The following is a 57,671-nucleotide window of genomic DNA, read 5'->3' on the forward strand; positions in this document are numbered from 1 at the left end:
GACAAGTCCGTAGGACTTTGTCGACAGTCTGGAACAGCCCAGTTTTGGGCTGTTTTTTTATGAGAAATCAAAGTAATTATGCACAAAAGGGGAACTTGGTTTTCAATAACTATATATTAAGCGTGAAATCATGTATAATAGTTGATGTTAAAAATTGAGAGCGAAAGCGAGATGGAAGTATGGGACGTAAATGGAATAACATCAAAGAGAAAAAAGCCCAAAAAGATAAAAATACAAGCCGTATTTATGCGAAATTCGGTAAAGAAATTTATGTAGCTGCGAAATCTGGTGAACCTGATCCAGAATCGAACCAAGCATTACGTTTAGTGCTTGAACGTGCAAAAACGTATAATGTACCGAAAAACATCATCGACCGAGCGATTGACAAAGCAAAAGGTAATGATGATGAAAACTACGATGAATTACGTTATGAAGGGTTTGGTCCTAGCGGTTCAATGCTGATTGTTGATGCATTGACTAATAATGTTAACCGTACTGCATCAGATGTACGTGCTGCTTTCGGTAAAAATGGCGGTAACATGGGTGTATCAGGTTCAGTATCATATATGTTCACACATACAGGTACTTTCGCATTTGAAGGCAAATCTGCAGATGAAATCTTAGAAGTTTTAATGGAAAAAGATTTAGATGTGCGAGATGTTGTCGAAGACGGTGATTTAACTATCGTTTATGCTGAACCAGATCAATTTGCACAAGTACAAGAAGCTTTAAAAGAAAGCGGCGTTGAAGAATTCGAAGTTGCTGAATTTGAAATGTTACCTCAAAACGACATCCAATTATCAGATGAAGACAAAGCAACTTTAGAAGGCTTAATCGATGCGTTAGAAGATTTAGAAGATGTTCAAAACGTTTATCATAACGTGGACTTGGATTAAGTAATGGAACATTCTGTATCGGAATGGGTGCGCCAATTAGATTTATTACCGCATCCAGAAGGCGGCTATTATAAAGAAATTATTAAAGCTGAACGCCAAGAAGAAGGACAAGCACGTCCAGCTTATACGAGTATTTATTTTTTATTAACAGATGATAATATCTCACATTTTCATCGTATAGATGCAGATGAAATTTGGTATTACCACTATGGTAATACTTTAACAGTGCATATGATTTATCCTAATGGCCAATATGAAGCGGTAGACCTTGGACCCGATATAACAAAGGGTGAAGTGCTACAACATGTTGTGCCTGCAGGTACAATTTTTGCTTCTTCGATTAAAGAAGAAAAAGGCTATGCGCTGGTTGGATGTATGTGCCAACCAGGTTTCATGTTTGAGCATTTTGAAATGTTTGATCAAGCGGAACTTAAAAAAGCGCATCCTCATTTAATTGAAGTGATTGAACACTATGCACTAGAAACTATTGATTGATTTTAAAATTGAATCTATGTTTTACCAGGCACTTGCTTTAGATTTTGGGAACGAGCCCAAGCTAAAACAAGTGCTTTTTTTGTATCTCGAAATATTTTAACTATAGCAGAAATTTATATGGCTCTCTGTCAAATAGGACTGGTGAGCCATAATTTAAAGGTATTCAGACATCCTTTGAATCAAACGATAAGAATGTACAGAAAAACATCTTAGACATCTTTATTTATTTTATTTATTGATAAGTCAAAGGTGGTTTCTATCAAAAAAGAAAATATCAATTTAAAGGAGGTCTACAATGCCTAATAAAATGGTGAAAAAAGCTGCTGGTGCAGTGGCAAAAAAAGCAATTGAAAAGACTCCTGACGAAATTGAAGATAAAGCAAAAGATAAATTAAAAGATAAAGCACACGAGATGATGGAAGAGAAAATAACAGAAGGCGTTCAAGATAAAGCAGATCAAGCAGCAGGCAAATTACAACAAGTGAAAGAGAAAAACCAAGAAGTTGTGCCTGAAGTTGCAGATAAAGCAACAGACAAAATGCAAGGCGCCCTGTTAAAGACACGTGATAAATTAGGACAAGTCAAAGAAGCCGGGGAAGCATTCCAAGAAAAAATCAACAAAGATGAGTCCGGTAACAGCAAGAAAAAAATCAAAAGTGTTCAAAATATCAAAGGTATTTCTAACATTAAAAGCTACAACGACATTAAACATGCCTCAGACATTAAGGGAGTAGAAGATAATAAATCAACATTGATTGACAACTAAAAGAAACATTAAAAGTTTAACGAATGAAAACAATATCAATTTGAGAGGGGATTGAACATTATGAGTTCAGTACAAAGAAGTGCAGATACGTCTAGTTTAGCAGAAGTAATCGACAGAATTTTAGATAAAGGTATCGTTATTGATGCTTACGTTAGAGTTTCAGTAGTAGGTATCGAAATCTTAACTATCGAAGCAAGAATCGTAATTGCCAGCGTAGATACTTGGTTAAGATATGCAGAAGCTGTAGGCTTACTGCGTGATGAAGTTGAAGAAGAAGGCTTACCAGGCCAGCAACAAGAACAACTTTCAGGAGATACGAACCAACAGCAACAAATTTCTCAACAAAGTGAACCAGAAGAAGCAGAAACAAAAGAAGCAGACGACAAGAAAAAATCAAAATATAGTGTTTAATTTTTAAATTAAAAGGGAGGCGGCGACGGAATGTTGTCGTCATCTCTTACTATATAAGATTGATGGAGGATAATTATGACGATCAAAGAACTTATGAGTAAAATTAGAGAATTCTTCAATGAAAATGTAGCACCGCCTTTCAAAATTACTTCAATCGAAGAACGTGAAGGCGATGAATCAGGTTGGACTGCGACAGTTGAAGTGATTGAAGAGAAAGAATATATGAAACGTTACGCGAAAGATGAAATGCTTGGCACGTATAGCGTTGTATTAGATAAAGATGGCGAAGTCACTTCATTTAAACGTGAAGGTATTCGTTACAGAAGTAAAGTAGACGGTAGTTAATTAATAAACGCTTTAATTAAAGGACACTAATACTAGGTACTCAAAGGAGATAAGCTTATGGCACAAGAAGAAACAGGGATTTATATATTTTGTGGAACACAGACAGATCAAAATGACGATTTCGGAACTGTTGAAGTAGAAGGTGAAGATCGTGAGTTGTTCACAATCAGATATAAAGATGCAGCTATTGTTGCTGCAGAAGTTCCGATGAAGATTTATGCACCGAAGAAAGATAATTTAATGATGCACCAAAATGTTGTGGCGACTGTTATGAAAGAAAAAGATGCAGTGATTCCTATCAGTTTCGGTAACGTACTTAAGTCTAAAGACGATGTTAAAGCTTTACTTGAAAAATTGTACCCGCAATTTGAAACGTTATTCCCTGAAATCAAAGGAAAATTTGAATTAGGACTAAAAGTCATTGGCAAACAAGAGTGGTTAGAGTCAGTAGTGAATGACGACCCTAAATTACAGGAAATGGCAAAATCAGTACGCAGCAAATCAGAAGATGCAGGCTACTATGAACGTATTCAACTGGGTTCTGCGACACAAGATGTTTTCAAGCAATTATCTAATAAAATAGAAGCGGATATTTATGAACCGCTCGCAGAGTTGAGTGCATCTGCTAAATCGAATGAACCTCAAAGCGAGAAAATGCTACTAAATGCAGCGTTTTTAGTTGATGAGAAAAATGATCAAGCCTTTGATGATTTAGTAAATAAACTCTATGAAAAATGGGAAGACAAAGTAGAGTTCAAGTACACAGGTCCATGGGCCGCTTACAACTTTGTGAATATCCGTCTTAATATCGAGGGATCATAAAATGATAGTATATGGCTCACTTAAGTTATTGAAAAAAATTGCAGAACAAGTCAAAGATGAAGCGGACAAAGAACTTTATGACCTTCCGACAATTGAAAAGAAATTAATTCAATTACAAATGCAAGAAGAACTAGGTGAGATACCAGAAGACGAATACAAAGAAAAAGAAGAACAATTATTAGCACGTTATGAAACTGCTAAACAAAAAGAAATTGATGAAGCAGAAGCAATGATACAACAAAAGGAAGATGAATAGCGAATGGAAAACTTGTTATATTTATATGCACTTGTTCCAGAAGCGGAACTAGAAAACCAATACCTTCCTTCCCTAACTGGTTTTGATGGTGAAGGCAGCTTATATACAGTTCCTGTTGATGATAAAATCACAGCAATTGTATGTGATTTAGATGGGGATGAATATTCAGAAGAAGTAATCGAAGATAAAATCGATAATGATATGGAATGGCTACAGAAGAAAGCTGTTCATCATCATGAAACGATTGAAACACTTTATCAAAACTTTACTTTAGTTCCATTGAAGTTCTGTACGATTTACAAAACAAAAGACAGTTTGAAATCAACAATTCAAGGTTATAGCGAAAAAATTACTGCCACTTTCAATTTCCTAGAAGATAAAGAAGAATGGACAGTTAAAATTTATACAAACGATAAGAAACTTCGCAAAGAAGTCAGCAAAAATAACAAAGCTGTTGAAGAAAAACGTGAAGAAATCAAAGACTTGCCACGCGGCCGTCGTTTCTTTGCGGAAAAGAAAATTGACAGCATCGTTGATAAAGAGTTAGAAAATGAAAAAGACCGAGTCAGCGAAGACTTACATCAAAACCTCAAAGCATTAGCTGTTGATTTCTCAATTAAAAAGAATTGGGGCAGAGATGTAACAGGTTTAGAAGAAGAAATGGTATATAACAGTGTCTATCTTGTACCTAATGAAAAGGTAAATGATTTTCTTGAAGTCATTGATGACACTAAAAATGAATTACCAGAAGAAGGATGGCATATAGAAGTCGCTGGACCTTGGCCTGCCTACCATTTTTCTAGCTTTAACTAATATGGAGGTGGATAGAGATGCCGTCGACAAGAGAAACTATAGAAAACAAAGAAGTCGGTCTCATTGATATTTTAGATGTCATTCTCGATAAAGGTGTTGCGATCAGAGGAGATTTAATCATTTCGATTGCCAATATAGACTTAGTCTATTTAGACTTACGTGTTTTGATTTCTTCAGTAGAAACATTAGTACAGTCTTCTATGGGCAATCGTCGACATGATATTACTTCCGAAGCATTTGATGAACAAAGGAGGGAACTTCTAGATGCCACAGATGAATAATAATAGCTCACGTATCAACTTAGGCCAAGATAATGCAGAAGATGGATTAGCGCAATTAGTAATGACAGTAATTGAGTTATTGAGACAAATTGTAGAACGCCATGCCATCAGACGTGTAGAAGGCGGAACACTGACTGACGAACAAATCGAAGAGTTAGGTGTTGCCTTAATGGATTTAGAAGAAAAAATGGAAGAACTGAAAGACGTATTTGGACTAGACGATGAAGATTTAAACATCGACTTAGGTCCTTTAGGAAGACTTATGTAACAGTTCGTTATGAATTTGATTAAGGGAGTGAGAATAAGTTATGGCAAATGAACAACTGCCTCCTGCTTCAAACGGTTCTAGTAACTTAGTAGATGTATTAGAGAAAGTATTAGATAAAGGTGTCGTAATCGCCGGAGATATCAGAGTCGGCATCGCAGATGTCGAATTATTGACCATCAAAATTCGTTTAATCGTAGCTTCAGTTGATAAGGCTAAAGAAATGGGCTTAGATTGGTGGGAAACAGATCCGTATCTCACATCTAGAGCTACAGACATGAAAATTGCAGAACAACAAAATGCTGAAGCTGAAAACAAAGAACTACAAAAGAAAGTTGAAGCTTTAGAAAATAAACTCAACGAACAAAATGAAGCACCTTCAACAGAGAAGTCTACAGCTAAAAATGCTTCAACCAAAAAGGCTTCAACCAAAAAGGCATCCGATAAGCAATTAGATGGAGAGGATAAGGATGAGTAAAAAATCTAGAAAAAAACAAAAAAGAATCAAAAGCGTGAAATCAACTTAACCAAAACCATAGCTGGTGGATTAGTAGGGGCTTCTTTCGGTTATCTTACGGCTCCTAAGAGCCGTAAGAAAATCGTAAAAGAATTAAGTAAAATTGTATTAAAAGGGACTGCCAAAGAATTTGGTCATACAACTAAGAAAAAAATAAGCAGCTTAACACCTTCCCCTAACAATCCTTTCAAAAAAAAAGCACCCGACGAAGAAAAATCACACGACATTCAAGAAGATGAAGACAAAGAAGAAAATACAACAGTATTAGTCCAAGGTGAAGATGATCGAGAAAATGAAGAAAATCAAAACGATCAAGACAACGATGAAAATGACACTGATGAATCTGAAACAGAGGAAGTAGAAGATACAGAAGACAACGAAGAAACTGAAGAAGATGATTCAGCAGACGAAGACAGCGATAAGCCTAAAGGTAAGAAGAAAATGAAATTCTTCGATAGATTCAAATCGCATAAATCTGATAAAGAAGAGTCGGATGATGATGAAGACTTAGAAGATGACGATGATTCTGAATCTGATGAGGAAACAGATGAATCAGAAGATAATTCTGAAGAAGAATCCGAAGAAGATAGCGACAAACCTGAAGGTAAGAAGAAGAAAAAGAACATCTTCAGCAAGTTAAAATCACGTAAATCAAAGAAAAATGAATCCGAAGAAGAACAAGCATCAGATGATGAAGACGAAGAAAAAGAAAAACAAGACAAAAAAGCAACTAAGAAAAATAAAGCAAAAACTAAAAAAGAAGATGATTCTGAAGCTAAATCCGAAGATGATGATGTAGAAGATTCTGAAGAAGATGACACATCGAAAGATGAAGACACTGATGAATCAGAAGAAACTAGTGCGGATAAAAAAGCATCAAAAAAATCTGAGCCGGAAGATGAGACAGAATTAGTATCAGAAGATGACACATCAGAAGCAGATGAACCTGACGAATCAGAAGAAGAATCCGACGACGCAGCTGAAGAGTCCAAAGAAGACACTTCAAAAGACGAGGACGCATCAGAAGAAACAGAAGTAGATGAGAAATCATCAAAAACATCAGCTGAAAAAACTTCTGAAAAACCCGAATCAGAAGAAGAGCCTGAATCAGAATCGGATAATGCATCAGAAGCAGATGAATCTGATCAATCAGAAGATAAATCAGACGATGAGACTGAAGAGTCCGAAGACGAAGCTGAGGAAGTTTCAACTGAAACAGATGAGTCTAAAAAAGCAGATAATGTAAAACCTGATTCTGAGGATTCAAAAGATGAAGAGTCTAATTCGAAAACAAAACAGCCTAAGAAATCTACATCAAAGAAAAAAGCTGATAATTCTAAACCAGATAATCAATCTGACGAAGATGATGAAAGCGAAAAAAATGATAGTAAAGAAAAGGCAACGGGGGAATCTAAAAACTCAAAGATGCTAACTGAACCTGAACAAACTAAAGATGAAGACAACGAGGAAGAGAAGGGTTCAAAAGAAAAAGACACTCAATTCAATCAAGTTGCCAGAGCAAAACTCAAAGGCTTGAAAACATCAACGGCAAGCCTGTTCAAAAAGGATGATAGTGATGACGAACAATCAGAAGAAATTGAAGAAAATGAAAGACAAGAAACTAAAACAAATCAACAAGATGAAAAAGAACCTGAAGAAAAACTTCAAGAAGAACAAGAAGAAACCTCTTCTAGGCAAAAAGAAAAAACACAGACCACTAAGAAGCAAGAAGAAACGTCTGAAGAAAAAGCTGGAACGTGGATAGAAAGTCATGATGACACAGGTGACAGATAATTAAACGAGAGGAATGATATAATGAGTAACAAACAAACATCTAAAGATGATATTCTTGAATCATTTGTAAAAGCCGCAAACGAAGACGACTTTACTCTAGATATTTCGTTATTAGTCGACGGTGCCATTGTGACTGGTACATTGATTTCAGCGAAAGAATACTTTAAAACATTAAGCAAATCATTTAAAGGCGGCAATGCAACGTCTAAACAATTTAGCGAAGACTTAGATGAAGCTGGTGACTATGCCGCTGAAAGTGATAACGATGAAATCAATTATATTCACTTAAAAGATACAAGTATCTTTATCAGTGAGAATAAACCTACACCTTCAAGTGGTAAGTTGATTTGGAGAGGTAAATTAAGCGAAGTAAACAGTTTCTTTTTAGGGAAAATTAAAAGTAATTAAAACTTAATATAAGCACTGAATAAATAGTGTGATATAAAACAAGGGACCGTACTTATCAGCTGAAAGTACGGTCCTTTCTATTGTTGTAAGCTATTTCTGTTTTACTTACAGGACTCTATTGTTATGTGTACAACTTGTAAAAAGAGCTTTTAATTTGTGTAATACTTTTAATAATATCAAACATTGAGTGACATGTATGTGACAGTTTTATATAATAATGTCAAGGAGTTGGTGACAGTGAAAGTAAAATACATCGACAAACGTCACTGGCGTCGTCTGATTGAAAGAGATTATACTGAAGTTAAGGTGAATAATAATAAATTCAAAGGAATCATTGGCTTAATCACAATGAAGAAAGTAAAGGAACCTTTAAAAGTTTCTGTCGTCGGTAAAACCATGATAGTCGCAGATGATAACTATCAATGGCTTCAAATTGTACCGGATAAGAAACGTTACAGTATAACAGTGATGCTAGATGAAAAAGGCAACCCACTTGAATATTATTTCGATATCAATATTAAAAATATCACGCAAAAAGGTAAAGCACGCACAGTAGATTTATGCTTAGATGTTATTGTATTGCCTAATGGAGAATATGAGTTGGTTGACGAGGATGATTTATTACGAGCATTAGAAACAAAACAAATTTCGAAGAAACAATATCACGAAGCATACATCATTGCACATCAGTTAATGATGAAGATTGATCATGATTTTCCAAGTATGCAAGAAAATATCATGTATTGCTATAATAAGATTAAACATAAGTATTTAAACGATAAACATACGACGCATCATCACCGAGGATAACAGTCAGGAGAACCCAGCATACAGTGTGAAAGAGTGTTTGTATGAAAGGTACCATGCTGTCGCTGTCATAAGACTGCCGCATGGTTTTTATTTCATAGTAGAAAAGGATTGAAGGAAGTAGGAGGATAAAACGTGAAGATTGAGGATTACCGTTTGTTAATCACGTTAGATGAAACACGTACATTGCGTAAAGCAGCTGAAATTCTTTATATTTCTCAACCTGCTGTAACACAACGATTAAAGGCCATAGAAAGTGCCTTCGGCGTTGATATTTTTATTCGTACTAAGAAGCAGTTGATCACTACAACTGAAGGTGCGATGGTTATTGAACATGCGCGCGACATGTTGAAGCGCGAGCGTTTATTTTTTGATAAGATGCAAGCACATATGGGCGAAGTAAATGGCACTATCTCTATAGGGTGCTCTTCTTTAATCGGCCAAACTTTATTACCCCAAATACTTAGTCACTATAACGATCAATACCCCAATGTTGAAATTCAAGTAAAAGTAGGTTCTACTGATCATATAAAAGCGCATCATCGTGATTATCACGTGATGATTATCCGTGGAAGCAAGATTTTGAATTTGAACAATCAGCATTTGTTTAATGATAAACATTATTTTATTTATCCTAAGGGTCAAAGAGATAAAGCACCAGAACTGCCGTTTATTGAGTTTCAAGCTGATCCGATTTATATTAACCAGATTAAAGAATGGTATGGTCGTAATTTAGGACGTGATTATCATGCGATGATATCCGTAGACCAAGTTGCGACTTGTAAAGAAATGTTAGTCGGCGGTGTAGGTGTAACTGTATTACCAGAAATTATGGTAAAAGATTTAGACACAGAACGCTTTGACTTTGAGCAAGTTGATATAGAAACACATCCGTTAGTGCGTTCAACCTATCTAAGTTACGATTCTAGTATGTTGCAATTGCCACAAGTGGAATCATTTGTAGAATTAGTCGTAAATGATATTGCGAAAGCTCCGCAGAATTAACTGATGTGTAAATAAGACATCCTAGCTAGGGTGTCTTTTTCTCTTGTGTGAAGATTTCTATATAGAAACGCCGCTTTTTGAAATTATATGCTGTTTTAATGGAAATCTTTGTACATCTATTCCAAAAGGTAAGAAAATTGATTAAACTAGAGATTATCTAAATAAGTTTTAAGAGAGGTTAGACTATGTTTGCAGCGTTACTGCACATTAAAAATTATAAATTATTCGTAGTTAATATGATGCTGGTCGGCATGGGGATTGCGATTACGATTCCTTATCTTGTTTTATTTGCGACAAATGAACTTGGTATGACAACTACTCAGTTCGGCGTCTTATTAGCACTAGCCGCAATCAGTCAGTTTACTGTTAATACCATTGTGGCACGTTTTTCTGACAGAGGGAATGTAAACCGTAAAGTCTTAATTATCGGTGCGCTGTTTATGGGCGCAATGAGTTTCGGTATTTACTTCTATGTTCATACAATCTGGCTGTATATTGCGTTATATGCTTTGTTCCAAGGTTTGTTCGCACCTGCAATGCCTCAACTTTATGCTTCAGCTCGTGAATCTATTAATGCATCCTCTTCACGCGGTCGTGCAAAATTTGCTAATACAGTATTACGTTCTATGTTCTCGTTCGGGTTTTTATTTGGTCCGTTAATCGGAGCTTTGTTAAATAAAAGTATGGGCTATGCCGGTTTGTTCGGCGGTACAGTAGTTATTTTATTATTTACACTGTTACTTCAAGTCTTCTTCTTTAAAGAAGTGAAAACAAATCGCCCAATTGAAGAAGGGACACATATCGAGCGTAAAGCCCCAAGTATGTTGACACACAAGAAATTAATCGTACCATTTGTTGCATTTATCTTACTCCATATTGGACAGTGGATGTACACGCTTAATATGCCTCTATTTGTGACGAATTATCTTCATGAGAGTGAAGACTATGTCGGAGTGCTTGCGAGCTTGTGTGCAGGCTTAGAAGTGCCATTTATGATTATCCTAGGTGTTTTGTCTGCGAAACTTGAAACAAGAACCTTATTGATATTCGGCGCATTGTTTGGTGCACTCTTCTTCTTCAGTATCGGAGTGTTTGATAACATTTATATGATGATGCTTGGACAAGTCTTTTTAGCAATGTTTTTAGCGGTATTATTAGGGATTGGTATCAGTTACTTCCAAGACATCCTGCCTGATTTCCCGGGTTATTCTTCAACACTCTTTGCGAATGCGCTTGTAATAGGTCAACTATGTGGGAATTTACTTGGCGGTGTGATGAGTCAAATCGTAGGATTAGGGAATGTATTCTATGTATCCGCTGCTTCTTTAGCATTAGGAATGATTTTAATCTTCTTTACGAAAGAGCAGAAATTTATTGAATAAGAAAGAGGTTTACCATGCTAGCAACAATTTTATGGCTATTGATTATTGCGTGTTTCGTTACCGCATTTATTGGTTTGATTAAACCTGTTATCCCATCAATGCCAATGATGTGGATTGGATTTTTAATTTATCAAATCGGTTTTCATAACGGAAAATTATCTTGGGTCTTTTATATCTCAATGATTATTTTAACAATCTTTATTTTTGTGGCTGATCTGATGATGAGCCAATACTTCACTAGACGCTTTGGCGGTTCTAAAGCAGGGGAAATCACAGCTTTAATCGGTGTGATTGTCGGTTGTTTTGTTTTCCCGCCATTCGGTATTATTTTAGTTCCGTTAATCGCAGTGTTTATTGTAGAAATGGTATTAAGACGTGACCCAATGACTGCACTTAAAGCCAGTTTTGGTTCAGTTGTCGGCTTTTTAGCAAGCACTGCAGCTCAAGCCATGGTCATGATCATTATGGTCATTTGGTTCTTCTTAGCAATTTTAATTAACTAAATTATTGAGAAATAGTGCAAACACTAACAGCCTCAAAAGCAAAGATAATCCTGCTTTTGAGGCTGTTTTTTAATTTATCATAAATAAGTATTGCTGTTTTTCTTCACAAAATGATGGTCGACATAAAACGCAATTGGCGTGATGATGAATGAGACAATAATAAATGTCCAATTACCAATATGAATGGACGGACCAAATGTAAGATAAGATTGCGGAATATATAAGACATAAAATAACAGCGCAATTAAGCCGAAAATAACGGCATAAGTTAAAAGCCAAACCCAGTTAGACTTATTGAAAGCTTGTATTTGTACCGTTTTAAAAATCCACCATACGAATAAAAAGATGATAAATAATCCCATTAAAACGATGATTGGGAATGTGAAATAATAGATAGGTTTTTCACCTATGAAGAAGCCTATAAATCCTTTAAAGAACGCAAAAATACCAAGTAAAAACAAAATGTGATGCCAAATATATTTGAAAATATTTTGTACCGTTTCGTTTTTTAGTTTTTTAATCGTTTCTTTCGCATGCGCACGAGGATTATGATCAAAGAAATCCATGGCTAACATACCCTGGTTTTCTGATTTTAGCAGTTCTTTTAAAATACGATTCAACATTAATTCAGAATCATGAGGGTTGACGCGTAAATCAGCACGAATATAAGTCATATAGCTTTCGAAAATTTCGCGGTCTGTATTATTAAGATGCAACGCTTTTACGTTATTTTCGCGCATCAATTGTTCTGTAGATTTAGCCATTGCTTTTGCCCTCCGATTCATATTATACAATCAAGCATATTATGACTAAATTGCGCGCATAAATCAATGATTGAAGCAATATCTCGCTTTCTTTTTTTAGTGTATGCGTGGAAACTATGAGCGAAGCCGGATACATGGTAAAATATACATAGCAAATTGACGTTACATAGGCGTTGGATTCATGGTAAAAGGAGTTAAAGATACATGAAAAAAGTGGTGATGGTGCTGTTAGCTTCAACTTTAATGTTAAGTGCTTGCGGTAAAAGTGACGAGAAGACAGCGCTTGAGAATGATATCAAACAACTAGAGAAAGAAAATAAACAGTTGAAAGATAAAAAAGAGAAGTTGGAAAAAGAACAAAAATCAGTGAAAGAACGTGTAGATAAGTTAGAAGATGAAGTGAAAGATAAAGTTGCGACAGAAAGAGCAAAACAACAATCTGAAGCAGAAGACAAAGCTAAAAAAGAACAAGAAGCTAAAGATAAAAAGGAAAAAGCAGCAAAAACGTCATCTAACACAACAAAAGAAAGTGATCAAAAATCACACACACCGCATTCTGACAAGAAAGAAAACAAACCGTCTTAAGCGTTTGTTTGAAAAGTCAGAAGGGTATTAAATAGGTAATGGATAAACGAACTAAAGGAGTCGATTGAATCATGTACGAACAACAATTTTTTGAATTAGAAGGTAATAAGATGACTTTAAGAGAAGTCGGCAAAGCCATCGAAAAAATTACAGGCTACCAACATGATGCGCCTTCAGCACAAGTAAGACGCAGAGTTGCGCAAAAGCCTAATTTTGAATCAGATACAGATACATTTGAAGCAACTTATAAATTAAGTCATTTAGGCGATTTTGTTGACGTAGTATTTACAGCACCTAAAAGCGAACGTGATCGTTTACAAGAAGTGCCTGTAACTGTTCAATTAATCAGTCATAATACGCGTTCTGAATTTCCTCAAGCATAATCGCAACTATAAGTAATTTCGACAATCTTATAAAGTATACAAAAAGGCGCTTATAAGTGAAGTCATATCGCTTTGCATTACTATCATGATTAGAGAACACTTTACTAAAGTGCTTTTTTGTATATCGATTTTTTAGATAGAGCACAAGAGATTGAATGGGTGTACGAGGTGGAATCAAATGAGTGTATATTTGGAAACACAACGTTTAAAGTTAAGAGATTGGGAAGATAAAGATTTATTACCATTTCAAAAAATGAATGCGAATCGACAAGTTCGCAGATTCTTCCCAAGTATATTAAGCTATCGCCGTTCTGAATTGGATATGCAGGCGATGCAGAAACAACTGAAACAATCAGGCATTGGTTTATTTGCGGTAGAATTGAAAGAAAGCGGAGAATGGATTGGCTTTATCGGATTGAATTATCTCCCTAAACGCAGTCAGTATCCATTTAAAGATCTGCCTTTCTTTGAAATTGGATGGCGTTTGATACCTGAGGTTTGGGACAATGGTATCGCAACAGAAGGGGCAAAAGCAGTGCTTGAATATGCCAAAGAAAAAGGTATCGAAGAAGTTTATAGTCTAACAGCCAAAACAAATATGGCTTCAAGAAGAGTGATGGAAAAAATTGGTATGACATATTTAGAAGACTATGAATTACCAAATGTGTCAGTAGCTCATCCATTAAAAACACAAGTCAGATATTATAAAAAGCTGAATGAATAAAGCGAGAAACTCAAGGTGACGTTTCTCGCTTTTTGTTTGGAATGAACATAAGTATGTTATTTAATTTAGAAGTGTTAATCATAAGTACGTGTACCGACAGAACGATAGTGTTCTAAACCGTTGAATAAATCATCTAAGTTATCATAAAGCGGAGCTAAGCCGCGATATTTATCATCAATAAAACCAGCTTCAATCATAGATTCAATGAGTTGTTGAAGCGGTTCGAAAAAATTGTTGATATTAAAAACTGCCATCGGTTTATCGTGGATACCGATTTGTGCCCAACTATATGTTTCAAAGAACTCTTCAAGTGAACCAGCGCCGCCAGGTGCTAAGATAAATGCATCGGCTAATTCACTCATTTTGGCTTTGCGACCATGAAGTGAATCTACTAACACTAAATCTGTTAAGCGTTGGCTCGTAATTTCTTTATCATCTAAGCTTTTCGGCATCACACCAATCGCTTCTCCACCGTTATCTAAGACGCCATTAGAAATTGCGCCCATTACACCGACAGAGCCGGCACCGTAGACTAAAGTATAACCATTTTCTGCCATGTATTTACCTAAGGCATAGCCTTGCTCCATATAAACTTTATCTTTCCCTCTGCTTGCGCCGCAAAATACTGCAATACGTTTTAATTTACTCATAAATGTCATCTCCTAAGAAGAAATCTGATTGATTACACGTTTAAATGCTTGCTCAAAATGATTGCGTGTCTCTTCTGAGAACTTTTTCGGACCTTTATGACGTCCGCCTTGACGTCTGGTTTGTGCATTCAAATAACGTTGTTCGAGTAAGGAATTAATATTCTTATCACTATATAGCATACCATTATGATGCATCACGTACTGTATTTTATTAATCAATAGGTTAGCTAAACCATAATCTTGTGTGACTACAATGTCATTTGGCTTGGCTAATTGAACAATTTTATAATCCACTTGATCAGGACCATCATCGACGTAAACGACACGAACATGGTCAGGATAATCTCGCATTGAAAAGTGTGCATAACTACGTACCAACACAACAAAAATGCCTGTCCCTTCAGTCAATTGAATAATTGAATCTGTAACGGGACAAGCATCACCATCAATAATGACTTGTGTCATTTAGAGATTCGGCTTATTTTCATGTTTTTGAATCTCTGCGATGCGTTCTTCTTCGTTGGCACGTCTAGCTTCCTCTTCAGCTTTTAAACGTTGTTCAATGCGATCTTCTAAAATACGGTTCATGTCATAAGCTTCATCTTTATTTTCTTGTTCAAGTTCTTCACCTTTATTGTGAAGTTGTTTGTCAGATTGACCGCCTGGTACAAGTCCGACTTTTTTCTCGTATTTCTGAGCGTCTTTTAATTCTTTCACGAGACGTTTACGAGTTGCTTCTGAATCTTTATCTTCTTTTTTATGGCGTTTTTCAATGTTTTTCTCTAATTTCTTCGCCATTTTTTCAGCTTCTTTAGCGTTTTGTTTTTCTAATTTGTCACCTTTAGCTTTGATGCGTTCTGGGTCATTGGCTTTCGCTTCTTTTTTAGCTTGGCGTTTTTCTTCGATTTCTTGTTTCTTCTCGCTTACATATTGTTTAAGGTCAGAAGATTTATTAGAAACCGCTGACGCAGCTTTAGAAGATTTATCTGATACACCGCTCGCAAATTGTGAAGACTTGTCAGAAACACTTTGTCTTAAATCTGCGGTTTTATCATTCAATTTTTGTACATCAGGATGATCTTTGATGCGTTTTCTTTCCACAATTAAAGGTACAAGAATGATAGGTAATACCGTTAACAATGTTCTAATTAATCGTTTCTTCTCCATTTGAATGGCCTCCATTTATTAGTATATAACATTTAAATACCCCGACTGATTAGGGGATAAACGAATACCCTTGTATCATATATAACTTTTTCCATAGATTAAAGCATCAGTAATTGAAGGCATGAAAAAACCAGCATTGAAATTCAATGCTGGTGAGTGTATCAATTAAATGCCTTTTCCGATTCCGAATCCGAAATAAAGGATTGCGATAAAGATAACTAAAATAATACGGTAAATCGCAAAAGGTACCAATTTAATACGGTTAATTAAGTTTAAGAATAAGCGGATAGATAATAATCCGAATAAGAATGCGGCAATAAAGCCGATTAAGTAAAACGGAATGTGATTTAAATGAATATATTCCATATGTTTTACCAATGATAAACCACTTGCGGCTAACATAACTGGTACAGCCATAATAAATGTGAAGTCAGAGGCAGCTTTATAGTTTAATTTCATTAATACCCCAGTTGAAATTGTTGAACCGCTTCGACTGAACCCTGGCCACATCGCAACCGCTTGTGATAAACCAATAATAAATGCTTGAACATAAGTAATTTGATCAAGGTGCTCACGGTGTGCATAACGACGGCTGAACTTTTGTGCGAAAATCATATAGAACGCACCTAATAAAAGTCCAATCATAACAGTCGGCACACTGAATAAGTATGTTTCGATTAAATCATCGAATAATAAACCTAAAACACCAGCAGGAATCATCCCTACTAAAACGTGCCAAATCGTTAGACGTTTGTGTTTAGATTGAGCCGTTCTGCTTAAAGTTTCTCCTTCAGTATGTTCCGTAGATGGTGCAGTATGTTTATACTTTCCAAGGCGGAACATTTCAAAATAACGGTTTCTAAATACCCACGCTGCCGCAAATACAGAACCTAACTGTATGACGATCTTAAAGGTGAATGCGGATTCTGATCCTAAGAAGCTCGTCGATTTCAGCCAGATGTCGTCTACAAGAATCATATGTCCTGTTGAGGATACAGGCGCAAATTCTGTCAAACCTTCGACAATCCCCAAAATCAGCGCTTTGAGTAATTCTAACAATAACATAGTGTACCTTCCTTATTTCAAAATATATTTTGTATGAATGTATGTAAATACCAGTTGAAACAACTTTTATGATAGCACATAAAAAAATCTTTGTGCTACTAATTCTCGTAGTAAATTGAAAGATAAGACTTAAGATGTAGGTCTTTCAAAAATTATGACAAAACTTTGAAGGTTAATTTCTTATTTGAAATTAATTTTGAGTCGAATAAATTGAAAATTCTACTTATATGTTTTAAGTTGAAGATAAGACATTTTTGACACAAATGACTATTAAGGACATAAGACGTCCTGATATCTATTAATTAAAGATGAAACGATAGTAAAGTGGGTGGGACAAGTATGCATGACATACATACGTGTTCCACCTTTATTGTGTCAAAATTAATCGATGCCTGATTAAATAAAAAGGGTGAAAAAAGATGAAACATTTAATGCGTTACGCACTGAAATACAAGCAATACCCCATCGTCATGGGTATCATTTGTGCACTATTAGCTGTGATTGTAGTCGTACAAAATGTGACCATTGCGAAAGTGTTAGATAAAATGCTGATTCAGAATTCGCATTATTACCATATTTCAACGTTATTGATGATTTTATTGGCCGCTTTATTATTACGTGCAGTATTGAATATGTCCAATCAATGGATGGGGACAGAACTCGCATATAAAGTGAAAGGCACACTGCGTCGTCGTATGGTAGATCATCACACGAAACAACCTGTCGGTGCTCAAATGAGTGTGATGACTGAAAGCATTGATGGAATTACGCCATTTTATCAAGATTACTTACCTCAAGTGTTTAAAGCAGTACTTGTACCTGTAGTGATTATTATTGCGATGTGTTTTATTCATTTGAATACTGCGATTATTATGATGGTGACAGCGCCTTTTATTCCTGTGTTCTATATCATTTTCGGATTAAAAACACGTGATGAATCTAAGGAACAAATGACTTATTTAACACAATTCAGCCAGCGCTTCTTAAACTTAGCGCAAGGCTTAGTCACTTTAAAATTATTCAACCGTTCTAAACAAGCTGAACAAGCTATTTATCAAGAAAGCACACGCTTTAGAGATTTAACAATGAATATTTTACGCAGCGCCTTTTTATCTGGGTTGCTATTGGAATTTATCAGTTTGTTAGGTATTGGCTTAGTTGCGCTAGAAGCAGGACTTGGTTTGGTGCTCTTTCATAATCTTACTTTCGAAACAGCTGCGATTGCGATTATTTTAGCACCAGAGTTCTACAACTCTATTAAAGACCTTGGTCAAGCATTCCATACTGGTAAACAAAGCGAAGGAGCAGCAGATGTCGTATTCGATGCGCTTGATCAAGAAATGGATGACGCTACTTTAACCAAACAACACGTCAATCCTAAACAAGAGGCGTTGATTCAGTTGGAACATGTATCTTATCGTTATCCAGAAGCAGATAGAGCAGCAGTTAAAGATGTGAGCTTTAATATTTATGAAGGCGAACAGATTGCCTTAGTCGGTCCAAGCGGTGCAGGGAAGACGACACTTTCTGAATTGATTTTACAGCACAGACAACCGACAGATGGCTATGTTTCTTTTCAATTCGAACACTTAAAAATGGGTGTGTTAAGTCAACAACCTTATATTTTCAATGCGACAATTAAAGAAAATGTCTCAATGTTTGAAGCGGTTGAGGATGAAAAGGTGATTGAGGTGTTAGCAGCGGTTGGTTTAATGGAAAAAATCAATCAATTGCCTCAAGGTATTGAAACGTATATCGGAGAAGGCGGCGAGATGTTATCAGGCGGGCAAATGCGTCGTATTGAATTATCGCGTGTATTGTTAGCACAACCAGAATTGGTTGTTTTTGATGAGCCAGCCACAGGTTTAGATGTTTGGACAGAGCGTACGATTCAAGAAGCACTGAATACTTATTTTAAAGAAAGTACCGTTATTATGATTGCACACCGTGAAAGTACAATTCGTACGGCACAACGTCGTATTTATATGGAAGGTGGCCATATGATTACAGATGATCAAGTCATTTCCACGCAAAGAGACAAAGGACGTGATAGACAATGAAACGACGCGGCATTCAATTTAATTTAGATAAAGATTTAGCTTTAGCGATATTGTTTGGAGTCATCGGTAGTTTAGTCGCAATCGGTATGTTCTTTTTAAGTGGTTTAATGATTGCGCAAGCTGCGAAAAATGTACCGTTATATGGTTTGATTGTCTTAGTGGTCAGCGTGAAAATGTTTGGGATTATCCGTGCGATTATGCGTTATTTTGAACGTTTATACTCACATCGAACAACTTTCACGATGTTAAGAGACGTCAGAACACAATTCTTCAAAGGCTTGATTCAAGTTGTACCGGATATTTATCGTAAATTTAAATCCAGTGATTTGATTGCACGAATGGTATCACGCGTAGAAGCGTTACAGAATATTTATTTACGTGTTTATTATCCGCCTGTGGTTATTGGTATCACGTCAGCTATTACGATATTAACCTTGTGGTTCTTTTCTTGGATGCATGCCGTCTTATTATTAGTCAGTATGTTAATTTCATTAGGTGTCTTACCTTGGATTTCTGCGAAGCGTGCACAATTATTGAACGCACGAGCAGCTCAAGATGAATCATCATTTTTAAGCCGCTTCTACGACTATAAAGAAGGCTATGAAGAACTAGCACGATTCAAACAATTAAAACCCTATCATCAATCTGTACTTAAGGCACTCTCTAAATACAGCCATCAACAACGTAATGAACAACGTTTCTTAACGCTTTATGAATTTATGTTAGATTTAGTTTCTATGTTGGCCTTGTTCTTTTGTGTTTGGTTAGGTGTCATACAAGTTCAAAATGGACAATTAGATGTCATCTATTTAACAAGTATTGTATTGATGTTGTTGACGTTATTTGAACAAGCGGTAACGATGAGTAATGTGGCTTACTTTAAAGCAGATACAGACCAAGCATTAGTAGAAATTGAAGAGGTCTTGCAAGAAGTGCCAGAAACACCTGAAAGTTCAAAACAAATGAATAATACGCAGATACTAGCAGTTGATGATGTGACTTTCCAATATGAACATCAAGTTACAAAGGTATTAGAACATATTCAATTAGATATCCAGCCTGGTGAAAAGCTTGCGATCATTGGACCTTCAGGTTCAGGTAAGAGTACTTTACTGCAAGTGCTGGCTGGTTTATATCAAACAACACAAGGTTCTGTTACTTATCAAGGTCAATCAGTATATGAGATGTCTGAAGCGTCTAAAGCAGAGACGTTTAATGTCTTATTGCAGCACCAACAACTCTTTGATGGTACAGTGCGTGATAATTTATTATCAGATTACAGCGATAATGAAATGCGTGTTGTCTTAGATGACTTAGGTTTAGCGTATATTGATTTAGACTATGAAATTACCATGAGTGGGGAAGGACTATCAGGTGGAGAATTGCAGCGGATTTGTCTTGCGAGATTATTCTTAAGAACAGCACCTGTTTGGCTGATAGACGAACCGACACGTGCATTAGATTGGCATAATAGCCATCATGTGATGCAACGTCTCTTTACCGAAAGTGAGACGCTTATTGTCGCAACGCATGATTTAGAATTGTTACCTCAATTTAATCGCATTATCGTCATGATTGAAGGTCAAATTATTGAAAGTGGCACTTATGACAGTTTGCTTCAACAACACGGTGCACTTTATGACATGGTGACTTTAAACCGATAAGACTATGTATTTACTCAAAAGAAAAGCACACTGAATCCAATACTGAGAAGTAAAATGAAGAAATAGAAAAAGCGGTTGAGACCTCTATGACAGAAATCTCAACCGCTTTGTTTTTGCTTTATTTAAAAGTGAAAAAACTAAAAATGCAAGTTATCACTCTAATTTTAATGGCATTCGAAATTATGAGTTTTGCTTAGTTAAAGAATCAATCAGTTTATCTAATAAACGATTCAATTCTTTTTCTTCTTTTTTGTTTAATCCTGAGATATCGCCTAAGTGGTTACAAGCACCGCCTAGATCTTCTTCGATTGCTTCGCTCTTTTCAGTTAAGTGAACAAACACTTCACGTTGATCGACTTCAGAACGCTCTCTTTTGATTAAATCTACTTGTTCCATTCTTTTTAAAAGTGGGGATACTGTACCAGTATCTAATGCAAGTTCAGTAACGACTTTCTTCACATTAACTGGTGATTCTTCCCATAAAATTGTTAATACTAAAAACTGCGGGTAAGTTAATTTGTACTTCTTAAAAACGTTATTTGAATAGTAGCGATTTACTTGTCTTTGAGCGTTGTACAAACTAAAGCATAAACGTCCGCCTAAATTAAGTTTTTCAGTCATAAGTTCTCCTCCAGACATTCTATCCGTTATATTTTTCTGTGTACCGGAATTCGTTCCGTCTTGTTGTGAAAGTTTGAGCAGTGACAAAAATGGAAATTTTATCTATTTTGTCGACTCCTCACAAGCCATGTTAAAATTAAAGCATGCATTGATTTTAGAAGATATCTTGCATTAAATCAAGTTGTAACATAATATAATATGTCCATTAATGATTGTACCATTAAGTCCTTTAGAAATGAGTGTTAAAAATGGAACGAAATAATAATAGTAAATTATCTATTTGTATTGTAACAGGTTTTCTAGGAAGCGGTAAAACGTCTTTCCTTAAATATTATACTGAGCAATTATTAAAAAGAGATGAGAAAATCACTGTAATTATGAACGAATTTGGTGATTTCGATGTCGATAGTAAAATTTTAGGAGATAAAGTTCAAACGATTTCCTTGCAGAACGGATGTGTCTGTTGTGATTTACAACAAGACCTTATCGCGCAACTATCAGCAATAATCAATCAAAATCAGTCACAATTCGTCATTATTGAAGCCACAGGGATTGCACATCCACTTCAACTCATCCAAGCTTGCTATGATCCATTGCTTACTGACTATGTTAATCCGCCGCTTGTGGTCGGTTTAGTTGACGCACCTAGATTTTTACATCGTGCGGATTATTCTGAATCAACGCAAGCATTGATGGAAGAACAGCTTGCAGTCAGTCAAACGCTGATTGTCAATAAGACAGATTTAATCAGCCAAGATGAGCAGCAAGTGCTGATCGAAGCTTTAAAACAAATCAATTCGAATGATGCCATCTATTTTACAACCTATGGTCAAGTCAATATTGATGAATTGCAGGCGTTAGAGCCAGTCAATATGAAGCCAAAACACCAACATTTACATCACCATGGTATCAGCTCAATTGCGTATACCTTTACTTCGCCTATAGATAGACAAATGTTTTACCAGTTTATCTTACGTTTGCCAGACAACGTCTATCGTTTGAAAGGTTATGTAAGATTCAGAGATGCACCAGAAACAACGTATTTATTCCAATTCGCCAATGGGCTGCCAGATTACGAGCCGATTCAAGATGAGGTGCAAAATACTATTGTATTGATTGGTGAACAACTCGATAAAGAGCGTTTACGCAATCAATTAGATGCATTGCAGTTCACTTGAAAATTGACGTGCATATCAAGGTAACACTATAATGAATACAACGTTTAATAGTACAAGGAATTTGTAGGGAATACAATACTAAAATATTTTAATCCATTATGCATCCCTACTACACTATAATGAACCTCATTTTTAAATTTAGCAAGCGCTAACATAAGTTGTAATAAAAATGAAATGAGTGAGAGGGGTAAACACAATGGATCGTGTTAAAATCAATCGTAACGTAACTTATTCAAAGATGATTCAAGGTTTTTGGAGATTAAATGATTGGCAGATGACAACCCAAGACTTAAACCGTTATTTGCACCAGTTAGTCGAATTAGGTGTAACGACAATGGACCATGCAGATATTTATGGTGATTATCGTTGTGAACAGTTATTCGGAGAAGCATTGGCTTTGTCACCTGAACTCAGAGACCAAATTGAATTAGTTTCGAAATGCGGTATTATCTTGCCGACCGATCAATTCGCACAATTTGATGGCCATCGTTACGATTTAAGCAAACAACATATTGTAGAAGCGGTGAACCGTTCATTGCAGAATCTACAAACAGACGTACTTGATACGTTGTTGATTCATCGTCCATCTCCGCTCATGGATCCAAATGAAGTCAGAGATGCGCTTGATGTTTTAGTAGAAGCAGGTAAAATTAAATCATTCGGTGTTTCTAACTTTAATAACACACAGTATGATTTGCTGAACCAAGGTATCAAATCACATAAACTGCATATCGCAGTGAATCAACTAGAAGTTTCACCGTATCATGCAGCACCTATTTATGATGGAACAATTGATCATATGTATCGAGATGACGTTAAGATTATGGCATGGAGTCCGCTTGCAGGCGGTAAATTACTGAATGTAGAAGATGCTAAATCTAAACGTGTCATGTCTATTATCAGCCCACTTGCTTATAAATATAATGTGGCTCCAGCCAGTATTGTCACAGCGTGGTTGGTGAAACATCCAGCTACGATAATGCCAATCATGGGTACAAGTCAAATTGAACGTATGCAAGATGCGGTAAAAGGGTTAGAACTGACTTTAACAGATCAAGAATGGTTTGATATTTATGTTGCAGTCTTAGGTCAAGACATCCCTTGATAAGTGAAATAAAGGAGAATAAGAAATGAATTCAGAAGAACAATCACGTGCGCGCATGCGCTTTGAACGTAACCTTATCGTCTTTCCATATATTATTTTTGCGATTATCGTCTTTTTCTTTACAACGATTTTTTCAGCACCAACTGTTGTACTGACATTATTCGGTATTTTCTTTATCTATAACGCAGTGTTATTATTCGTTGCGTTTATTAAGCATTACACACGTACGATGATTTTATTATTAGTGTTAACAATCTTCGTCGGTCTCATGTTTACCATCTCAGCAACTGCGCAATTTGCGGGCAGATACTAAGCAATTTAATTAGTAAAATAACTCCCTCTATAAGTGTTTTTCAACACTCTATATAGAGGGAGTTTTGTATTGTCATAAAGAATTCAAAAGAAATGAAAACGTTTTCTTTATTAATAGGACTAGCTTTGATATTCTTAAAGTAAATAAGAATGTATAAAGAAAAATAAATTCGTATTGAGGGGGATTCAAGATGGGGAAAAGAAAAGTCGCAATTATTGGTGCAGGTCATACAGGTGCAACCTTAGCATTTATGTTAGCTGAAAAAACTTTAGCAGATGTGGTGTTATTAGATAAACCTGAAAATGAAAAACCAGCACGCGGCAAAGCGTTGGATATTTCGGAAAGCGGACCGATTTTCAATTTCAACAACAAAATTAAAGGGACATCTGATTATCAAGATATTACTGGTTCAGATATTGTGGTGATTACTGCTGGTGTCGCACGTAAACCTGGAATGAGTCGTGATGATTTGATTCAAATTAATGAATCGGTAATGGCACAAGTGACAGAGGGTATTAAACCTTATGCGCCGGACAGCACGATTATCGTGTTGACGAATCCTGTGGATGCGATGACATATGCAGTATATAAATTGTCAGGTTTCCCTAAAAATCGTGTGTTAGGGCAATCAGGTATTTTAGATACAGCACGTTATCGTACATTTATCGCAGAAGCATTAGATGTTGCGCGTACGGACGTTTCAGGATTAGTACTAGGTGGCCACGGAGATACAATGGTACCGTTATTAAGTACGACTACAGTAGGTGGCGTGCCAATCACTGAACTATTGGAACAAGATAAAATCGATGCGATTGTGGACCGTACGCGTAAAGGCGGAGCTGAAATTGTCGGCTTGCTTGGCAACGGTTCAGCTTATTATGCGCCAGCCGCTGCGATTTTTGAAATGGCTGCAGCGATACTTAAAGACGAAAGACGTGTATTACCAGCAATTACGTATTTAGAAGGCGAATATGGCTTTAATGATATTTGTTTAGGTGTTCCGACATTAATCGGTGAAAATGGTGTCGAACAAGTCATTGAAACAAAACTTTCTGATGATGAAAAAGCACAGTTAAAAGCTTCAGCAGATGCGGTAGAAGAAGTAAAAAGTGCTTTAAAGTATTCATAAACTATGTGGTAAAGTAAATTATTATATATTGGAACAGGAGACGGACGATTCTAACGCGTTCGTCTCTTTTTTGTACTTTCTCGTTTTATTGTGAAAAAATCTACAAATTTTCGAATAACCCTCTTTTTGTAACCGCATTCTTGTTATAATGGACTTGAAAATGATTAAATATTTCGAAAAATGGTGTGCGCATGTATGGGACTGGATAAGCGTGCCGTCTTTTCAAATATTTAAAATACGTACTTCTTGAGTACACTAAGCAAATAAGGGAGGAAATCAATATGGCAAGAAAGGAAGCATCAGTAAAATCAGACAAGAAGCAAAAGGGTGTGAAGCCGCTATGGATTATCATCAGCTTTATCGTATTGATAGCGATTGTGTTGATACCAGTGAGCGGGATTCCGGTAATGGCTAAAATGTCACTTGCGATTTTAGCCTTTGCGGTCATTATGTGGGTGACGGAAGCGGTCTCTTATCCAGTATCCTCAACGATGATTGTAGCTTTGATCATACTATTATTAGGGTTTAGTCCTGTACAAGATTTAGCAGAAAAACTAGGGAACCCTAAAGCAAATGGTGCCGCTTTACATGGTGCGGATTTATTCGGAACAGGCAATGCTTTGAAGTTAGCATTCAGTGGTTTCTCAACTTCAGCAGTTGCTTTAGTAGCAGCAGCGCTATTCTTAGCAGCTGCCATGCAGATTACTAATTTGCATAAACGTTTAGCATTATTGGTCTTATCGATTGTGGGTAATAAGACTAATCGCATTGTGGCGGGTGCAATTATAGTATCTATTATTTTAGCGTTCTTCGTACCATCTGCGACAGCGCGTGCCGGTGCAGTTGTACCTATTTTGTTAGGGATGATTGCGGCGTTTAAAGCTTCTAAAGAAAGTAAGCTTGCAGGTTTATTAATTATCACTGCAGTACAAGCAGTATCTATTTGGAACATCGGTATTAAGACAGCAGCGGCTCAAAATATCGTTGCGGTCAATTTTATCAACCAAAGTTTTGGTCATGATATTTCATGGGGACAATGGTTCTTATATGCAGCACCTTGGTCTATTTTAATGTCGATTGCACTTTACTTCATTATGTTGAAAGTTATGCCGCCAGAACAAAAAGAAGTGAAGGGCGGTAAAGAATTAATTCAGAAAGAATTAAATAAATTAGGCCCAGTGTCACCACGTGAGTGGCGTTTGATTGTGATTTCTGTTTTATTATTATTATTCTGGTCAACTGAGAAAATATTACATCCGATTGATTCATCTTCAATCACTTTAGTTGCGATGGCAATTATGTTAACACCTAAAATTGGTGTGATGAGTTGGAAAGAAGCGGAGAAACATATTCCATGGGGAACAATTATTGTCTTTGGTATTGGTATCTCACTCGGAAACGTATTATTAAATACTGGCGGTGCGCAGTGGTTAAGTGATAAGACGTTCGGTTTAATGGGCTTACAACATTTACCATTGATTGCGACAATCGCATTGATTACTTTATTTAATATCTTAATTCATTTAGGTTTCGCAAGTGCAACAAGTTTATCTTCTGCTTTGATTCCAGTTTTTATTTCTTTAACAGCAACATTACATTTAGGCGATCAAAGCATCGGCTTTGTGTTGATCCAACAATTTGTAATTAGTTTCGGTTTCTTATTACCAGTAAGTGCACCACAAAACATGTTAGCTTATGGTTCAGGTACATTTACAGTTAAAGACTTCTTGAAAGCAGGTATTCCATTAACAGTAGTAGGTTATGTCTTGATTCTGATCTTCAGTTTCACATACTGGAAATGGTTAGGTTTAATATAAAATCATAATGAATTCAAAAAGACGATGGCATCAGGTCCATCGTCTTTTCTATAGAAATAACATGTAGGTTTTAGTGTTACCATACAAAGAAACACACATAAAGTGCTATATATTCTACGAACGTTAAAAGATACATATATTTCAAACGTAGCTTTACATTGAATGGTACTTCCCAATTCGGATACTTTTGTTCAAAATAAGCGATTTGAAGCAAGTAGATACCGATACCTAATGGCAGCAGCATTAAACCGATACTGACAAGAAATGAAAAACCAATCTCATGGATAAAGTGTCCGATAATCAATTGGATAACTATCAGTACCGCAATAAAAACAAGAAGTTGCATTGTCATTTTGCCATGCGCACTCCTTTCACCATGATCAATATCATTGCTTGTAGCAAGGTCATAACGAATAAGAAGAAAAGACCTTTCGCGTCTAAGAATTGAACAACATCTCTGATAATAGAAAGTGGTTGAGTGACTAAGTAGACACTATGGAATCTCAAGAATCGTCCCATCGCAATTCCTAAACTATTCGCAAACATTAAGCCAATGACGATAATGTAATTGAATAAAGGTTTATTGGTTAAATGGAATAACTCAATGTTAATCAAAATATAACAATAAACTGCAAAACAGACGCCACCGACTAAGAAGGTAAAGTACAACCATTCTATAGGTCTGACCCCTTCCATAATCGTAAATGCAAATTGGTTAAGATGGATAAGGTCTGTCACCATATAAAAGGTATTCGGGAAGATTAAGACAAAGATTGCTGCGAAAACAATAAATAGCGGCCATTCGAAACGTCGCTTCGGTATAAATAGCTTAAGTAACCAAACGAGTTCAAAAGGAATATATGCTAAGAATAAGTTTAATGCCATGAATTGGTAAAATTTATTTAAAGGCAATGTCAGCAGCATTAATATCACAAATAATATGCGTGCAATATAACGTGATTGCATTTCAAAGTCCTCTCTTTAAACATCCCTGTTAATGGATGGATTATCTGAAAACAACAATACTCGTGTTTCAGACGTATTTAGATGAATATATTACAGGTTTTCAGCCTAGATATCAATTAAAAGTATAGCATTTAAAAGACACGTTAAGCATAGAAAAAAGAAATGAGGGAAGAATTAGACTAAAATAATTCAATATTATTTGATTGAGCCGCAGAATAACTATGGTGTATAATAGGTAGTCACGAAAAATTTGACTGAATCAAACAACGCAATAAAGGAGGAAATCATGAGTAAGCAATTAATCACCTTATATTTTAATATTTTTCTAGTCTTCTTAGGTATCGGATTAGTTGTACCTGTGTTACCCGTCTATTTAAAGGACTTAGGTTTAAATGGAAGTGATTTAGGTATTCTTGTTGCGGCCTTTGCGTTAGCGCAAATGGTAATTTCGCCATTCGGAGGCAACTTAGCTGATAAATTAGGGAAGAAATTAATTATTTGTATCGGTTTAGTACTATTCGCTGTTTCTGAGTTCATCTTTGCGATGAGCAGCAACTATCCGCTTTTGATTGTTTCAAGAATTATCGGTGGTTTCAGTGCAGGTATGGTAATGCCTGGGGTTACAGGTATGATCGCAGATATCTCACGTCCTGAAGATAAAGCGAAAAACTTCGGCTATATGTCAGCAATTATTAACTCCGGCTTCATTTTAGGACCTGGCTTTGGCGGCTTTATGGCAGAGTTCTCTCACCGTTTGCCATTCTACTTCGCTGGGAGCCTAGGTGTCGTAGCATTCTTTTGTTCTTTATTCTTTATCCAAGGTGCAAAACGCGAAACGACAGATGGTTTCCATACAGTTATCGAACCGCAAGATTTAGCTAAAATTAATATCAAAGCTTTTATTACCCCGGTAATCATTACGTTCGTTTTAGCATTCGGACTTGCAGCATTTGAAACACTTTATCCATTATATACTGCAGATAAAGCACATTACGCGCCAAAAGATATTTCTATCGCGATCACAGGCGGTGGCTTAGCAGGTGCGATCTTCCAAATCTTCTTATTCGATAAATTTATGAAGTACTTTAAAGAATTAACATTTATACAATTATCACTGCTTTATTCAGCAATTATGTTGTTTTTATTGATTGTTGCACATCATTACTGGTCAATTATGATTATCAGTTTTATAGTATTTATCGGTTTTGATATGATACGTCCAGCTATAACGAATTACTTCTCGAATATTGCGGGTAATCGTCAAGGGTTAGCAGGAGGCTTGAACTCTACCTTCACAAGTATGGGGAACTTCGCAGGCCCGCTCGTTGCAGGTACATTATATGATGTGAACTTAGAATTTCCATTGTATATGTCCGTGACAGTCATGTTATTAGGGATTGTGATTATTATGGTTGAGAAGACCATTAGAAAAAGCAGAAAGCTGAAACAAAGTTAAATTATGATATAGAAAGTGTGCTGTTGTGCTTACAACAGCATGCTTTTAATATTTATTTATCTGAAAAATTTGAAAATGACATTGACGAAATGTGTCACTGGTGGTAACCTTAATACAATTCAATCAAATAGAACTCTTATCAAGATAGGCGGAGGGATGTGCCCGACGAAGCCCAGCAACCATCGTGTAAACGAAGTGGTGCTAATTCACAAAAAGTCATAGACTTTTGAAGATGAGAGAAAGAATGAAAGCTTTCTCTTATTTTAATGAGAAGGCTTTTTTCTTTTGTTAAGGGTGATTTGATAAATATTACATAGGGATGGTGCAGTGGAAATGAAGAAAGTAAGTAGTTTAATCGGGTTATTGGTATTACTGGTCGTACTCGCAGCGTGCGGCAAAGGTGGAGACAAGGAGAAAATCACAGTAGCAGCTTCTCCAGCTCCGCATGGTGAGGTATTAGAACATGCGAAAAAAGCTATGAAAGATAAAGGGTATGATTTAGAAGTTAAAGTCGTTAATGATTATAAAGTACCTAATAAATTATTAGATAAAGGAGACGTGGATGCGAACCTTTTCCAACACGTTCCTTATTTAAAGGCTGAAAGAAAGTCACATGGTTATAAAATTGAAGAAGTCGGTAAAGTCTTCACAACACCAATGGGTGTTTACAGTAAAAAATATAAAAACATCAAAGATATTCCAAAAGGTTCAACAATCTATGTTTCAAACAACCCCGCTGAAGAAGGACGTTTCTTATCTTTCTTCGTTAATGAAGGCTTAGTTAAAATCAAAGATGGCGTGAAAATTGAAGATGCGAAATTCGATGACATTGTTGAAAATAAAAAAGATTTAAAATTCAATAATCAACAAGGTGCAGAATTCTTACCAAAAACATATAAAAGCGGTGAAGGTGCTGCTGTTATTATGAACTCAAACTATGCGATTGATAATGGTTTAACACCTTCGAAAGATGCGATTGTGATGGAAAATGAATCATCACCATTTGCGAATATTTTAGCAGTTAAAGAAGGTCATAAAGACGATAAAAAATTCCAAGAACTCATCAAAGTATTACAGTCTAAAGACATGAAAGAATTCATTAAGAAAGAATACGGTAAAGACGTAATACCATATGAAGCAAAGTAAAGGAGTCGAATGAATATGGCTAAATTAGGAATTATTGGTGTAGGACGTGTAGGCAGCCAAGTCTTAACTGATGCACAATATTTAGGGCACTTTTCAGAAATTGTCGTGATTGATACGAATGAAAACTTAGCACAAGGTGAAGTGTTGGATCATCATCATATACAAGGTTTGAATCATACACATCGCACAAAAATTCATGTAGGCAGTTATCAAGATATAGTGGATGCGGATGTGGTGATTGTGTCAGCGAGTGCGACTTCGACACCAGACATGAAAGATCGTACCTTACTCACTAAAGCGAATAGCGTTATTGTGAATGATGTGTTTAGACAATTATCAGCTGTGACGAAAGAAGCTATCGTCATTTTAATTTCAAATCCAGTGGATGCGATGACGTATCTTGCACATCAAGCAGGCTACCCATCTGATAAAGTGATCGGTACAGGTACCATTTTAGAGTCAGCGCGTTTTCGTACTTTAATTGCTGATCACTACAATGTGGATCCTAAAGATGTAGAAGGTTTTGTATTAGGAGAACACGGTTCACATTGTGTACCAATCTGGAGTCGCGTGCGTATTCATGGGATTGAATTACCAGAATTTGAACAATTGACAGGCCATGCGCCAATTGATCGTGGAGCGATTTCTACGGCAATTGACGAAGTCGCGTTTGATGTCTTTAAGAAAAAAGGTTGGACAAACTCAGCGATTTCAAGAGCGGCTGTTCAACTTGCACAGTCGATTTTATTTGATGAACATAGTATTGAACCCGTCAGCGGATTAGTTCAAGGTGCTTATGGATTAGTCGATGGTGCATTAAGTTTATTGACACTGGTTGATAGAAACGGTGTGAAACAGCGTTTGCCGATTGAATTGTCTAATGAAGAACAAAAACAATTGGAAGCGGCACATAACTTTATTCAAACTGCGATTGAACAGGGCGAAGCGGCAATTCAAGCACAAGTATAACCGTTATATAAACGAGCAATCTAACATCAGGTTGCTCGTTTTATTTTTGTAATAATTCTTTGATAATCATACTCAATCGTAATATATTGTCATACAAGACGCTGCTTTGTCATTTTATGAGTATGATAAAAAGAGAATATAATTTAATTTAACTTCTGAAAGACAGTTAACACACTATTGAAAGCTCTTACACAATTAAACATTAAACTGCTTCTTTTCGTGTCGGTTCTGTTACATATGTTACGTATATTACATTTGGTTTAAATAGCTTACTACCTACCAAAATGTCATGTTTTTTATGTTAATATTGAAATCACGAAATAGAGGTTAAGAGGTATTAGGAATGAGAGCGTTTATTTTATGGGTGTCCGCTGCCATTCTTTCATGTTGTTTGATTTTCTTATTAGTATTAGTCACAAATGAAAATGAACTCGCAAAATTCCAAAATGGAGTATCTACATTTATGCAAAGTGACAAACAGGTCTCATCTGATCATTCAGCCTCAGATGCACCGCCAACATATCGTAAAGCGGCAGGGGGACCATCAACACAACATGCAGACGCAGCGCATAAGAGTGAAGCTGAATCTAGTTCATTATTTGTGATTTCATTAACGTCCATCACAAATGAATTAAGCCATCAATGGCTTCAGCATTTTCCAAAACAAGGCAGTTATGACAACTGAACTCACTTATAGAGTTGAAGTTATGTCAGAACGCCTTGTTTTTTTATGTCATGATTTGTGTTCGCATGCTATATTAAGAGTGAGGTGAACGCAATGAAACAGAAGAAAACAAATGCGATGCGTATTTTAGATCGCGAAGGCATCGATTATGAAATGCGTACATTTAAAATGGGTAAAGATCATATTGAAGGACAAGAAGTCGCAAAACTAATTGATGCTAATCCGGATCAAGTGTTTAAAACACTCTTATTTATTAACAATAATCACGATCCATATGTGTTTGTGATTCCAGTAGAACATCATTTAGATATGAAACATGCGGCACAAGCAGTAGATGAAAAGAAACTGCATTTGCTTCCGCTAGATGAGTTGACGAAAGTAACAGGTTATATTCGTGGCGGTTGTTCCCCAATTGGTATGAAACATCTATTTCCAACAGTGATTGACCAATCCGCGCAACAACATGAGAAAATATTTGTAAGCGGAGGTCTGCCTGGTGTCCAAATGGGTGTGAATGTTTCAGAATTAATTCAAGCAACGAAAGCAAAAGTAGCGGATGTTGCGACACATGAATCAAATTAAGATGAGCAGTGTTGATGAGCATTTGCTCATCTTTTTTAATAGTTTATGATTGTTTTTGAATGATTTTGAAAGTTTTTGATTGAAAATGATTAAGAAAGCGCTTATAATAAAGAAGAAATGAGGTGGCGATATGATAACGCAGAAACGGTTTGAACTAATCATACAACTATTAAAAGAAAAAGAATTTTTAACACTACAAGAAATAATTGATTTAACAGGATGCAGCGCTTCGACAATTCGCCGAGATTTATCTAAGTTACAAAAAATGGGTAAATTACAACGCGTTCATGGCGGTGCCACGCTCAAAACAACAGCCTTGAGTGAACCGAAAATGTCAGAGAAGAAAGAACGTAATTTACAAGAAAAACGTGAAATCGCAAAAATCGCAGCTGCACAAATTGAAGACCGTGATTGTATTTATATTGATGCAGGGACATCGACTTATGAAATGATAGAACACATTACAGCACAAGAAATTGTCGCAGTTACTAACGGATTAACCCATGTCGAAGCATTATTACAGCGTGGAATTAAAACGTTGATTATTGGCGGAGATGTAAAAGCAAGCACATTAGCTTCTGTCGGACCGCGAGCGATTGAAACTTTGAAACATTATCATTTTGATAAAGTTTTCATCGGCATGAATGGGATGAATACAGAAGGTAAATTGACAACACCAGATGAACAAGAAGCTTATGTGAAAGAAACTGCAATGAAAGTGGGACATCATATTTTCGTCTTGCTTGATAGTTCTAAATTCGGACCTACGTATTTTGCATGTGTCAATGTACCGAAAGATGTACCGTTTGAAATTTTGACTTCAACAAAAGCGCTAAAACGTTCAGATATGAAAGCATATCGCAACCATTATTCGATAAGAGGAGTGTAATAAAGTGATCTATACAGTAACTTTCAATCCATCGATTGATTACATTATGAAAGTAGACACGTTTCAAGAAGGCGGACTTAACCGTGCGAAAGAAACGTATAAATTTGCAGGAGGCAAAGGGATTAACGTTTCGCGTGTGCTGAACACTTTAGAAACACCTTCGACTGCATTGGGATTTGTTGGTGGATTTCCTGGGAAATTTATCCAAGATGTTTTACAACAAGCTGGTATTAAAAATGATTTTATTGAAGTAGAAGAAGATACACGTATCAATGTGAAATTAAAATCAGGTCAAGAAACAGAAATCAATGCAGGTGGACCTACTATTTCAAATCAAGCGTTTGAAGCGTTATTAACACAAATTAAAAACACGAATGCTGATGACACTGTTGTTGTGGCAGGAAGTGTACCGAAAAGTATTCCTGATAATGCCTATGAACAAATTGCGAAAATCACACAAAAAACTGGCGCAAAATTAGTTGTAGATGCAGAAAAAGACTTAGTTGAGACTGTATTGCCATATAACCCGTTCTTTATTAAACCGAATAAAGATGAATTAGAAGTCATGTTTGATACAAAAATCACTTCTGATAATGATGTAGTGACACACGGAAAAGCTATTCTTGATAAAGGCGCACAAGCAGTGATTGTTTCACTTGGCGGTGAGGGTGCAATTTATATTGATGCTGAACATTGTATTAAAGCTTCTGTACCAAAAGGCAATGTATTAAATACAGTGGGTTCTGGAGATAGTACTGTTGCAGGTATGTTAGCAGGTTTAGCACAAGGTTTTGATGTACATGAAGTATTTCGTAATGCCGTAGCCTCTGGAACAGCAACAGCATTCAGTCAAGATTTAGCAAACAAAGAAATGATAGAAAAAGTACGTTCTGAAATTGAATTAACGGACTTGAAATAGGAGTGAGAAAAATATGAGAATCACTGAATTATTAACGCGAGAGACAATCGCGATGGATTTAGATGCGACATCAAAAGAAGGTGTCATTGATGCTTTAGTGGATCAATTAGACCATGCAGGTATTTTAAGCGATGTCAAAGCGTTCAAAGAAGCGATTATGGCACGTGAAGGGCAAAGTACAACAGGTATCGGTGAAGGGATTGCGATTCCCCATGCGAAAGTTGATGCAGTGAAAAAGCCGGCTATTGCCTTCGGTAAATCAAAAGCCGGCGTAGATTATCAAAGTTTAGACGGACAACCTGCACACTTATTCTTTATGATTGCAGCACCTGAAGGCGGGGCACAAACACATTTAGACGCGTTAGCTAAATTATCTGGTGTCTTAATGGATGACGATGTCAGAAAAGCGTTGTTAAACGCAGAAACACCAGATGAAGTTTTGACAATTATTGATCGTGCAGACGATGAAGCACCAGATGAAGAAGAGGAAACAGCGCCAGTTGAAGCGAATAAAGACGCTGAATCTGAAGAGCCATATGTTATCGGTGTGACAGCATGTCCAACGGGTATTGCACATACGTATATGGCAAAAGATGCTTTATTGAAACAAGCGAAAAAAATGGGCGTCAAAATGAAAGTTGAAACAAACGGGTCAAGTGGTATTAAAAACCGTTTAACTACTGAAGATATTGATAAAGCACAAGGTGTTATTGTTGCAGTGGACGTGCATGTAGAAACAGATCGTTTCGATGGCAAAAACGTCGTAGAAGTTCCTGTTGCTGACGGCATCAAACGTCCAGAAGAATTAATCGACCTTGCTTTAGCAACTGACCGTACACCATTTAAAGCAAGAGAAGGCAGAGGTAAAGGTCAAGCAAGCGGTAAACAAGAAAAACAAAGTGTCGGCAAAACAATTTATAAGCACTTAATGAACGGTGTTTCTAACATGTTGCCACTTGTAATTGCCGGTGGTATTTTAATGGCAATTGTATTCTTGTTCGGACCAAACTCATTCGATCCGAAATCTTCAGAGTATAATGCATTTGCTGAACAATTGTGGAACATTGGTAAGAACAGTGCGTTCTACTTAATTATTCCAATTTTATCAGCATTCATCGCACGCAGCATTGCTGAAAAACCAGGTATGGCAGCTGGTTTAGTCGGCGGTATGTTAGCAATGAGCGGTGACTCTGGATTTATCGGCGGTATTATTGCCGGTTTCTTAGCAGGTTATTTAACAGAAGGCATCAAAGTGATGACGCGTCGTATGCCACAATCACTTGAAGGTTTAAAACCAACATTAATTTATCCGATTTTATCTGTCACTATTACAGGTCTGTTAATGGTTTATGTATTTAACCCACCAGCAGCTTGGGTGAACCATTTATTATTAAACGGTTTAAACAGTTTATCAGGAGCAAACATTATGTTACTTGGTTTAGTGATTGGTGCCATGATGGCCATTGATATGGGTGGTCCATTCAACAAAGCAGCTTACGTATTCGCAACAGCGGCATTAACAGAAGGTAACGCTGCACCAATTACAGCAGCTATGGTCGGCGGTATGATTCCACCGATTGCATTAGCACTTTCAATGTTGTTCTTTAAACGTAAGTTTACAAAAACACAACGTGGTTCAATTGTACCTAACTTTGTGATGGGTGCATCATTCATTACAGAAGGTGCTATTCCATTTGCGGCAGCTGACCCAATTCGCGTAATTCCGTCAATGATGATCGGCTCAGGTATCGGCGGTGCCATTGCACTTGGCTTAGGTTCATCTATCGGAGCACCGCATGGTGGTATCTTTGTTATCTTAGGTACTGACTTCTCCCATTCATTACAAACAATTCTAGCGATTTTAGTCGGCGCAGCCATCTCTGCAGTGATTTACGGTTTCATCAAACGTAAACCGACAGCAGACGAAATTGCCGCATCTGAATCAATGGATGAATAATGAGTTGAATTTTACGAGAATTTAGCGCATTATAGTAAAGGCGTGCTATTAGAAATGACACGCATCACGAATCTAATTTACTGTGGTAGGTAAATGTATATTCGAATAAACAGTTAAGAGAGACAGCCTGTTTATCGGGCTGACTCGCTTCTTAGCTGTTTATTTTTATTTGTAAAGAGGTATCATAAAATACCAAAAAAATAACTTGAATTCAGTCTGAAAAAATTACTATTTGAATGGTGATTATGATATGATAATCTTGTTAGATTTTACGCTAGTTGGGAGGTGTCGCTGTGGAAATGGGAAGGATGAACTAGGCATTTGTCACTTTGCTCAAAACGATGCGCTAAACATCATTGCCGTACATAGCGGCATATAACTTGGAGGTGAATCCCTAGCAATAGGGAACTAATTGGATAGTACGACCATAATAAACTTGTTAATATTTATATTTTTAATCGCACTGACTACTGTGTTTGTTGGATCAGAATTTGCTTTGGTGAAAGTCAGAGCTACTAAAATTGAAGAAATGGTTGCAGAAGGCAACGGCAGTGCGGCTGTCGTCAAGAAAATGATTTCAAATCTTGACTACTACTTATCAGCATGTCAGCTCGGTATCACTGTTACATCTTTAGGACTAGGTTGGTTAGGTGAACCTGTCTTTTCTAAATTATTACATCCTATTTTTGAACTGATACCGTTACCCGATGCTTTGAATACAACCATTTCAATCGTTATTTCATTCTTAGTTGTGACATATCTGCATGTAGTATTAGGTGAATTGGCACCTAAAACATTTGCGATTCAGCACACTGAGAAAGTTGCGTTACTTTATGCACGTCCGCTTTACTACTTCGGCTTAATCATGAAACCATTAATTTGGTTAATGAATGGTTCTGCACGAATGATTATCCGTCTATTTGGTATTGATCCAGATGAAAACAATGACGCGATGTCAGAAGAAGAAATTAAAATGATTATCAACAACAGCTATAACAGCGGTGAGATTAACCAGACAGAACTTGCTTATATGCAAAACATCTTCTCATTTGATGAGAGACAAGCGAAAGATGTCATGGTCCCAAGAACACAAATGGTCACTTTAAATGAACCTTTTACTGTAGACGAACTATTAGAGACACTTAAAGAATACCAATTCACTCGTTACCCAATTACAGAAGACGGCGACAAAGACCATATCAAAGGTTTTATTAATGTGAAAGAATTCTTGACAGAGTATGCTTCAGGCAAACCTATCAAGATTGCAAATTATATTCATGAATTGCCATTGATTTCAGAAACAACACGCATCAGTGATGCATTAATCAGAATGCAACGCGAACGTGTACACATCAGTTTGGTTATTGATGAATACGGCGGAACTGCTGGTATCTTAACAATGGAAGATATCTTAGAAGAAATCGTGGGTGAAATCCGTGATGAATTCGATGATAATGAAGTGAATGATGTGATTAAATTAAATGATGACACATACCAAATCAATGGTCGTGTGTTGTTAGAAGATTTAACAGATCAATTAGGTATCGAGTTTGATGACTCTGAAGATATCGATACAATCGGCGGATGGTTACAAGCACATAATACAAACTTACAGAAAAATGACTACGTCGATACGTATTTTGATCGCTGGATTATTTCAGATATTGAAAATCACCAAATCATCACAGTCATTTTAAAATATGAATATAACGCTGAACGTCAGTCTCTTTCAGAAGAAGATGAAGACGATGACAACAATAATAAAAGAAACAAAAGAGATAAAAAAGATAACGATGAATAATCGTAATACTGTCAAATCCCTTTTAGACCGTACTTAAAGTACTAGGTTTAAAAGGGATTTTTTAATGTTTAGACACAAATCCGACATGAATTGAAGTTATAACTTAGTTAATAAATAGTTAATGGTATGATATAAATCACTCATTTATAATAAGATTAATCATTACAAAAATAAAATGAAATGAGGGTTTATGATGAATAGTAAAACATATTTATTAGCTACTACACTTTTAGCAACAAGTATTACTTTAGCAGGTTGTAATAATGAAAAAGATGAACAGCCCAAAGAAAAAACAGAACAGACATCACATGAACATAAACACAATCACCATAAAGTGCTGACAGGTGAATTTAAATCAGGTGAAGAGGAAGTGTCTGGTCACGTTAAAATCGAAAATCACCAAATTAAGTTAACAGATTTTAAATCTGCGAAAGGTCCAGATTTGTACGTCTATCTGACAAAGGACGGCAATATTAAAGAGGGCAAACAACTAGAAATGGTCGACTACAATAAACCAAAACAAACTTTCGACATCAAAGACGCTGACTTAGATCAATATAATGAAGTGACGATTTATTGTAAGAAAGCGCACGTTATCTTCGGTGCCGCAAAAGTAAAATAGAAGGTTAAAGTGATAATTCAACGAGAAGAGAAGTGATTTCATGAAACATTATCTACGTACGATTGAACTCGTAATTTTATTTTTAATTCGTATTATAGCCGGCGGCTACATTTTAGCTCAAGGTTGGGAGAAGTTAACAGGTGGTTTTAAAATAGAACCGCTGATCCCAGTTGTGATTAAGAATGAAGATTCTCCAGTGTGGTTCAAACTCTTTTTTGAACACATCGTCGCGCACAGTGCTCCCGTCTTTAATGTAATTGTACCTTTAGGGGAAATTGCGATTGGTTTAGGGTTAATATTAGGAATTCTGTCACATATTGCAAGTTTCTTTGGCGCCTTTGTTATGCTAAATTATATTTTATCAGATATGATATTTACGTATCCTGTTCAATTAGCACTCTTTATTATATTGTTAATGAATAAAAACTTATTAAAACAAATTTCATTGAGTGCTGTAATCGCATATATTAAAGAAAAAGGTGATACAAGACGTGAACACAATCTTAATCGTTGATGATGAACAAGACATGGTCGACATCTGCCAAACGTACTTCGAATATGAAGGTTATAAAGTATTAACTGCACATAATGGGGAAGATGCTTTGAACCAACTTGACCCATCAATTGATTTAATTATTTTAGACATCATGATGCCGAATGTAGATGGTTATGAAGTGATTAAGGAAATGAAACAACGACAACTGGACATTCCATTTATTTATATGTCCGCAAAAACAAAAGAACATGACACCATTTATGCTTTGACTCTCGGCGCAGATGACTATTTAAAGAAGCCTTTCAGTCCAAGAGAACTCGTGTTACGTGCGAATAATTTGTTGAGCCGCGTTAAGCGCAGTCAGTCAGCACAAACAGCTTTAACTTTTGATACTTTAAAGTTGAATGATCAACAAAAAAGTGTGGAAATTAATGGTGCTGTGGTGAACTTGAGAATTAAAGAATTTGAATTGTTGTGGTATTTAGCAACGCATGAAAATCAAGCGATATCTAAATCGCAATTGTTAGAAGAAGTATGGGGTTATGATTATTACGAAGATGCAAGTACAGTCAATGTACATATTCATCGCATCAGAGAAAAGTTCGAACAATTTCATTTCGACGCTTACACGATTACCACAGTATGGGGTCTTGGTTATAAGTTTGAAAGGAAAGCAGACTAAATGTTTTCAATCAGAACACAAGTGATTATCGGAGTGTTATCTAGTGTATTATTGGCCTCTACCATCCTTGGTATTGCTTATAAACTGATGTTGTTCAATGGTCATACCACAGTGTTATTGACGATTAGCGCTATAGTATCGAGTTGTTTAACCTTATTCATCTGCAGTTTCTTTTTAACACCACTCGTTCAAAAGATTAAACATTTCAATGTCAGAACGAAACAATTCGCAGATGGTAATTACGAGATGGAACCTACGCAATTTACTTCACCGAGAGAAATTAAAGAACTGAGTCATTCCTTTAATAAAATGGCGCATGAGATTACTAAACAAATGGCTCAAATTAAGTCAGAACAACAAGAGAAGTATGAATTGATTCAAAATTTAGCACATGATTTAAAAACACCGCTCGCTTGTATTATTTCGTATTCAGAAGCACTAAAAGACGGTGTCGTTCACTCACAAATAGATCGTCAGGAAGCCTATGACACCTTAATCAAACAATCTAATCGCCTATCCAAAATGTTTGACGAGTTAACGCATGTCGCAACATTAGATGCTCCGAATACTTATGTAGTAGAAACAATTCAAATCGACCAATTATTATTGAATATACTAAATGGCTATGAACAACGTATGAAAATAGACAACAGACATTTAGAAGTGAAGTTTTGTGATAAGTTGGCACCTTTCAAACAATATCCGCAACCGTTAGAACGTATCATTACGAACTTAATTGATAATGCGATGAACTTTTCGCCATCAGGTAGTCCAATTTATATTTGTCTTGCTGAAAGCGAAAAACATATCCAAATTTACATCAAAGATAAAGGCATCGGAATTGCGAAAGCAGATATTAAGCGTATTTTTGAGCGTACTTTCAGAGTAGAAGATTCTAGAAATTACCATACAGGCGGTTCTGGTTTAGGGTTATACATCACACAAGAACTGGTGAAACAAATCGGCGGTACGATTCAAGTTGAAAGTGAACCTGAAGTAGGAACTACGATGATCGTATCTTTGCCAAAATTATAAAACAGTAGAAAAGAAAAGCGTAGAAAGTAAAAGTAAGTATTACAGATAAAAGATAAGAACTAATCCCTAATGAATTTGAAAAGAAAAAACAGACAAGGTTGAAGATATAATCACATCTTCAACCTTGTCTGTTTAGTTTTATAAGATATTCACGCTAAATATAAAGTTAAATTAGCCTTGTTGTAATTGTTCGCGACATTTTTCGAATAAAACGTGGTTTTCTAAATGTACGTGTTGTAATGTCGCATTTTCTAACGCAGCTAAACGAGTGTACACTAAACGCCATGTTCCGCAAGCTTCGATAGGCGGTTGGAAATCATTCGTAATTTCATCCATTCTACGTAACAAGTTACCTGTACTGTCATGATCTGCAGTTAAATCTTCGATAATTGCTTCTACGTTATCAACATTCTCGCCATTCGCAAATGCGATAAGTTGAGGGAAGTCTTTTTCATCTTCTTTTTGTGTATGTTCTAACATGTTGTTTTTAAATGTTGTATATAAATCTTTTAATTCTAACAAGTACTCATGACTTGGACCGTGAACTTTTGCGAGTTTAGTCACATAAGGTGTTAAGTTTTTGAACTCTTCTTTCATTGGTTCGTGGTATGCATCTTGGATGTATTGAATTAAAGAAGGGATGCTTAAATATTTAGGATTTAAGCCTTGTCCTCCGGCATTTTGTTTACTTGCTTCATCAAGTTCGGCTAATAAATCTTCTAAAACAACTCTTTTTTTATCTTTCGCAGCTTCTTCAATAGAAACTTGGCCGCCACAACAAAAATCTATACCAGAACGTTTGAAGATATCAGCAGTTTTCGGATAGTCTGTCACAACGTTCGCTACAATATCAGTTTTAGTAATCATAATATACGCTCCTTTTCGACTCATCTCCATTATAAGAAGAATAGTGATAAATAAAAACAAAAAGTGTTCTAAATTAAAAGTATTATTGTAATCTTCATAAAAACTTCAAGGAAATTTATTATAAATTTACCCGTATAGAAACTAAAGTAACTTACAAAAGGAGTATTAATATTAAAATAAACGTCATAAAAATTACTTTAAACACTATAAGTGTAAATAAACTTTAAATCAATCGTTTGTGACAAATTTCTGAATAATTGAAAATGATTCCCAATATCAGTAGATTAATAAAAAATATTAAGAAGTAGAGACCATACCGCTTATTAAAACATTTGTAGAACACAAAGTTTGCTTAACAATAAACATATTAAAATAAAACTAAAATCGAAGAAAACAACAATTTATGTATAAATACATTTATGACAAAATTAAGAACTAATTGAGAATGATATTTACTATCAATTACAGTAGGCGTATTCTGAAGTTGAGAGTCGAAGTTACTGAGGAGAGAAATCGGGATGAAAAATCCATACAGTAGATTGTCGAAAGTCTTAGTAACAATATTAGTCGCCGTATTCGGTATTTTGCTAGCTGGTGGTTGGTTGATATTTAAAAATGAAGCGCCTCGTCCAACAAAAGTGGTGAACGAAAGTGGACAGACGGTCATTTCTAAATCCGAACTAATCAGTGGTCAAGCCATTTATGAAAAATATGGATTGACGGATTATGGTTCATATTTAGGAAACGGATCTTATTTAGGTCCTGATTATACTGCAGAAACATTGCATCATTATTTAAAAGGGATGCATTACTATTATGCTGAACATCTTTATGATAAACCTTTTAAACAATTAAACCAAATGCAAAAAGCAGGCATTGAAGACAAAGTTAAAAAAGAAATACGGGTGAATCGCTATTCAAAAGCTAAAGATGAACTTGTATTAACAGATGCACAAGTTGCAGGCTTGAATTATGTCAGAGATTATTATCATAAAGAGTTTGTGAATAATCCCAAGCAAGCAGGGTTACCACAAAATATGATTGATCAAATCAAGACAGATGATTATATGGTCAAAGGGAATAAAATTGAGCATTTGAGTGATTTCTTCTTCTGGGGTGCATGGTTATCTTCAACAGACCGTCCAGATAGAGATTTCTCATATACAAACAACTGGCCATTTGATGAACAAGCGGGTAATACAATGCCAAGTGAAGCATTGATATGGTCAGCAATTTCCGTTGCGATATTAGTCGCTGGTGTTGCGATTATTATTTACTTCCAAAGACGTTATCAATTCGACATGGAATCAACATATGATAGTGAACGTCGTTTACCTGAAATTAAAATTCAAGATACAATTTCATCAAGTCAGGCCAAAACAGCCAAATACTTTGTGATTGTGATGGTGCTGTTTTTAATTCAAATCTTATTAGGTGAATTAATGGCCCATTATTATGTGGAAAATGAATTCTTTGGTATTCCGCTTCAAAAACTATTCCCATTCAACATTGCGAAGACATGGCACTTGCAGTTGGTGATCTTCTGGGTGGCTACAACATGGCTTGCGACAGGGATCTATATTGTGCCGAGGGTGCTCGGTAAAGAGCCTAAACATCAAGGTAAATTAGTCGATATCTTATTCGTCGCATTATTGATTGTTGCTGGCGGTAGTATGATAGGTGAATGGGGCAATATTCTTGGCTGGATTAACGATAAATGGTGGTTATTCGGTCATTTCGGTTGGGAATATATTGAGCTTGGTAAATTCTGGCAAATTCTATTTATCATCGGTATGGTGCTATGGATGATTATTTTAGCCAGAGGCTTCATCCCAGCGATTAAAGATGGCAGTGAACAACATCGTAAGCGTTTAATCTTACTCTTGTTTATTGGCGCAATCGCAATTCCAATGTTCTACTTAGCATCACTCTTTATTATGCCTAACTCACATGTCACTTTCGCAGATTATTGGCGTTGGTGGATTGTACACTTATGGGTAGAAGGCATCTTTGAAGCTTTTGCGGTTATTTTAATTGGTTTCTTAATGGTAGATATGAAATTAACGACAATACATTCTACAATTCGTGCATTGTACTTCCAAATCATTTTATTACTAGGTACAGGTATTGTAGGAATGGGGCACCATTATTACTGGCAAGGCGACCATTCAATTTGGTTAGCATTAGGTTCAAGCTTCTCTGCTTTAGAAGTTGTACCGTTATGTTTATTAATTTGGGAAGCTTACACCCATTATCGTGTTTATAAATTCAGTAAAATTGAATTCCCATACAAAGGTACATTCATCTTCTTAGCTTCTACAGGATTATGGAACGCAATTGGTGCGGGTGCACTAGGATTCTTGATTAATGCGCCAGCCATTAACTACTTTGAACACGGAACACAGTGGACATCTGCGCACGCACATGGCTCAATGGCCGGTGTGTATGGTATGTTCTCAATTGCGATTATGTTATATGTATTAAGAAGTATTACTAAACCTGAATTCTGGACGAAGAAAGTTGAAAAATGGATTTCTATTTCATGCTGGTTATTAAATATTGGTTTAGCTGGCATGGTCTTTGTGACATTGCTTCCAGTAGGTTATATTCAACTTACAGATGCATTGAAACATGGTTACTGGCATGCAAGATTGACAGAGTTCTATCAAAAAGACTCAGTCTTTTGGTTATTATGGGGCAGATTGCCTTGGGACTTAATCTTCACAGCCGGTGTAATTATTTTACTTGTAATCACAGTTCGTGAAGTCATGCATCTTAAAAAAGTTAAAAATAATGAATATCAAAATAAAATCTGATAGACAGTAAATAGCTTTCACATAAGCGGAAAAGTAAAAATAAGGACAGTACAGAGTTTCGCGCTCTGCACTGTCCTTTCGTTATATATGAACTTGAATTAAGTTATTTTAACGTACCGATTTTAACGTCATCAGGGTGCTTACCTTGGCGTAAGTTCTGATTTAACTGATCGATTTTTTTAACGTCTTTATCTCGTAATTCAAAGTCAATTGCTTCAAAGTTTTCGCTGATTCTTGAAGGAGTTTGAGACTTAGGAATCACAATTCTATCATGCATTAAATGCCAATTTAAGATGATTTGCGCAGGTGTTTTTTCATATTTTTCAGCTAGCTTTGCGATAACCGGATCTTCAAATAAACCACGTCCACGCATTAAAGGCATCCAAGCGGTAACTTTTATACCATGTTTATCACAGAAGTCTTGTAAGTCTTGTTGGTTTAAGTATGGGTGGAATTCGATTTGGTTAACCGCCGGCACAATTTCAGTATGTTCCATTAATTTTTCTAAGTGATGTTGTTGGAAGTTGCAGACACCGATTGCTTTAACGCGTCCTTCTTTATAAAGTTCTTCCATTGCTTGATATGTTTCAATGAATAAGCCGTCTGCTTCACATGGCCAGTGAATTAAAAACATATCTAAATAATCTACACCAAGATTCTCTAATGATTTTTCAAAGTAAGCTTTTGTGCTGTCATAACCTTGATAATCATTCCATAACTTAGTCGTAATAAAGAGATCTTCACGGGGGACTTTACTTTTTTTAATTGCTTCACCTAATTCTTTTTCGTTGAAATAGAAATAAGCGGTATCAAAAGCACGATAGCCAGAATCTTCAGCAGCTTTGACTGCAGATTCCATATGCTTTTCGTCAATTTTGTAGACTCCTAAACCTATACGAGGAATTTTCACATCGTTATTCAACTTTACTTTCTTTTTCAAGATGATTCGCACTCCTTCTACTTTTTCTTCATTATATCAAACGAAAGATATGTAATACTATTAAAAAGAAAATGATGCGCAATTTAATTAAAGGTTATTTAATCAAATGAAATAAAAAAACAGCAACACCATTGAATGATGTTGCTGCAAGTCGTATGTTAATAAACATTAAGTATTAAGACTTATTTTCTTTTGTTTTTGTGGATTGCACCCAAGATTAATGAAAGGATTACAATTAATAAAATTGTACCGATTAATGCTGGGAAAATCGCAATGCCGCCTAGTGATGGACCCCAATCACCGAAGATTGCTGAGCCAAGCCAAGCGCCGACAATACCAGCAATAATGTTACCTAAGATTCCTCCTGGAATATCTTTACCTAAAATTGCGCCGGCTAACCAACCGATTAGGCCTCCGACGATAATCATTAATATTAATCCCATAATAGTAGCCTCCTAATTCAATACTGACAATACTTTTTTATTGTGCTTGTTAATGTTTACCACTAATACATGATAAGTAATCATCTTAAATCAATTTTTTAAAAAAGGTTTTGTCCACAAGATAAATAAAATTAATATTAAGTAAATAATTAGGTAAACATACCAGAAAGGAGTTAATAAATTCATTACAAGAAATGAAATAATAATTAATAATGTGCCGATTGTCAGTGATTTAGGCTTATTCTTCATGAAATGACTACGAAAGCTTGTATCTTCAGAGCTTTCAAAAATGGTTAAGAAGATGAAAGATGCTCCGATTAAGAAGAAAACAGGTGCTAAATATGGAACGGACATATAATAAGATTTTTCACTCGTATTGAATACGATGAACAAAGAAAGACTCAATAAAGTAAAGACAATAAAAGCCATGAATTTTTGTGTCGTAAAGACAATAGGCTTAAATTTTCGATCAGTCAACAGTGCGAGTAATGTCCAAATTAATATAAACGCAACCATCGCATGCGAAATAAAATCATACTTTCCGATGACGATAAGATTAATCACACTGTTTATTGAAACTGCAATAAGAATCGTACTTAATTTGACTTGATTGTTAGATTGTAAATACATATCAATCAAAATGGAAGCTGATATAATCGCAATGTTGATAATTATGTAGATGAGCATAGGGTGCGTCTCCTGACTTCTAATATTCACTGGAATATTATACCAATTTCAGTACATTTAAGCATTTGAAAACACTTTAAAATTAAAAAAGCTCGGGCATTCTGCAGCCCGAAACTTATACACCTTTCATATTACTCCAAAGTAATGTATGCAATTGTGGTAAAACATAGACTTGATTCATATCATTGGTTTGCATAACCTTATCTACAAGATTTTCGTAACGTTCAAGCAAACGTGCTGTATGATTTTCTACTTCGTCATCTAAGTAAGGATTGCCGACTTGTAAATAAAATGGGAGATCTGGATAACGATGATGTATATATTTAGCGAATTCATAGTCGTCATCATCAAAAACGACAACTTTAAGATTTAATGTTTCTTTAACACATTGTTCAATTACTTCATCAAGTATTTGTATGTTTGGTTTCATACCTGAACTCGGTGGTTTAGGACTGATTGTTAAATCATTGATTTGGCGCATCCACGGTTGGAAACGACTTCCTTGTGTTTCTAATGCACTTTCAATGTTCTTTTCTTCAAAGAGATCCACTAAATCTTGAATACCTTTAATTAATGCAGGATTACCGCCTGAAATTGTGACATGATTAAAGCAATCGCCGCCGATTTCATAAAGTCGGTCATAAATTTCTTCTGCAGTCATCATTTGAATTTCATCTTTCATACTGCCATCCCAAGTGAAACTGGAATCACACCAGCTGCATCGATAATCACAGCCAGCAGTTCGTACGAACATTGTTTTACGTCCGATGACACGGCCTTCACCTTGAATGGTCGGTCCGAAAATTTCTAATACAGGAATTTTAGCCATGACGGAACTCCTTAGGACGATAAACCACATAGCTAGATGGAGTTTCACGTAAATAGACTTGTGCACATTTTGGACGGTTCGGCTGTTTCTCTAAAATTTCTTCTGTAAGTTGGCAAATCGTTTGTGCGACCACTTCAGTAGATGGCATTTTATCTTTGAACTGCGGTAAATCATTTAATAAATAATGATCGAACTGCTCATGAATTTGTTTTTTTAATGCTGCAAAGTTGATTAAGAAACCGCTATGATCAAGTTCGTCACCAACGATAGTTAAATTAACGAAATAAGTGTGACCATGCGTACGTACACATTTACCTGCATCTTCGCAAGGGATATAGTGTGCAGCTGCAAAATGGAAATCTTTATTTAATTCGAAAGCATAGGGATGGGCAACTGTTGGATAAATTTGTTGTAACAAAATCAGTTCACTCCTTTTTCTGCTAAATAAGCATTTAAACCACGTGCGCGTAATTGACAAGCCGGACATTCACCGCAGCCATCTGCGATAATCCCGTTATAGCAAGTCAATGTGTTATATCTTACATAATCTAAGACACCAAGTTCGTCACTTAATGCCCAAGTTTCTTTTTTGTCTAACCACATTAATGGTGTATGAATGACAAAGTTTTTATCCATCGATAAATTCAATGTGACATTCATGGATTTCACAAAATCATCGCGACAATCCGGATAACCAGAGAAGTCTGTTTCACAGACACCTGTAATAATGTGACGTGCTTTAATCTGATAAGCTAACGCGCCCGCAAACGATAAAAATAATAAGTTACGTGCTGGAACGAAGGTGTTTGGTACACCATCATCAGTATCTTCAATTTGTAAATCATGTTGGGTTAACGCATTCGGTGTGAGTTGAGATAATAAAGACATGTCTAAAATGTGGTGCTTTAATCCTTGTTCTTGTGCGATTTGTTTAGCGACTTCAATTTCAGTATCGTGACGTTGACCGTATTGGAAAGTCACAAGTTCTACTTCTTTGAATTTTGCTTTCGCATAAAAGAGACAAGTCGTACTGTCTTGTCCGCCGCTGAAAACGACGAGTGCTTTATCATCATCAAGTTTATGGGGTGCCATAAGTCAATCTCTCCTTTAAAGTGATGACCTAGCTCGATCAATAAAAAAACTCGAACGCTAAAGTGCGTGTATCTTGATGATTCAAAATAACGCTTTTAGGTTCGAGTTGATATAGACAATGACGTAGTATATTGACTATCTCTATAAAAGATAGACGATTGAAAGTAAAAGTCTAGTTTTTTATAGAGGGTATCAGCTAGGAACCTCTGTGTTTCTATGTCGATAGATAGAATAATATATTTCCTAAATAAAATCAAGGTGTCTCTGCTTCTGCTATTACAAAATCGTGTGACATCTTGTAAAATGAAGTTAAAAGCATTGTTCGACGAAACAAATAGAATGTTGAGTAAGGGGACAAGTTAAGTATGATTATAATGATAGATAACAAAGACTCATTTACATATAACTTAGTAGATTATCTGAAGACAGAAAGTAATGAACGTGTGACAGTTATCGATGTAGATGACGTAGATATAGAAACATTAAAAACGATGCAGCCGCATGCGATTGTGATTTCCCCAGGTCCAGGAAGTCCAAGTGATTATCCGATTTTACATGAAGTCCTTAGCACGTTTGAAGATAGTGTACCTATTTTAGGTGTGTGCTTAGGATTTCAACTTATTGTTGAACATTACGGTGGTGCTATTATTCATAGTTCACGTCCTGTACATGGCCACACTACGTTGATTACCACAAATGAGCAAGGTATTTTTGCGGGACTGCCTAAACAATTTCATGTGATGCGTTATCACTCCTTATGTGCAGATGCATTGCGCATGCCAAGTGAGCTAGAAGTCACAGCATATAACGAAGAGCAAATTGTGATGGCAGTGGCGCATAGAAGTTATCCGATTTATGGTGTGCAATATCATCCTGAATCTATATTGAGTGAATATGGCCATGCACAAATTCGACTATTTCTTCAACAGGCAGGTGAAAATATTGCGCGCGCACTTTAATTATCGATATTACACAGATGAAACAGATTATAAGCAGTACCAATATTGTTTCAAGACAATTCTTGATCAAAAGATTGCTTATGATTTAAATGAGGTACATGAAGTCATTGATTTTGCTGAACAAGCACATCAGGCAGGTCATTTTGTTTGTCTGTATTTACCTTACGAAGCGGCACCTGCCTTTAATTCTGAAATGGCAGTACATCTACCAGAAACTTCCAATTATGTTTATGCGGCAGCCTATATATTTGAAGCACCTGAAACAAGGGAAGAAGTAAAAGATAAGGCTGTAGCAGCACGTCCGCACTTTCATTTTCGTTTGTCGAAGCCAACTATGATTCAACATATCCAACAAGTTCAAGATGCGATTGTAGAAGGGAATACATATCAAGTGAACTATACAACACGTATGTATGATCGTATCCGTATGCCTATCAGCGAAATGTATGATTATTTAACACGAAGCAGTCACGGTAATTATACAGCGTTGCTTGATACCGATGAACTACAAATCGCCTCGATTTCACCTGAATTGTTCTTTCAAAGAGGTTCTTTTAAAACGATGGAGGACGTGGTATTAAGTAAACCGATGAAAGGCACTATGCCAAGAGGGAAAGATAAAGCAGAGGATGACTATTATTATCAACAACTCGCACAATCTAAAAAAGATCAAGCTGAAAATGTGATGATAGTAGATTTATTACGTAATGATATTGCACGTATTTCAAAACCAGGCAGTGTGAAAGTGTATCAACCGTTTCATATTGAACGTTATCAAACTGTCTTTCAAATGACGAGTATGGTTACAGGACAATTACCGCAAGCAACGTCATTACAACGTATTTTGACTGCACTCTTTCCATGCGGTTCGATTACTGGTGCACCTAAATTAAATACGATGCGCTATATTAAAGCATTAGAAGGCACACCGCGACATGTATATTGTGGTACCATCGGGTTAATGATTCCAAACGGTCCCTCAATATTTAATGTACCGATACGTACGGTGCAATATATTGAAGACGAAGCAGTCTATGGTGTAGGTGCAGGTATTACGATTGATTCAGATCCAGAAGCAGAAGTCGCAGAGTTTGAAGCGAAAACTAAAATATTGGAGTGATAATGATGTACTTATTTGAGACAATGCGTTTATCAGAAGGTAAAATTCCACGTCGAGATTATCACAAAGCACGTATTTTACAGTCAGCTAAGGAGCTTTCTATTCCATTACCTGAAATTCAGTGGGAAGCATTTATCGCAGATATTAAAAAGGAATATCCAACAGGCACTTATCGTTTGAAAGTCATGGCAGATGAATCTGGCGAATTGACTTATCAATGTGTCGACTTACCTGAAAAAAGTAGTTTCACTGCTCAAGCGCAATTGATGCGTTCGGATTACCCAAAGTGGCAATATGTCAATAAAACGTCTCATCGTGAACATGTAGAACATCTTCATGAGACAGATGTTGTTCTTTTTTATAATCTGCAAGGTAAAATTTTAGAGTTTGATATCGGTAATGTGCTGATCAAAGAACAAGGTAAATTCTACACACCTTGTTTTAATAATGATTTCTTAAAAGGGTGCATGCGTGTACAGTTATTAGATGAAGGTAAAGCAGAAGAAAGAGATTATACAATAGATGAGTTGAGAGAAAAATTGGAGGCACATGAAGCGGAGCTTTTCTTGATAAATAGCTTGCGAGAGGTTGCCGAGATACAGATTAATCTTTAAAATTAAGTATGATTAAACTTATAAGTAGCAGAAGGGTTTAAAAAGGTGGCAGCATGATTGGAATAGTCCTGATATTAATCATTGTGGTAATTTGGGTTGCGAAGCGGCTGGCACGCTATTTCCTACAACAGCAGAAACCTTTAGCAGCAAAAGCCGTCGTAGGTATAATGCTGCTTATCCAACTCGTGCTCGTATATTACTTTATGAAGATGATGATGACGTATATTTTAAGGTTACTAAATATCTTTTATAATCAATGAAGACCAGAGGTGCATTATGAAAATTTATAGTCAAGGTGACAAAGCAATTGTGGTTTCTGTGGAGAAAGAAGTCACGCAACATACAACAGAAGACCTGTTAGCATTACGTTCGTATTTATTAGAACAAAACTATCCATTTATTACAGAAATCGTGCCGACTGAATCTGATATGATGATTGTCTATAATGCGCGAGATATGATGAAACATCATCATATTACATCACCGTTCCAATATATGACGGATTTACTGCACTCTATCAAAATCGAAGTCAGACATGGGGATGCTGTAAAAATGCCTGTAGAATTACCTGTCTACTATGGTGGCGAATACGGTCCAGATTTAGCAGAGTTGGTAGAATACTTCGGAATGAGTGAAGAAGAATTTATTTCATTGCATGCGAATAAAACATACTTCGTATCGATGATGGGCTATTCACCAGGATTCCCGTATCTAACAGGATTAAATGAACGTATTTATGTTAACCATACAGGAGATGAACAAAAATTTATTCCAGCAGGATCTGTCATCCTTGAAGGTAAGAAATGTGGTGTAGTCACAACTGATACATACGGTGACTGGCTTGTTATCGGTTATACACCTGTCCGTTTATTCAACCCAGAAAAAGAAGACTTCACTTTATTGAAGTTAGGTGATACTGTACGGTTCAAACCAGCTGAACCTGAAAATGAAAGTGAAGGAGGCAGTGAATCATGTCAATCATAATAGAAAATCCAGGACTTTTTTCAAGCTTCCAAGACTTTGGACGACAAGGTTACGAGCATGATGGCGTTATTCCTGGCGGTGCAATTGATTTCTTAGCACATGAAATAGCGAATCGCTTGGTTGCGAATGATAAAAATGAAGCAACGTTAGAGATGACGACAAAAATGGCGCGTATTCGCTTCACTGAGCCGACTTTAATTGCACTTTCTGGCGGCAACTTCAAAGCATGGACACAAAACATGCGTATTTTGCCGAACAAATTGTATTTAGTAGAAAAAGGAGATGTCCTACAGTTCTCTGAATCTAACCGTACATCTCGTGTTTACTTAGCAATCGGCGGCGGAGTAGAACTTGAAGAGTGGCTAGGTTCAACTTCAACAGACTTCCTATCTAAAATAGGTGGTTACGAAGGACGTGCATTGCAAGCAGGTGATGCGATTAATATGAAACGTAACTATACTAAACGTCATCTTAAATTATTTGATAACTTGAAGGTTACACATAAAACGGATTGGGGTATTGATGGTTACGCACTTTCTTTCAACTATATGTCTGATATGTTCCATGTAGTGTTAAATAAAGGAGCAGAAGACTTTGATGAAGAAACTTTAAATCGCTTTACATATGGTGAATATAAAGTAACCAGCAAAGCGAACCGTGCAGGGATGATTCTAGAAGGCGATCCAGTAAAGGCCTTTTATGAAGACATGCCGCCACATCAATCTGTAAAACGTGGTACGATTCAAGTGAAACGTGATGGTTCACCAATCATCTTATTAAATGACCACTATACATTAGGAAGCTATCCGCAATTAGGTACAATTGCGAGCTATCATTTAACAAAACTTGCGCAAAAACCACAAGGTGCGCGCTTAAAGTTCCAATATATTGATATTTATACTGCAGAAAATAACTTAATGAAATACAGCAGTTGGTTACAACAGCTATTCCATGGTATTGAATATCGTATGATGCAAGAAATGAATAAATAACATGACACATTAATTTAAATGAATTCAACTGAGAAAGCTGGTTACTTTCTCAGTTTTTTAATGTGCAAAATGCACAATTACATTCTAAGGCTGGAGTCTGATTTAATCGTGTGTGATTTCCTGTATAATTTTATAATATTAACGCGAATTCAAAATAAAAGTGAACAAGCTTAACATGCATGATGAAAGCATTTTATCTTTTCTTAGCAATAAATTAACATAGAAAAAATATAGTGTAATATGTCAATTTTGGATAGGTTTTCGCTTGAAATGTCGTGTGAAATGTTCTATATTTAGTTACTGTACTACGTAATTTTTGTTACAATAGTGTTACAAAGAAGTAGGCAATGTAAATTTTTGATGAATATAAATTAGAGCAATTTAAATGAAACATGACGCAATTATTGAAAATACAGAGATAAGAAGCAGTACGAGACTGCTTCGCTTTTAATTGATTGGCCATTAAGCAGCAATCTTTTCTATAAGAAACATTAAAAAGTAGACGGGAAATGGTACTGTTTGATGATTGATTGAATACTAAATAACAATAACGGGGGAGACACACATGAGTCTGCAGAAAAAGAAAATAAGCATTTTTGTCTTTTTCTTACTCACTGTTTTAACAGTTAGTTTGAAGACCTATTTTGCTTATTATGTTGATTTTTCTTTAGGAGTTAAGGGATTAGTCCAAAATTTAATTTTGTTAATGAATCCATACAGCTTACTCGCATTAATACTTAGCGTATTCTTGTTCTTTAAAGGTAAGAAGGCGTTTTGGTTTATGCTCATCGGCGGATTCTTATTAACTTTCTTGCTTTATGCAAACGTTGTTTACTTTAGATTCTTCTCAGACTTTTTAACATTCAGTACTTTAAACCAAGTAGGTAACGTTGAGTCTATGGGAGGCGCAGTATCTGCGTCATTCAAATGGTATGATTTCGTGTATTTCTTAGATACAATTATCTATCTGTTTATTTTGATCTTTAAATCAAAATGGTTAGATACACGTACTTTCAGCAAGAAATTTGTTCCAGTCGTAATGGCAGTTTCAGTTGCTTTGTTCTTCTTGAACTTAGCATTTGCAGAAACAGATCGTCCTGAATTATTAACTCGTACATTCGACCATAAATACTTAGTTAAATATCTTGGACCATATAACTTCACAGTTTATGATGGTGTGAAATCAATTCAAAACCATCAAGAGAAAGCAATGGCTTCTGAAGATGATTTAACAAAAGTATTGAACTACACAAAACAAAGACAAGCAGAAGTAGAACCTAATCCGGAATACTACGGTGCAGGTAAAAAGAAAAATATTATTAAAATTCATTTAGAAAGTTTCCAAACTTTCTTGATTAATAAAAAAGTCAATGGTAAAGAAGTGACACCTTTCCTTAACAAATTGTCTTCAGGACAAGAAGGTTATAAATATTATCCAAACTTCTTCCACCAAACTGGACAAGGTAAAACATCAGATGCGGAATTCACAATGGATAACAGCTTGTATGGTTTACCACAAGGTTCAGCGTACTCATTGAAAGGTTCTAATACGTATCAATCATTACCAGCAATTCTTGATCAAAAACGTGGCTACACAAGCAACGTTATGCACGGTGACTACAAAACATTCTGGAACCGTGATCAAGTTTACAAACATTTCGGTATTGATAAATTCTACGATGCGACTTACTACGATATGAGTCCTGAAAACATTGAAAACTTAGGATTGAAAGATAAACCGTTCTTTAAAGAATCAGCGGAATATCAATCTAAAATGAAAAAACCATTCTATTCACACTTGATTACATTGACAAACCATTATCCATTCACATTATCACCAGATGAAGCGGGAATTGAAAAACCTAACACTGGAGATGCGACAGTAGACGGCTATGTACAAACAGCAAACTACATGGATAGTGCTTTAGAAGAATATATCAACGAATTGAAGAAAAAAGGTATCTATGATGACTCAGTGATTGTCATCTACGGTGACCACTATGGTATTTCTGAAAACCATAATAAAGCAATGGAAAAATTATTAGGTGAAGAAATTACACCAGCGAAATTTATGGACTTGAACCGTACTGGTTTATGGATGAAAGTGCCTGGTAAAGAAGGCGGCGTTGACAACACTTACGGTGGACAAATCGACGTAATGCCGACATTACTTCACTTAGAAGGTATCGATACTAAGAACTTCTTAATGTTAGGTACAGATTTATTATCTAAGGATCATAAACAAGTCGTACCATTCAGAAACGGTGACTTTATTACACCTGAATATAAATATGTGAATGGTAGAGCATTTGATAATAAAACAAATGAACCATTAGAAAAAGAACCTGCTGACTTAGAGAAAAATAAACAACAAGTTGAAAAAGACTTAGAAATGAGCGACAGTGTTCTTAATGGTGACTTATTCAGATTCTACAAAAATCCGGATTTCGACAAAGTAAATCCATCTAAATATCAATATAAAACAGGACCTAAAGGTTCTCAGAAGAAATAAACAATGACTTAGTCATTTCAACAGCGGGTGAATCCTCTTATGGATTTGCCCGCTGTATTTTTTTGGTGCGAACCTTTACAAAACTTACACAATTATCCGCTTAAGATGAACCTGTAACAGTATCTTTTGACGTGCAAAGGGTGTATAATATATAGAACTGAAAATTGAGATAAAGGTTGAAAACTCAATTAAATGAACGGACTGAACATAAGTGGAGGCATGACATGGAAGCGTATAAAATTGAACATTTACATAAATCCTATGCAGATAAAGTGATTTTTGATGACTTGCACTTATCTGTTTCAGCACATGAACGTATCGGACTTGTAGGGATTAACGGTACAGGTAAAAGTACATTACTAAAAGTCATCGCAGGGCTGGATGATGACTTTGAAGCAGAAGTGAATTGTCCGAATGACTATCGCATTCGTTATTCTTCTCAGAAGCAAGATTTAACTAAAGACAGAACAGTACTTGAAGAAGTCTTGAGTGCGGACACAGATACTGTGAAGTTAATCAGAGACTATGAAAAAGCGGTACAACAGTATAGCCAAACGCAAAATGACCAAAACTTGAATCATATGATGAAAATGCAAGAAGCAATGGACCAAGCAGAAGCGTGGGACTATAGTGCAGAAGTTAAAACGATTTTATCAAAGCTTGGTATTCATGATACGTCTGTATCGGTTAAATCTTTATCAGGCGGCCAACAAAAACGTGTCATTTTAGCAAAAACATTAATTGAACAGCCAGACTTATTATTACTAGATGAACCGACCAACTATTTAGATTTCGATTCAATAAAATGGTTGATCAACTACGTAAAACAATATCCGCATACTGTCTTGTTTGTAACGCATGATCGTTATTTCTTAAATGAAGTTTCAACACGCATTATTGAATTGGATAGAGGCAAATTAACGACTTATCCAGGTAACTATGAAGACTATATTGCGATGCGTGCGGAGAATGAACAAATAGAGCAGCAACAAAACCAAAAAGCACGTGCTTTATATAAACAAGAACTTGCTTGGATGCGTGCAGGTGCAAAAGCAAGAACAACAAAACAACAAGCACGTATTAATCGCTTTAGTGATTTAGAATCACAAGTAAAAAATCAAACAACACGTGAAAGCGGACAATTGAACCTAGCGCATTCTCGTTTAGGTAAACAAGTCTTTGAACTAGATGATGTATCTAAAAGCATTGCGGATAAAACGTTATTTGAACATGTGACGCAAATCATACAAAACGGTCAACAAATCGGGATTGTCGGACCTAACGGTGCAGGCAAAACGACGTTGTTAAATATCCTTGCTGGTGAAGATACTGACTTCAGTGGAGAACTGAAAATCGGCCAAACAGTCAAAACAGCTTACTTTAAACAAACGGATGAACGTTTAGATAGAGATATCCGTGTGATAGATTTCTTAAGAGAAGAAAGTGAAGTTGCAAAAGAAAAAGATGGTACGACGGTGTCAGTAACACAATTGTTAGAGCGTTTCTTATTCCCAAGTGCTACACACGGTAAAAAAGTATATAAACTTTCCGGTGGCGAACAAAAACGCTTGTATTTACTAAGATTATTGGTTCATCAACCGAATGTATTGTTGCTTGATG

62 protein-coding genes, 1 pseudogene and 1 riboswitch (1 of these 64 running past the window's edge) are annotated in these 57,671 nt (G+C 36.0%); of the genes and pseudogenes, 48 read left to right on the forward strand and 15 right to left on the reverse strand.

The genetic code is table 11. The annotated features are described in order from the left end of the window. The first annotated feature begins 179 nt into the window (after positions 1–179). From HMPREF2846_RS04840 to HMPREF2846_RS04920, 17 genes and pseudogenes are all read left to right on the forward strand, one after another. Positions 180–896 (forward strand): YebC/PmpR family DNA-binding transcriptional regulator, encoded by a 717-nt coding sequence (locus HMPREF2846_RS04840; RefSeq protein ID WP_002481447.1) that lies wholly within the window; start codon positions 180–182, stop codon positions 894–896. Positions 897–899: 3 nt separating this feature from the next. Next, on the forward strand, positions 900–1,391 hold the full coding sequence (locus HMPREF2846_RS04845) for a cupin domain-containing protein (RefSeq protein ID WP_070625958.1): 492 nt from the start codon (positions 900–902) through the stop codon (positions 1,389–1,391). Between the two features lie 295 nt (positions 1,392–1,686). Next, a complete protein-coding gene (gene gvpQ, locus HMPREF2846_RS04850; RefSeq protein ID WP_070625959.1) occupies positions 1,687–2,157 on the forward strand; it encodes a gas vesicle protein GvpQ in 471 nt (156 codons plus the stop codon). Positions 2,158–2,217: 60 nt separating this feature from the next. Further along, complete coding sequence (gene gvpJ, locus HMPREF2846_RS14675) at positions 2,218–2,568, forward strand: gas vesicle protein GvpJ (RefSeq protein WP_002481452.1); 351 nt, start codon at positions 2,218–2,220, stop codon at positions 2,566–2,568. A 75-nt stretch (positions 2,569–2,643) separates the two neighbouring features. Next, positions 2,644–2,913, forward strand: coding sequence for a gas vesicle protein GvpO (gene gvpO, locus HMPREF2846_RS04860; RefSeq protein ID WP_002481453.1), 270 nt, complete (start codon positions 2,644–2,646; stop codon positions 2,911–2,913). A gap of 57 nt (positions 2,914–2,970) precedes the next feature. Continuing rightward, complete coding sequence (locus HMPREF2846_RS04865; protein ID WP_070625961.1) at positions 2,971–3,735, forward strand: GvpL/GvpF family gas vesicle protein; 765 nt, start codon at positions 2,971–2,973, stop codon at positions 3,733–3,735. A 1-nt stretch (position 3,736) separates the two neighbouring features. Next, the gene (locus tag HMPREF2846_RS04870) at positions 3,737–3,991 is read left to right on the forward strand and encodes a gas vesicle protein GvpG (protein WP_002481455.1); all 255 of its coding nucleotides are present in this window, start codon (positions 3,737–3,739) and stop codon (positions 3,989–3,991) included. Between the two features lie 3 nt (positions 3,992–3,994). Next, positions 3,995–4,804, forward strand: coding sequence for a GvpL/GvpF family gas vesicle protein (locus HMPREF2846_RS04875; RefSeq protein ID WP_070625963.1), 810 nt, complete (start codon positions 3,995–3,997; stop codon positions 4,802–4,804). A gap of 17 nt (positions 4,805–4,821) precedes the next feature. Continuing rightward, positions 4,822–5,085 (forward strand): gas vesicle protein, encoded by a 264-nt coding sequence (locus HMPREF2846_RS04880; RefSeq protein WP_002481457.1) that lies wholly within the window; start codon positions 4,822–4,824, stop codon positions 5,083–5,085. Then, positions 5,069–5,353 carry a gas vesicle protein K gene (locus HMPREF2846_RS04885; RefSeq protein ID WP_002481458.1) on the forward strand — a complete coding sequence of 95 codons (285 nt, stop codon included), beginning with the start codon at positions 5,069–5,071 and terminating at the stop codon, positions 5,351–5,353. Before HMPREF2846_RS04880 ends, HMPREF2846_RS04885 begins: the two co-directional genes overlap by 17 nt. A 40-nt stretch (positions 5,354–5,393) precedes the next feature. Continuing rightward, positions 5,394–5,708, forward strand: a pseudogene (locus HMPREF2846_RS04890) (gas vesicle protein); the annotation flags it as partial. A 600-nt stretch (positions 5,709–6,308) separates the two neighbouring features. Then, positions 6,309–7,661, forward strand: a complete 1,353-nt coding sequence (locus tag HMPREF2846_RS04895) for a hypothetical protein (RefSeq protein WP_070625967.1) — start codon at positions 6,309–6,311, stop codon at positions 7,659–7,661. Positions 7,662–7,682: 21 nt separating this feature from the next. After that, complete coding sequence (gene gvpU / locus HMPREF2846_RS04900; RefSeq protein ID WP_002481461.1) at positions 7,683–8,069, forward strand: gas vesicle accessory protein GvpU; 387 nt, start codon at positions 7,683–7,685, stop codon at positions 8,067–8,069. A 237-nt stretch (positions 8,070–8,306) separates the two neighbouring features. After that, the gene (locus HMPREF2846_RS04905) at positions 8,307–8,879 is read left to right on the forward strand and encodes a ribonuclease FAU-1 family protein (RefSeq protein WP_002481462.1); all 573 of its coding nucleotides are present in this window, start codon (positions 8,307–8,309) and stop codon (positions 8,877–8,879) included. 132 nt (positions 8,880–9,011) lie between these two features. Further along, positions 9,012–9,881, forward strand: a complete 870-nt coding sequence (locus HMPREF2846_RS04910; protein ID WP_023015426.1) for a LysR family transcriptional regulator — start codon at positions 9,012–9,014, stop codon at positions 9,879–9,881. Between the two features lie 185 nt (positions 9,882–10,066). Further along, positions 10,067–11,263, forward strand: a complete 1,197-nt coding sequence (locus HMPREF2846_RS04915) for a sugar efflux transporter (RefSeq protein WP_002481464.1) — start codon at positions 10,067–10,069, stop codon at positions 11,261–11,263. A 14-nt stretch (positions 11,264–11,277) separates the two neighbouring features. After that, positions 11,278–11,766, forward strand: a complete 489-nt coding sequence (locus HMPREF2846_RS04920) for a DUF456 domain-containing protein (protein ID WP_002481465.1) — start codon at positions 11,278–11,280, stop codon at positions 11,764–11,766. A 77-nt stretch (positions 11,767–11,843) separates the two neighbouring features. On the opposite strand, the gene HMPREF2846_RS04925 is transcribed toward HMPREF2846_RS04920, so the two are convergent. Next, entirely contained in the window at positions 11,844–12,530 is a 687-nt protein-coding gene (locus HMPREF2846_RS04925; protein ID WP_002481466.1) for a DUF1129 family protein, read from the reverse strand. 204 nt (positions 12,531–12,734) lie between these two features. On the opposite strand from HMPREF2846_RS04925, the gene HMPREF2846_RS04930 reads away from it, so the two are divergent. The 3 genes from HMPREF2846_RS04930 to HMPREF2846_RS04940 all read left to right on the forward strand — a co-directional run bounded on the left by HMPREF2846_RS04930 (position 12,735) and on the right by HMPREF2846_RS04940 (position 14,222). After that, positions 12,735–13,115, forward strand: a complete 381-nt coding sequence (locus HMPREF2846_RS04930; RefSeq protein WP_070625969.1) for an SA0632 family lipoprotein — start codon at positions 12,735–12,737, stop codon at positions 13,113–13,115. Positions 13,116–13,186: 71 nt separating this feature from the next. Continuing rightward, positions 13,187–13,498, forward strand: a complete 312-nt coding sequence (locus HMPREF2846_RS04935) for a hypothetical protein (RefSeq protein ID WP_070625971.1) — start codon at positions 13,187–13,189, stop codon at positions 13,496–13,498. A 178-nt stretch (positions 13,499–13,676) separates the two neighbouring features. Next, positions 13,677–14,222, forward strand: coding sequence for a GNAT family N-acetyltransferase (locus HMPREF2846_RS04940; RefSeq protein WP_023015424.1), 546 nt, complete (start codon positions 13,677–13,679; stop codon positions 14,220–14,222). A gap of 74 nt (positions 14,223–14,296) precedes the next feature. Here HMPREF2846_RS04940 and HMPREF2846_RS04945 read toward each other — a convergent pair whose 3' ends face one another. The 4 genes from HMPREF2846_RS04945 to HMPREF2846_RS04960 form a co-directional block, all read right to left on the reverse strand. Beyond that, positions 14,297–14,872: an LOG family protein gene (locus HMPREF2846_RS04945; protein WP_070625973.1), complete on the reverse strand. Its 576-nt coding sequence runs from the start codon at positions 14,870–14,872 to the stop codon at positions 14,297–14,299. 12 nt (positions 14,873–14,884) lie between these two features. After that, on the reverse strand, positions 14,885–15,337 hold the full coding sequence (locus HMPREF2846_RS04950; RefSeq protein ID WP_002481471.1) for a YaiI/YqxD family protein: 453 nt from the start codon (positions 15,335–15,337) through the stop codon (positions 14,885–14,887). Continuing rightward, positions 15,338–16,039 (reverse strand): hypothetical protein, encoded by a 702-nt coding sequence (locus tag HMPREF2846_RS04955; RefSeq protein ID WP_002481472.1) that lies wholly within the window; start codon positions 16,037–16,039, stop codon positions 15,338–15,340. Positions 16,040–16,204: 165 nt separating this feature from the next. Further along, on the reverse strand, positions 16,205–17,104 hold the full coding sequence (locus HMPREF2846_RS04960; protein ID WP_002481473.1) for an undecaprenyl-diphosphate phosphatase: 900 nt from the start codon (positions 17,102–17,104) through the stop codon (positions 16,205–16,207). A 419-nt stretch (positions 17,105–17,523) separates the two neighbouring features. Between HMPREF2846_RS04960 and HMPREF2846_RS04965 the strand changes: the two genes are divergently transcribed. Both HMPREF2846_RS04965 and cydC read left to right on the forward strand, forming a co-directional pair. After that, complete coding sequence (locus HMPREF2846_RS04965; RefSeq protein WP_070625975.1) at positions 17,524–19,164, forward strand: ABC transporter ATP-binding protein/permease; 1,641 nt, start codon at positions 17,524–17,526, stop codon at positions 19,162–19,164. Then, the gene (gene cydC, locus HMPREF2846_RS04970; RefSeq protein WP_070625977.1) at positions 19,161–20,828 is read left to right on the forward strand and encodes a thiol reductant ABC exporter subunit CydC; all 1,668 of its coding nucleotides are present in this window, start codon (positions 19,161–19,163) and stop codon (positions 20,826–20,828) included. The genes HMPREF2846_RS04965 and cydC overlap by 4 nt, the downstream gene beginning before the upstream one ends. Positions 20,829–21,008: 180 nt before the next feature. Here cydC and HMPREF2846_RS04975 read toward each other — a convergent pair whose 3' ends face one another. Continuing rightward, on the reverse strand, positions 21,009–21,449 hold the full coding sequence (locus HMPREF2846_RS04975; protein ID WP_023015420.1) for a MarR family winged helix-turn-helix transcriptional regulator: 441 nt from the start codon (positions 21,447–21,449) through the stop codon (positions 21,009–21,011). 248 nt (positions 21,450–21,697) lie between these two features. Between HMPREF2846_RS04975 and HMPREF2846_RS04980 the strand changes: the two genes are divergently transcribed. From HMPREF2846_RS04980 to HMPREF2846_RS05000, 5 genes are all read left to right on the forward strand, one after another. Next, positions 21,698–22,627 (forward strand): CobW family GTP-binding protein, encoded by a 930-nt coding sequence (locus tag HMPREF2846_RS04980; protein WP_023015419.1) that lies wholly within the window; start codon positions 21,698–21,700, stop codon positions 22,625–22,627. A gap of 196 nt (positions 22,628–22,823) precedes the next feature. Next, the gene (locus tag HMPREF2846_RS04985) at positions 22,824–23,732 is read left to right on the forward strand and encodes an aldo/keto reductase (RefSeq protein ID WP_070625979.1); all 909 of its coding nucleotides are present in this window, start codon (positions 22,824–22,826) and stop codon (positions 23,730–23,732) included. Positions 23,733–23,757: 25 nt separating this feature from the next. Then, the gene (locus HMPREF2846_RS04990) at positions 23,758–24,045 is read left to right on the forward strand and encodes a hypothetical protein (protein ID WP_002481480.1); all 288 of its coding nucleotides are present in this window, start codon (positions 23,758–23,760) and stop codon (positions 24,043–24,045) included. 190 nt (positions 24,046–24,235) lie between these two features. Continuing rightward, positions 24,236–25,174, forward strand: coding sequence for a malate dehydrogenase (mdh, locus tag HMPREF2846_RS04995; RefSeq protein WP_070625981.1), 939 nt, complete (start codon positions 24,236–24,238; stop codon positions 25,172–25,174). 281 nt (positions 25,175–25,455) lie between these two features. After that, on the forward strand, positions 25,456–26,991 hold the full coding sequence (locus HMPREF2846_RS05000) for an SLC13 family permease (RefSeq protein ID WP_023015417.1): 1,536 nt from the start codon (positions 25,456–25,458) through the stop codon (positions 26,989–26,991). Positions 26,992–27,067: 76 nt separating this feature from the next. On the opposite strand, the gene HMPREF2846_RS05005 is transcribed toward HMPREF2846_RS05000, so the two are convergent. Continuing rightward, entirely contained in the window at positions 27,068–27,343 is a 276-nt protein-coding gene (locus HMPREF2846_RS05005; RefSeq protein WP_023015416.1) for a hypothetical protein, read from the reverse strand. Further along, positions 27,340–27,957, reverse strand: coding sequence for a DUF1361 domain-containing protein (locus HMPREF2846_RS05010; RefSeq protein ID WP_070625983.1), 618 nt, complete (start codon positions 27,955–27,957; stop codon positions 27,340–27,342). Before HMPREF2846_RS05010 ends, HMPREF2846_RS05005 begins: the two co-directional genes overlap by 4 nt. Before the next feature lie 286 nt (positions 27,958–28,243). On the opposite strand from HMPREF2846_RS05010, the gene norA reads away from it, so the two are divergent. The 13 genes from norA to HMPREF2846_RS05075 all read left to right on the forward strand — a co-directional run bounded on the left by norA (position 28,244) and on the right by HMPREF2846_RS05075 (position 41,196). Next, on the forward strand, positions 28,244–29,413 hold the full coding sequence (norA, locus tag HMPREF2846_RS05015; protein ID WP_023015415.1) for a multidrug efflux MFS transporter NorA: 1,170 nt from the start codon (positions 28,244–28,246) through the stop codon (positions 29,411–29,413). Positions 29,414–29,546: 133 nt separating this feature from the next. Continuing rightward, positions 29,547–29,652: riboswitch (SAM riboswitch) on the forward strand. Between the two features lie 94 nt (positions 29,653–29,746). After that, positions 29,747–30,559, forward strand: coding sequence for a MetQ/NlpA family ABC transporter substrate-binding protein (locus HMPREF2846_RS05020; RefSeq protein ID WP_002481486.1), 813 nt, complete (start codon positions 29,747–29,749; stop codon positions 30,557–30,559). Between the two features lie 15 nt (positions 30,560–30,574). Further along, entirely contained in the window at positions 30,575–31,528 is a 954-nt protein-coding gene (locus tag HMPREF2846_RS05025) for a lactate/malate family dehydrogenase (protein WP_070625985.1), read from the forward strand. A gap of 343 nt (positions 31,529–31,871) precedes the next feature. Beyond that, positions 31,872–32,213 carry a hypothetical protein gene (locus HMPREF2846_RS05030; protein ID WP_002481488.1) on the forward strand — a complete coding sequence of 114 codons (342 nt, stop codon included), beginning with the start codon at positions 31,872–31,874 and terminating at the stop codon, positions 32,211–32,213. Positions 32,214–32,306: 93 nt separating this feature from the next. Next, entirely contained in the window at positions 32,307–32,795 is a 489-nt protein-coding gene (gene ybaK, locus HMPREF2846_RS05035) for a Cys-tRNA(Pro) deacylase (RefSeq protein ID WP_070625986.1), read from the forward strand. 130 nt (positions 32,796–32,925) lie between these two features. Continuing rightward, positions 32,926–33,684: a DeoR/GlpR family DNA-binding transcription regulator gene (locus HMPREF2846_RS05040; protein WP_023015413.1), complete on the forward strand. Its 759-nt coding sequence runs from the start codon at positions 32,926–32,928 to the stop codon at positions 33,682–33,684. 4 nt (positions 33,685–33,688) lie between these two features. Continuing rightward, positions 33,689–34,603, forward strand: a complete 915-nt coding sequence (pfkB, locus tag HMPREF2846_RS05045; RefSeq protein ID WP_070625987.1) for a 1-phosphofructokinase — start codon at positions 33,689–33,691, stop codon at positions 34,601–34,603. Between the two features lie 13 nt (positions 34,604–34,616). Further along, positions 34,617–36,560, forward strand: a complete 1,944-nt coding sequence (locus HMPREF2846_RS05050; RefSeq protein WP_070625988.1) for a PTS fructose transporter subunit IIABC — start codon at positions 34,617–34,619, stop codon at positions 36,558–36,560. A gap of 412 nt (positions 36,561–36,972) precedes the next feature. Beyond that, complete coding sequence (locus tag HMPREF2846_RS05055; RefSeq protein ID WP_002481493.1) at positions 36,973–38,361, forward strand: hemolysin family protein; 1,389 nt, start codon at positions 36,973–36,975, stop codon at positions 38,359–38,361. A 193-nt stretch (positions 38,362–38,554) separates the two neighbouring features. Beyond that, positions 38,555–38,983, forward strand: coding sequence for a DM13 domain-containing protein (locus tag HMPREF2846_RS05060; RefSeq protein ID WP_070625989.1), 429 nt, complete (start codon positions 38,555–38,557; stop codon positions 38,981–38,983). A gap of 40 nt (positions 38,984–39,023) precedes the next feature. Then, the gene (locus HMPREF2846_RS05065) at positions 39,024–39,497 is read left to right on the forward strand and encodes a DoxX family membrane protein (RefSeq protein WP_002481495.1); all 474 of its coding nucleotides are present in this window, start codon (positions 39,024–39,026) and stop codon (positions 39,495–39,497) included. A gap of 13 nt (positions 39,498–39,510) precedes the next feature. Beyond that, complete coding sequence (locus HMPREF2846_RS05070) at positions 39,511–40,161, forward strand: response regulator transcription factor (RefSeq protein ID WP_051036002.1); 651 nt, start codon at positions 39,511–39,513, stop codon at positions 40,159–40,161. After that, complete coding sequence (locus tag HMPREF2846_RS05075; RefSeq protein ID WP_023015408.1) at positions 40,162–41,196, forward strand: HAMP domain-containing sensor histidine kinase; 1,035 nt, start codon at positions 40,162–40,164, stop codon at positions 41,194–41,196. It begins immediately after the preceding gene. A 171-nt stretch (positions 41,197–41,367) separates the two neighbouring features. Here the strand turns inward: HMPREF2846_RS05075 and scdA are convergent, their stop codons facing one another. Then, a complete protein-coding gene (gene scdA / locus HMPREF2846_RS05080; protein ID WP_060804108.1) occupies positions 41,368–42,063 on the reverse strand; it encodes an iron-sulfur cluster repair di-iron protein ScdA in 696 nt (231 codons plus the stop codon). Between the two features lie 512 nt (positions 42,064–42,575). Here scdA and HMPREF2846_RS05085 point away from each other — a divergent pair. Beyond that, complete coding sequence (locus HMPREF2846_RS05085; protein WP_176745470.1) at positions 42,576–44,879, forward strand: nitric-oxide reductase large subunit; 2,304 nt, start codon at positions 42,576–42,578, stop codon at positions 44,877–44,879. A 103-nt stretch (positions 44,880–44,982) separates the two neighbouring features. On the opposite strand, the gene HMPREF2846_RS05090 is transcribed toward HMPREF2846_RS05085, so the two are convergent. The 6 genes from HMPREF2846_RS05090 to queC form a co-directional block, all read right to left on the reverse strand. Further along, the gene (locus tag HMPREF2846_RS05090) at positions 44,983–45,822 is read right to left on the reverse strand and encodes an aldo/keto reductase (protein WP_070626024.1); all 840 of its coding nucleotides are present in this window, start codon (positions 45,820–45,822) and stop codon (positions 44,983–44,985) included. A gap of 179 nt (positions 45,823–46,001) precedes the next feature. After that, on the reverse strand, positions 46,002–46,265 hold the full coding sequence (locus tag HMPREF2846_RS05095) for a GlsB/YeaQ/YmgE family stress response membrane protein (RefSeq protein WP_031262612.1): 264 nt from the start codon (positions 46,263–46,265) through the stop codon (positions 46,002–46,004). Between the two features lie 87 nt (positions 46,266–46,352). After that, a complete protein-coding gene (locus HMPREF2846_RS05100) occupies positions 46,353–46,949 on the reverse strand; it encodes a hypothetical protein (protein ID WP_002481502.1) in 597 nt (198 codons plus the stop codon). Between the two features lie 115 nt (positions 46,950–47,064). Further along, complete coding sequence (queE, locus tag HMPREF2846_RS05105) at positions 47,065–47,778, reverse strand: 7-carboxy-7-deazaguanine synthase QueE (protein ID WP_070625991.1); 714 nt, start codon at positions 47,776–47,778, stop codon at positions 47,065–47,067. Next, positions 47,771–48,196: a 6-carboxytetrahydropterin synthase QueD gene (gene queD / locus HMPREF2846_RS05110; RefSeq protein WP_023015404.1), complete on the reverse strand. Its 426-nt coding sequence runs from the start codon at positions 48,194–48,196 to the stop codon at positions 47,771–47,773. The genes queE and queD overlap by 8 nt, the downstream gene beginning before the upstream one ends. A 2-nt stretch (positions 48,197–48,198) precedes the next feature. Continuing rightward, complete coding sequence (gene queC, locus HMPREF2846_RS05115; protein ID WP_002481505.1) at positions 48,199–48,870, reverse strand: 7-cyano-7-deazaguanine synthase QueC; 672 nt, start codon at positions 48,868–48,870, stop codon at positions 48,199–48,201. A 365-nt stretch (positions 48,871–49,235) separates the two neighbouring features. Between queC and HMPREF2846_RS05120 the strand changes: the two genes are divergently transcribed. From HMPREF2846_RS05120 to HMPREF2846_RS05155, 7 genes are all read left to right on the forward strand, one after another. Next, complete coding sequence (locus tag HMPREF2846_RS05120; protein ID WP_070625992.1) at positions 49,236–49,829, forward strand: anthranilate synthase component II; 594 nt, start codon at positions 49,236–49,238, stop codon at positions 49,827–49,829. Beyond that, entirely contained in the window at positions 49,813–50,949 is a 1,137-nt protein-coding gene (locus HMPREF2846_RS05125) for a chorismate-binding protein (RefSeq protein WP_070625993.1), read from the forward strand. Before HMPREF2846_RS05120 ends, HMPREF2846_RS05125 begins: the two co-directional genes overlap by 17 nt. Before the next feature lie 5 nt (positions 50,950–50,954). Then, on the forward strand, positions 50,955–51,563 hold the full coding sequence (locus HMPREF2846_RS05130) for an aminotransferase class IV (protein ID WP_070625994.1): 609 nt from the start codon (positions 50,955–50,957) through the stop codon (positions 51,561–51,563). Between the two features lie 276 nt (positions 51,564–51,839). After that, positions 51,840–52,547 carry a 5-oxoprolinase subunit PxpB gene (gene pxpB, locus HMPREF2846_RS05140; RefSeq protein ID WP_002481509.1) on the forward strand — a complete coding sequence of 236 codons (708 nt, stop codon included), beginning with the start codon at positions 51,840–51,842 and terminating at the stop codon, positions 52,545–52,547. Then, positions 52,535–53,539 carry a 5-oxoprolinase subunit C family protein gene (locus HMPREF2846_RS05145; RefSeq protein WP_002481510.1) on the forward strand — a complete coding sequence of 335 codons (1,005 nt, stop codon included), beginning with the start codon at positions 52,535–52,537 and terminating at the stop codon, positions 53,537–53,539. Before pxpB ends, HMPREF2846_RS05145 begins: the two co-directional genes overlap by 13 nt. Before the next feature lie 565 nt (positions 53,540–54,104). Further along, a complete protein-coding gene (gene ltaS, locus HMPREF2846_RS05150; protein WP_002481511.1) occupies positions 54,105–56,051 on the forward strand; it encodes a polyglycerol-phosphate lipoteichoic acid synthase LtaS in 1,947 nt (648 codons plus the stop codon). 224 nt (positions 56,052–56,275) lie between these two features. Next, positions 56,276–57,671 carry the 5' portion of an ABC-F family ATP-binding cassette domain-containing protein gene (locus HMPREF2846_RS05155; protein ID WP_070625995.1) on the forward strand. It continues 476 nt past the right edge of the window, so the window shows 1,396 of its 1,872 coding nt (coding positions 1–1,396); it begins with the start codon at positions 56,276–56,278; its stop codon lies beyond the right edge, outside the window.

It is taken from the genome of Staphylococcus sp. HMSC056G08 (assembly GCF_001812305.1).
Lineage (GTDB): Bacteria > Bacillota > Bacilli > Staphylococcales > Staphylococcaceae > Staphylococcus > Staphylococcus simulans.

What these genes read in the sequence shown, in the direction of transcription:
- HMPREF2846_RS05070 (WP_051036002.1), top strand. Translation starts at nt 39,511, where the DNA reads ATGGTCGACATCTGCCAAACGTACTTCGAATATGAAGGTTATAAAGTA.
- ltaS (WP_002481511.1), top strand. Translation starts at nt 54,105, where the DNA reads ATGAGTCTGCAGAAAAAGAAAATAAGCATTTTTGTCTTTTTCTTACTC.
- HMPREF2846_RS04980 (WP_023015419.1), top strand. Translation starts at nt 21,698, where the DNA reads ATGGAACGAAATAATAATAGTAAATTATCTATTTGTATTGTAACAGGT.
- HMPREF2846_RS05025 (WP_070625985.1), top strand. Translation starts at nt 30,575, where the DNA reads ATGGCTAAATTAGGAATTATTGGTGTAGGACGTGTAGGCAGCCAAGTC.
- HMPREF2846_RS05130 (WP_070625994.1), top strand. Translation starts at nt 50,955, where the DNA reads ATGTACTTATTTGAGACAATGCGTTTATCAGAAGGTAAAATTCCACGT.
- HMPREF2846_RS04985 (WP_070625979.1), top strand. Translation starts at nt 22,824, where the DNA reads ATGGATCGTGTTAAAATCAATCGTAACGTAACTTATTCAAAGATGATT.
- HMPREF2846_RS04840 (WP_002481447.1), top strand. Translation starts at nt 180, where the DNA reads ATGGGACGTAAATGGAATAACATCAAAGAGAAAAAAGCCCAAAAAGAT.
- HMPREF2846_RS05145 (WP_002481510.1), top strand. Translation starts at nt 52,535, where the DNA reads ATGTCAATCATAATAGAAAATCCAGGACTTTTTTCAAGCTTCCAAGAC.
- HMPREF2846_RS05065 (WP_002481495.1), top strand. Translation starts at nt 39,024, where the DNA reads ATGAAACATTATCTACGTACGATTGAACTCGTAATTTTATTTTTAATT.
- HMPREF2846_RS04925 (WP_002481466.1), bottom strand. Translation starts at nt 12,530, where the DNA reads ATGGCTAAATCTACAGAACAATTGATGCGCGAAAATAACGTAAAAGCG.
- HMPREF2846_RS04965 (WP_070625975.1), top strand. Translation starts at nt 17,524, where the DNA reads ATGAAACATTTAATGCGTTACGCACTGAAATACAAGCAATACCCCATC.
- HMPREF2846_RS04940 (WP_023015424.1), top strand. Translation starts at nt 13,677, where the DNA reads ATGAGTGTATATTTGGAAACACAACGTTTAAAGTTAAGAGATTGGGAA.
- HMPREF2846_RS04935 (WP_070625971.1), top strand. Translation starts at nt 13,187, where the DNA reads ATGTACGAACAACAATTTTTTGAATTAGAAGGTAATAAGATGACTTTA.
- queE (WP_070625991.1), bottom strand. Translation starts at nt 47,778, where the DNA reads ATGGCTAAAATTCCTGTATTAGAAATTTTCGGACCGACCATTCAAGGT.
- HMPREF2846_RS04880 (WP_002481457.1), top strand. Translation starts at nt 4,822, where the DNA reads ATGCCGTCGACAAGAGAAACTATAGAAAACAAAGAAGTCGGTCTCATT.
- HMPREF2846_RS05010 (WP_070625983.1), bottom strand. Translation starts at nt 27,957, where the DNA reads ATGCAATCACGTTATATTGCACGCATATTATTTGTGATATTAATGCTG.
- gvpJ (WP_002481452.1), top strand. Translation starts at nt 2,218, where the DNA reads ATGAGTTCAGTACAAAGAAGTGCAGATACGTCTAGTTTAGCAGAAGTA.
- HMPREF2846_RS05000 (WP_023015417.1), top strand. Translation starts at nt 25,456, where the DNA reads ATGGCAAGAAAGGAAGCATCAGTAAAATCAGACAAGAAGCAAAAGGGT.
- HMPREF2846_RS05075 (WP_023015408.1), top strand. Translation starts at nt 40,162, where the DNA reads ATGTTTTCAATCAGAACACAAGTGATTATCGGAGTGTTATCTAGTGTA.
- HMPREF2846_RS05100 (WP_002481502.1), bottom strand. Translation starts at nt 46,949, where the DNA reads ATGCTCATCTACATAATTATCAACATTGCGATTATATCAGCTTCCATT.
- HMPREF2846_RS04950 (WP_002481471.1), bottom strand. Translation starts at nt 15,337, where the DNA reads ATGACACAAGTCATTATTGATGGTGATGCTTGTCCCGTTACAGATTCA.
- HMPREF2846_RS04915 (WP_002481464.1), top strand. Translation starts at nt 10,067, where the DNA reads ATGTTTGCAGCGTTACTGCACATTAAAAATTATAAATTATTCGTAGTT.
- HMPREF2846_RS04945 (WP_070625973.1), bottom strand. Translation starts at nt 14,872, where the DNA reads ATGAGTAAATTAAAACGTATTGCAGTATTTTGCGGCGCAAGCAGAGGG.
- HMPREF2846_RS05020 (WP_002481486.1), top strand. Translation starts at nt 29,747, where the DNA reads ATGAAGAAAGTAAGTAGTTTAATCGGGTTATTGGTATTACTGGTCGTA.
- HMPREF2846_RS04960 (WP_002481473.1), bottom strand. Translation starts at nt 17,104, where the DNA reads ATGTTATTGTTAGAATTACTCAAAGCGCTGATTTTGGGGATTGTCGAA.
- HMPREF2846_RS04930 (WP_070625969.1), top strand. Translation starts at nt 12,735, where the DNA reads ATGAAAAAAGTGGTGATGGTGCTGTTAGCTTCAACTTTAATGTTAAGT.
- gvpO (WP_002481453.1), top strand. Translation starts at nt 2,644, where the DNA reads ATGACGATCAAAGAACTTATGAGTAAAATTAGAGAATTCTTCAATGAA.
- HMPREF2846_RS04975 (WP_023015420.1), bottom strand. Translation starts at nt 21,449, where the DNA reads ATGACTGAAAAACTTAATTTAGGCGGACGTTTATGCTTTAGTTTGTAC.
- ybaK (WP_070625986.1), top strand. Translation starts at nt 32,307, where the DNA reads ATGAAACAGAAGAAAACAAATGCGATGCGTATTTTAGATCGCGAAGGC.
- HMPREF2846_RS05050 (WP_070625988.1), top strand. Translation starts at nt 34,617, where the DNA reads ATGAGAATCACTGAATTATTAACGCGAGAGACAATCGCGATGGATTTA.
- scdA (WP_060804108.1), bottom strand. Translation starts at nt 42,063, where the DNA reads ATGATTACTAAAACTGATATTGTAGCGAACGTTGTGACAGACTATCCG.
- gvpQ (WP_070625959.1), top strand. Translation starts at nt 1,687, where the DNA reads ATGCCTAATAAAATGGTGAAAAAAGCTGCTGGTGCAGTGGCAAAAAAA.
- HMPREF2846_RS05005 (WP_023015416.1), bottom strand. Translation starts at nt 27,343, where the DNA reads ATGACAATGCAACTTCTTGTTTTTATTGCGGTACTGATAGTTATCCAA.
- HMPREF2846_RS04875 (WP_070625963.1), top strand. Translation starts at nt 3,995, where the DNA reads ATGGAAAACTTGTTATATTTATATGCACTTGTTCCAGAAGCGGAACTA.
- norA (WP_023015415.1), top strand. Translation starts at nt 28,244, where the DNA reads ATGAGTAAGCAATTAATCACCTTATATTTTAATATTTTTCTAGTCTTC.
- HMPREF2846_RS04885 (WP_002481458.1), top strand. Translation starts at nt 5,069, where the DNA reads ATGCCACAGATGAATAATAATAGCTCACGTATCAACTTAGGCCAAGAT.
- HMPREF2846_RS05040 (WP_023015413.1), top strand. Translation starts at nt 32,926, where the DNA reads ATGATAACGCAGAAACGGTTTGAACTAATCATACAACTATTAAAAGAA.
- gvpU (WP_002481461.1), top strand. Translation starts at nt 7,683, where the DNA reads ATGAGTAACAAACAAACATCTAAAGATGATATTCTTGAATCATTTGTA.
- mdh (WP_070625981.1), top strand. Translation starts at nt 24,236, where the DNA reads ATGGGGAAAAGAAAAGTCGCAATTATTGGTGCAGGTCATACAGGTGCA.
- cydC (WP_070625977.1), top strand. Translation starts at nt 19,161, where the DNA reads ATGAAACGACGCGGCATTCAATTTAATTTAGATAAAGATTTAGCTTTA.
- HMPREF2846_RS04845 (WP_070625958.1), top strand. Translation starts at nt 900, where the DNA reads ATGGAACATTCTGTATCGGAATGGGTGCGCCAATTAGATTTATTACCG.
- HMPREF2846_RS05120 (WP_070625992.1), top strand. Translation starts at nt 49,236, where the DNA reads ATGATTATAATGATAGATAACAAAGACTCATTTACATATAACTTAGTA.
- HMPREF2846_RS04870 (WP_002481455.1), top strand. Translation starts at nt 3,737, where the DNA reads ATGATAGTATATGGCTCACTTAAGTTATTGAAAAAAATTGCAGAACAA.
- pxpB (WP_002481509.1), top strand. Translation starts at nt 51,840, where the DNA reads ATGAAAATTTATAGTCAAGGTGACAAAGCAATTGTGGTTTCTGTGGAG.
- HMPREF2846_RS04895 (WP_070625967.1), top strand. Translation starts at nt 6,309, where the DNA reads ATGAAATTCTTCGATAGATTCAAATCGCATAAATCTGATAAAGAAGAG.
- HMPREF2846_RS04990 (WP_002481480.1), top strand. Translation starts at nt 23,758, where the DNA reads ATGAATTCAGAAGAACAATCACGTGCGCGCATGCGCTTTGAACGTAAC.
- HMPREF2846_RS04865 (WP_070625961.1), top strand. Translation starts at nt 2,971, where the DNA reads ATGGCACAAGAAGAAACAGGGATTTATATATTTTGTGGAACACAGACA.
- HMPREF2846_RS05030 (WP_002481488.1), top strand. Translation starts at nt 31,872, where the DNA reads ATGAGAGCGTTTATTTTATGGGTGTCCGCTGCCATTCTTTCATGTTGT.
- HMPREF2846_RS04920 (WP_002481465.1), top strand. Translation starts at nt 11,278, where the DNA reads ATGCTAGCAACAATTTTATGGCTATTGATTATTGCGTGTTTCGTTACC.
- HMPREF2846_RS04955 (WP_002481472.1), bottom strand. Translation starts at nt 16,039, where the DNA reads ATGGAGAAGAAACGATTAATTAGAACATTGTTAACGGTATTACCTATC.
- HMPREF2846_RS05060 (WP_070625989.1), top strand. Translation starts at nt 38,555, where the DNA reads ATGAATAGTAAAACATATTTATTAGCTACTACACTTTTAGCAACAAGT.
- queC (WP_002481505.1), bottom strand. Translation starts at nt 48,870, where the DNA reads ATGGCACCCCATAAACTTGATGATGATAAAGCACTCGTCGTTTTCAGC.